Here is a 57414-nt window from a genome sequence, read left to right on the forward strand (position 1 = left end):
GAATTTGCTTGGCGACCATAGCATTATGGACCCACCTGATCCCATGCCGAACTCAGTAGTGAAACGTAATAGCGCCGATGGTAGTGTGGGGTCTCCCCATGTGAGAGTAGGACATCGCCAGGCTTCCAATTTAGATTATCGCAGTGAACGTGCGGTGATTTGAGTGGAGCGGTAGTTCAGTTGGTTAGAATACCGGCCTGTCACGCCGGGGGTCGCGGGTTCGAGTCCCGTCCGCTCCGCCACTTATACTAAGCCCAAGCAGAAATGCTTGGGCTTTTTTACAATATATGTCGCCCTGCTTGTGCGCAAGCCCCGACTAGGCACCCCCGCACCCCCGCCGTTCCGTCACTTCTTCGAAATGTGTGTCCCGGCAGAAATGCTGAGGTTTAACTGTATTGTTCATTTTTGTCCGTTATATAGCCGGATAGCCCAAGACTCTGCTAGGTGGCAAGGTTAACCTGAGAGCCTTCATTTTTTTCAACTACAAAGTGTTTTGCGAGCAGTTCAAGCAGGCTCTCTTTGTAGGGTTCATGTCTCTTATTCCCTAATAGACTGGCAATTTCTTGGCCGACGGGAGAAAGACGGTAATATGTCAGGGAGACTCTTTTTTTAATCGGACGCAGTAAATAACGTGAACCTTGGTAGCCAAATGCAAGCGGAGACTCGATATCGATCTCGCCTGATTCCAGCTCGCTGCGAAGTAACAACCCCAGCTCCATGAGCACGAGTAAGTTCGAATAAGGTAACTGGTAGTTGCCGAGCGCTAGTTTATCGGATGAAGGAGAGCGTAAAATTTGAAGTCCGCTATGCCGAACTTTAATGCTGGTCAGCAGCTTTTTACTTTCATCACTGCCAAAATGACAACTTAACATGCAGGCGCGGTGAAAGGTTTGCGCCTCCTTTTGGGTCATGTTTCTGAGAGTATCGAGTGTTTTTAGGGACGTTGATCCCGGAGTAATGATCTCTTGCTTGAGCACTCGGCTCCATAGCTTTTGCATTGAGGCACCGCGTATGTGCTTAGCAATGGAGATGAAATGATATAGCCAGTCTGGATCAGGCTCTCCGGCTGTTTCATCGCTGCAATTGTCGTAAGCAAGCTTGAATATCCGCTCCAGGTTTTCTTGTTCGTGCTGTGACTCCTTTAATAGTCGGTATTCGGTTCTTTCTACGATATCTTTTTCTGAATCGTTTGTGATGAGATGGCTGACAGCGTGAAGGCAGGCAAGCTCTTTAGCTCTTGCCTGACTGCTTCGAATATAGTTATTGGTTTCTTCTTTTTTTACTGTTGGTACTGCGGCTGTTGTTGGCGCAGTGTTGGTGTCCTTGTCTGCATTATCCATAGCGGGCTCAAGGTTGATTAGTCTGGCTATAGTTTTACCAGTTGATCGCATTATTTGGCAATATACGTGACTTTTGTGTTAATGAGTGGTTAAATTTGTTGCGTTAATGAGTTTTACGAAATAGAGGATGAGGGAGGTGCTGATGAATAAGTCCGGTAAACGACTTACTGATGTGCTGCTGGTTTTAGGCTATATAACAGTACTGGCTTATCTTGCTATGTACCTTTAGCGATGCAAGCAAGATAAGCCTTGGGTATAAAGGAGAGACAGATGTTATGTACTACATATCATCGTACTCTTCCAGGGCCGTACCTTCTAACAGGTAGCCGACCTCTGCCATATCATGACTGATATGCTGGGTTTGCAAAGTACCGACAACATATACCACATCCCATAGCTGCTGGATGGGAGCCCCTTTTTCAAATTTCACATAAATGATTTGGTTCGGCGGCGGTGGTGGCACATGAATACAGGCTCCAAAGTAGGGCACTAGCAAGAATTCAGTTACAGCTTTGTCATCCCCTTCCAATGGAATAACAAAGCCCGGGATCTTTACCTTGCTTCCATTTAGCTCGGTACGGACCTTACCGATCATTGACTGTTTTACAGCCGCACTATTATGGTCGAGTACAGGCATACTATTACTGTTGAATTGCTGCCTTTCCTGCTCCGGGACTAGATCTATCCAATCCAGAGTCAGCACATCACTGGCATAGCTCGTTAATGGTAACCAGCAACATAATACAATAAGCCATTTCTTCATTTTCTATCCTATTAAACCTTTATTGTCATACCGTCTGCCAGAGAGTGTTGGTAGGCGCGTAGCGCTGGAAGCACCCCAACAATGATTCCCGCTAGCTGAACAACCCCAAGCAATAGCATCTCGTAAGACGTTAGTCCGCTGATCTTGATAAATAACCCGAATTGCTGCTGGATAAACGGCTGCGTGATAAACATTAAGCTATAAAGCAAAGCGGTGCCAAGTGCAATCCCAATTGCTGTCAGTACCGTAGCTTCACTGACCAAGAGGAAGAAGATATGGTTGGGTCTGGCCCCCATGGCTCTTAGTATTGCCATTTCTCGCCGTCTTTCATTTAGGCTGGTCAGCAGGCTGGTCAACATCCCCAACAAGCCAGCGATAACGACAAAGCCGGACACAACGAGAAGTGCCTGCTCGGCGATTGACATCATACCCCACAGTTCATGCAGAGCGATCCCGGGCATAATGGCACTCAGTGGCTCTTTCGAATATGTGTTGATATAGCGCTGCAGTGCAAAGGTCTGTATTTTTGAATTGAGCCCTAGCATGAAGGCGGTAATTTGTTTCGGCTCGAACTGATAGTTTGCTAATGTTTGTGCATCAGGTGTATGGCCTAATTTGGCTCCTGACTCCCAGCCAATATGAATGGCTTCAATCGCGCCTAAAGAGACATGGACACTGCGATCAACCGGCGTTCCTGTTGGTTCCAGTATGCCGACTACCTTGAAAGGCAAATTATCATGTCGGTTGAAGGACTTATCACTGATACCATGGGCGATGACGATTTCGTCATCAAGCTGATAGTTGAGCGTCTTAGCGACTTCAGCCCCTAAGACGGTCTCGAACAAGCCTGTAAACTCCCGGCCTTCGGCGAAATTAAGGTGTTGCTTTTGACCATATTGGTAATGCGTGAAGTAGGCATGATTGGTACCGATCACGCGGTAACCCTGGTGGGAGTCACCAAGTGAGATTGGTATTGACCACTTCACCGAGCGGTGTTGGCTAATTTCCTGGTAGCTTTGCCAGTCAATGTTGTTGGTTGCGTTACCAATCCGAAAGACGGAATAAAGCAGCAGATTCACCTGTCCTGAACGGGAGCCAACTATTAAATCCGTTCCTGAAATCGTATTGGCGAAGCTGGATTTAGCCTGAGTACGAACTCTTTCAACGCCAAGCAGTAGGGTGACGGAAATGGCGACGGTCAGCAGAGTAAGGAATGCTGTTGTTTTGCGGTTAGTCAGGCTTTGCCATGCCAGTCGGAATATCGCGCCCATTAATTGCTCCCTTGTGCTGCTCGGTTTAACTCGTTGAGTGCAATGCTACGGTCAAACAAGGATTCTAATGTTTCATCGTGGCTGACAAACAGTAAGGTTGTCTCCGCCTTGTCGCATTCCGCCATGAGTAGTTGGATAAAGGCTTCACGGTTGTCATGATCGAGTGCAGACGTTGGCTCGTCTGCGATTAATAGCTCCGGTTGGCCTATCAGTGCCCTTGCTGCCGCGACCCGTTGTTGCTGGCCGATGCTCAGCTCGGTTATTGGCTTCTCAAGATATTCTTGAGGTAAGTGTAACTGGGTTAATAACCGCTTAGCCTCTAAGTCCATAGCTCCCGATAGCCGGCCTTTTCGCAGACGGGAGAAGCGGCACGGCAGCAGGACATTATCAATCACAGAGAGGTAGGGAAGCAGATTGAACATCTGAAAAATATAACCAATATGGTTTGCCCTGAATTGATCTCTATGTGTTGGCTTTTGTTGGCTGAAGGGCTGTTGCAATAGCTGAATGTCACCTGACGTTGGTTGCGAAATCCCTGCCAGTAAACTTAACAAGCTGGACTTGCCACTCCCGCTGGGGCCTTTCAGAAAGACTTTTTCACCTTTCTTTATCGTCAAGGATGGAATATCGAGGAGATCCTCCGTCTGTTTTGGCCAACGGAATGTTATGTCGGTGAGTTCAATAACGTTCATAGTTTTCCCTGAAATGGGGGGAAGCCCCCCATCGTGAATGGATTGTTGCTATAAGCCAAAGCTTAGAATTTAAATACTGTAGTGGTAGGCGTTAGCTGTGCAGCGCTTTGGTTGGTATCTGTAATCGCCTGGACAGTGATTTTTTCCGTGGTCGGGAAGTGGCTGAACCAGTTAACCTGCAGAGAGGTTAGCTGTTCAATATTATCGCATCGGAACACATACTGAGCAGAGAACTCACCATGCCCCGCATGGCTATCATGGTTGTGCTCGTCGTGATCGTGCCCCGCATGGCTATCATGGTCATGCTCGTCGTGCTCGTGTCCCGTATGGCTGTCATGGTCATGCTCGTCGTGATCGTGTTCTGCATGGCTGTCATGGTCATGCTCGTCGTGATCGTGTCCTGCATGGTCGTCATGGTCATGCTCGTCGTGATCGTGTTCTGCATGGCTGTCATGGTCATGCTCGTCGTGATCGTCTCCTGCATGGTCGTCATGGCCATCATCAGCTGTCAACGTTTCTGTCACATGCACATCGACCAGGTGGCAGTTTGACGCCGAGGAGAAAGCAAAGAGTTCCCCTGCGTTGTTAAGCTGTGCAATCGCGCTTGCTAGTTGCTGGTGTTGTTGCTTGTTGGTTGGTGCATGTTCAAAGCCAACAACATCCGCACCCGGGGCCGTGATCTCCATCAGTAAATCTTTGCCGTCTTGAGCAATATTGAATTCAACGACACCGTGTACATGGGCGTCGTGCTGGCGAAAAGTGTCTTCTGCTGATGCAGGGGTAGCCATTGTCAGTGTGCTTAACATTAGTGCACACGTTGAAAGACGGTAAGGAAAAGCCATGATAACTCCTGTCTAAAAAAATAGTGAAAATCGATACATTAGTTTCAGACGGTTACCGGTGGTGATCTTGCCAAAGGCTGTGTGGGAAGACGGTGGCCTGTTAGAACAGTTGTTTGGCGGGTATGCTGGGTTGGCGACTGTGCCGGCAAGGCATCGAGTTCCATGATTGGCGTTGTAACATGTACCAGATGGCAGATGCTACATTCCTGTACATGATGATGGCTGCTCTCGACTTCTAATTCATGCAATACCTTTAGCGGCCCAATCAAACAGATCAAGCTAATGCAGAGTATTGTACATAGGTGTAAGCACCGAGAGTTGAAACGGAACACGATAGAAATAGAAAAGCCATCACCAGAACATAATTGTAATAATATAACATTACTTTTTGTCGTTGGTCATGGCTTTGTTGCTAACTATAAGAATTAATTGAATTGGTTACAAATTAGTCTTAACTAAGCCAAGCGCTTGTTCGATTTCTGAAGGACTGAGTTTGCCTTCTTTGACAAATAGAACCTTACTCTCTTTGTTCAAAACTATGATTGCAGAGCTTTCTTCCTGCAGTTTCCAGGTGGCATGCACGTTGCCTTCAGCGTCTAGTATCATAGAAGACCATGAAAATTCTCGCTTGCTGTCTTCTGCTGACGAGGCAACAAAGCTGCCAGTCCCCCAGATTGCATCATCCTGGTTAATGATTGTTGTTGTCTGGTATTTCTCCGCAGGCAAATTGGCTGCTGTGATGGCCTGCATGAGTTCTGCATTCATTTCTTTTGCCGCGCTGCGGCCAGCGATTGCCTGAATGACTCGGACCTTACCTGTCAGCTGTGAACTATTCCAGTTTTGGTAGACGATATCGTCGCCTTGCAAGGTGATCTCACCTTTGTCAGAAACGACCGCCGAAGGGATTGTTTCACCCACTTGGATAGTATGGGCCGCTGCCAGACTTGGTAATAATGCAGCAAGTAAAGCAATCATTGGCTTCTTATTCATTGTATTTATTCCATTTATTGTTAGACGCTTCATTATCTTAGAACAGTTAGCGGCAGCTGGTAAAACCAGTTGAGAATAGTCGATCTGAATCACTAATTATTAGACTCCTTGTCGGTCTAGGGATGTTTTTGGGGAATGTTTGTCGCTGATCTTATAGGCAATTACAATTTTTCTGTTCTACATTGATTACTTGGCTGACGTGACTTTGAGGGATAGGCTAACAAGCCTGGCAAGTAAATTGCTTTATTTTTCGACGGAAGGTTGAAACATTCTTGGTATGGCGGGGTCTACTGCTGTATCGGTGTTGCGAGGGATATATGCTTAGAGTTTTCAAACACTATCGTCCTAATCAGGTTGCCCGCTACGTAAAGAGCTACTTTCGTGGTCGGGTGTTTATTATGGGAGTCGGCGGATTCGAATTCGACTGCGGGCGTTTGCTGCCGCCCAAAAGACAGGATTTAAAAGCGCTAAATGTATTGTCGGAGGTCAACAGAGAAATTGACCTCCTGGCCGCTGAGGCAGTATAGCCAGGTCTGGACCCTGGCTATGGATGACCAGGACACGGGATCACTGGGGAGGCAGACAAATACCTGTGCCCCCTAGTCCACAGTATCCTCCGGGGTTCTTGGCAAGGTATTGCTGATGGTATTCTTCTGCAAAATAATAGTTGCCAGCCGGTTCTATCTCAGTGGTGATTTCGTGCAGGTGTTGCTGTTGCTTTAAGGCTACCTGGTAGTGCTCTTTACTCTGCAATGCCTGATCGAGCTGTGAGGGAGAAGTGGTATAGATGACGGAACGGTACTGGGTTCCGACATCATTGCCTTGCTGCATTCCCTGTGTCGGATCATGATTTTCCCAAAACTGTGCAAACATTTGTTTTAGCGGTATTTGAGCAGGGTCAAAAAGAATCCGTACCACTTCGGTATGTCCGGTTTTACCAGTGCAGACTTCTTCATAGCTCGGATTCGGGGTAAACCCTCCACTATAGCCCACAGAGGTACTGTAGACTCCGTCAAGTTGCCAAAAGAGTCTCTCTGCTCCCCAGAAACAACCCATACCAACAATAAGCTCTTCTAGCCCTTCGGGCTTATGATCATTGATAGGGGTACCATTGACAGCATGTGGCAGGGAAGGAAGGATTGGCGTCGCCCTACCAATGAGTGCAGCCTCCGGTGAGATCATGACTTGTTTCTTTGCTGACATTGTTATTTCCTTTTACATTGTCTTTACAGAGAAAGTAGAGGAATCTTGACAGACAATCAATATCGTTTGATTTGTCCTTATATAATGTTGGCAGTTATGGCTGCCCTTTGTCAGAATTATTACTGCGCGCGACAAACAAAAATAAAGCTTTTAGTAGTGAAGCCAAATAAGAATGAAAAAAAACGTTAAGCGGTTTAGCCTTGCCGCAATTGCTCTTGTAGCTTCTGCCCCTGTTTGGGCAGAGACCACATTGGCCATTAAGGGGTTGAAAGGAAGCCTGAAAGATAATGTCGAGGCGTATGTCTCGGCCATTCCTGAAGATGACTACAGTATTTCAATTCGCTTTCGGGAACAGCTGGAAGGCGAGATTAAAGATGCCCTTAAAGCGTTGGGGCGCTATCAACCGACATTTTCCTACCAGGTCGAGAAGGACGGAAACGGCAGCGAGCTGATCGTTACGGTGAATGCCGGTCCGAAGACAACTATCGCGAAAAGCGATATCCATTTTACCGGTATGGCAGTGAGCGATCCGGACTTTCTGGCGCTTAGAAGACAAAGTGGGCTTGGGTTTGGCAAAACGCTGAACCATGGCAAGTATGAGTCGTTTAAATCCTCCCTGAGTAGTCTGGCGCTACGTAAAGGCTACTTTGATGCTGAGCTAAAGAAAAGTGTGTTGGAGGTGGCCCCGACACGAAATGAAGCATTTATTACAATCGAGTTTGCTGCCGGGCAACGCTATAACTTTAGCGAGACGGTATTCACCGGCAGCCAGATTGAAGAAGACCGGCTGCAATCACTGATCCCCTACAAAGAGGGCGACCCATACCTTGCCTCCACCTTGGGGGAGTTTAATCAGCGATTATCCAATGTCGGCTGGTTTTCCTCGATCTTTGTCGGCGGAGATGTTGCCAACCTAAAAGACAATAGCGTACCAGTCAGAGTTGCTCTGGAGCCTCAGGTCAGAAACCAGATTGAGACAGGTATCGGTTACTCGACCGATGTCGGTACACGTCTTAAATTCAACTGGCGTAAACCCTGGATGAACAGCGCCGGCCACAGCCTCAATGTGAAGACCGAGATCTCGAAGGTGCAGCCGAAAATCGAGGCAACCTATAAAATTCCTCTTGATGATGTTCTTAATGATTATTATCAGATCATTGGTGGTATTCGGTATGTCGATAATCATGACACGGTCAGTACGGAATATAACTTTGGCGTGGAACGGCATTGGCGGCTTGAGTCAGGCTGGAAGCGTGTGGCCTCGGTTCGTTGGTTATATGAGGACTATAAGCAGGGGGCCGAAGAAAGTGGTGCACTGTCGATGATACTGCCGGGGATCAGTTATGACAAAACCCGCATCCGTGGAGGTGCAATGCCGACATGGGGTGATAAACAGCTGATGTCGGTTGAATACTCTGATCCGGCTTTTGGTTCTGATACCAGGCTGGCAAGGTTTCGTGGGCGTAGTGCCTGGATCCGCAGCTCCGGCAAGGATCACCGCGGCCTGTTGCGGGTGGATGGCGGCGCGGTGATTGCGGATCGGATAGAAGATGTGCCGCCATCGCTGCGCTTCTTTGTCGGTGGTGACAATAGCCTGCGAGGCTACAGCTATGAGTCGATAGCGCCGAAAGACAGCAAGGGCGAGCTGCGCGGTGGTACCTACATGCTGACCTCGACCCTTGAGTATCAGTATCGGGTCTACGGCAATTGGTGGGGAGCGTTGTTTTATGATTATGGCTCCTCTTGGATCGATACCCCGGATTGGTATCGAGGAGTGGGGGCCGGTGTTCGTTGGGCATCGCCGGTCGGCCCGATTCGTCTTGATTTTGCATGGGGACTGGAAAAGGAAAGCGATAAGTTCCAGCTGCATTTTGTTCTGGGGCCTGAAATATGATCTGGGTAAAACGTATAGCGCTAGGGGTGCTGGCACTGTTATTGGTACTGGTGATTGCCATCGCATCGCTGCTGTATACCCCCGCGGGTGTCAAAGTGGCCGTTTGGGGGGCGCAAAAGGCTCTGCCAGCCCTTTCGGTGGCCAGCAGCTCGGGGAGCTTGTTGAAAGGCTTTGCGCTGGAGCAGGTACGTTACCAAGACTCTCATATTGATCTGGCGGCTGACAGCCTGGTGTTGACGCTGGAAGATAGCTGCTTGCTGACACCGGCCGTGTGTGTGACAGAGCTGGCTGTATCGGGCGTGCGTTTTGCCATGCCCGAATTGCCACCGTCGCAGCCGGATGCCGAAGAGGCTGACACTGACTCTCAGCCTGTGACAGAAATCGTGATGCCATTGCCAATTAGTGTTGAACGAGTGGCGCTGGATGATTTCGAGCTGGATATTTTAGGCAACAAGATAGCCTGGCAGCATTTTTCAACAGCGGCGGATATTAAGGGAAGCCAGTTAATACTCAAGCCGACCGATTGGCAGGATATCGAACTTACGCTGGCTCCGGCTTCCGAGGGAGATAGTGCTGCGGCTACGAAGGCTGAAGCTGAATCGGCTAGTGAGCCTGTCATCTTGCCGGAGGTCATACTGCCTTTATCCGTCGATATCCAGCGCTTTACCGTTAAGAACTTTAAACTTAACGGTGAGACTCCCCAACGGGTGAATGTACTGGACATAGCAGCAACGGCAACTGGCAGTGAAGTGTCACTGAGCAAGTTGATACTGGATGTCCCGCAGGCCAAGCTAGATGCCACTGCCGGTGTTTCATTGAGCGGCGATTACCCGCTTCAGCTGGAAGCGGGACTTGATATCGCAATGGCTCCTCTTGAGGGGCATAACCTCAAGCTCAAGGCTGGCGGTTCATTGGCTGAACTGGCACTGGATGCCAGCCTGAAAGGTACGGTCGATGCATTGCTGAGTGGTAAGTTGTCTCCGCTGGATCCGACGCTGCCGTTCGACCTCAGCTTGTCCAGCCGGCATATTCAGTGGCCGATTGATACCGAGGCTGAATTTGAAGTCACAAATACGGTATTAGCTGCAGCGGGAAGTTTGGACGGGTTCAAGTTCAAACTGAAAACCGATGTTGACGGAGCACCGATGCCAGCTGTTGCTGCGAATTTATCGGGGCAGGGTGACTTGTCCCAGGTAACCTTGGATAAACTGGTTGTCGATACCCTCGGCGGCACGATTTCCGGTAATGCCAAGGCCAATTGGAAGGCGTTGGTTAACTGGCAGGGACAGCTAGATTTTAGCCATATACAGCCCGGGCTCGAATGGCCGGATGCCAAAGGGGATCTCAGTGGTAAGCTGCGAACGTCTGGAGGGCTGACCAAGCAAGGCGGTTGGTTTGTCAAACTGCCTGAGCTATCTGTAGACGGAATGGTGCTCGAACAGCCATTTACGCTTGATGGTCAGCTTAATGCCAAAGATACCGCCGGTAAGGGGGATATTGAGCTGGTCACCGATCGCCTGAGGTTAAAACATGGTCCGAACGGACTGACGGCAAAAGGATCTTTGAGCAAAGAATGGGCGATGTCCGCGCAGGTTGATGCCCCGGATTTGGCTCAGTCGTTACCGGATTTGCGTGGACGCATTCAGGGGGGCCTCGAGCTGTCGGGAAAACTTGCCGAACCGGATATTGATCTTCAGTTGGACGGGGAGGCGCTGGGTTGGCAGGAGCAGGCTAGCCTACAGCAGTTTGCACTTAAGGGACGGGTAACACCAATGCCGGCACTAAAGGCTGATGTGAGGCTGACGGCATCTGAAGGCAAATACGATACGTTCAAGCTTGATGAGCTAGCCTTGGTCTTCAAGGGGACCGAAGATCAGCATCGCCTGACACTGAATGCCGATGCCCAGCCTGTGAGCGCAAATATCAGTCTTGAAGGTAAGCTGGATCGCAAGACTGGGTGGCAAGGGGTATTGCAGCAAGGTGAAATTGATACGGAAATTGGTTTATGGCAGCTAAACCGTCCAACGAAGCTTGGTTATAACTTCAAAACACAGTTGGCGAATGTCGCCGCGCACTGTTGGCAACAGGACCAAGCCTCGCTGTGCCTGACCGAAGCTCTCGAGGCGGGGAGTTCGGGTCATGCCAAGGTGGCCGTGAATAATTTCGGTTTTGATCGTATTGCCCCGTTCATCCCTGAAACCATTACGCTAAAGGGGGAGGTAGGTGCCAATGTGGAGGCGACCTGGGCACCAAAGGCGTCTCCGTATGTGAAAGCGCAGGTTCGTCTGCCGTCGGGCTCTGTGGTCCAACAGGCCGATCCTGAAGCACCGGCTCTGACAGTTGGCTGGGACAAGGTGACGGTTAACGCCGAAATGAAGCAGGATATCTTAAATGCCGACTGGCTGGTGGCGGTGAAAGACAATGGCGATATCTCAGGGCGAGCAAAAGTTAGCCAGCTAACAGGCGAACAGCAACTTGAGGCGAGGCTTAAGATCGATCGCTTCATGCTCGGTTTTCTGGCCCCGCTGATCAAGGGCTATGAACAGTTTGACGGCCAGGTCGATGCCAACCTGACCGTTGCTGGTCCAATCATGCATCCGGCAGTCACCGGGTTGCTGGAACTGACCAATGTGGAAGCGATCGGCCGTAAGGTGCCGTTAGATGTGTCCAAGGGTGATATCACCGCGACGTTTAATGGCTATAATGCGACCTTGCATGGCGATATCATCACGCCGGATGGCGAACTGCTCTTGCGAGGCAGCGGTGATTGGCAAGACTTAGCCAAATGGAAATCGGAGTTGCAAGTCAATGCCCGCGACCTGGAAGTCAGTGTCCCTCCTATGCTTGACTTGAAGGTGTCACCGGATCTGATGATTAAAGCTGCGCCGCAATACGCGGAGATCACTGGCAATATTGCTATTCCATGGGGGCGCATCACCATTGATCAGCTGCCGGAATCGGCAGTGTCAGTATCTGATGATGAAGTGCTGCTAACCGATGATCTACAGCCTGTCGAGACAGAGCCGGCAATCCCGTTTGAAATCAAAACCAATATTTCGGTCAATATCGGTAAAGACGTGAAACTGTCGGCGTTTGGCCTGAAATCCAGGCTGGTGGGTGATCTGAACGTGCGCCAGAAGGATAAGGGGCCGCTAGTGTATGGTGAAGTGAACCTGCGAGATGGTACCTATCGTTCGTTTGCCCAGGAGTTGGTGATCCGCAAAGGCCAGATTCTATTTAACGGCCCGGCGGACCAGCCTTATCTGGCGATAGAGGCAATCCGGGATCCGGACAATGTTGAAGATGATGTGATTGCCGGGATCCGGGTCAGTGGTCCGGCGGATGAACCGACTGTGGAGATCTTCTCCGATCCGGCGATGCCTCAGCAAAATGCGCTGTCTTACCTGCTGCGAGGTAAAAACCTCGATACCGAGTCTGGCGAAGGTGGCAGTGGCGATGCGATGACGACCGCATTGATCAGCATGGGGCTGGCCAAGAGCGGCCAGCTTGTCGGTAATGTCGGCGAAGCATTTGGAGTCCAGGATCTGACATTGGATACCGCGGGCTCGGGGGACGACTCTCAGGTGACGATCAGTGGTTATATTGCCCCCGGTCTGCAGGTAAAATATGGGGTTGGGATTTTCAACTCAATTCCTGAGTTTACGGTTCGTTATCGGCTAATGACAGATCTGTACGTTGAAGCCGTATCCGGCCTCGATAGTGCCGTCGATTTACTGTATCAGTTTGAATTCAATTAAGGGCTGCTGTTGTGGCAAGAGTATTTGTGTATGGGACATTAAGGAGAGGCCAGTCTAACCATAGCCTGCTAGAACAGGCATCCAGGCTGGGGGCCTGCCAGCTGATGTCGGGCTATTTACTTTTTAATCTCGGTAGTTATCCGGGGGCAAAAAGGAGCAACTTGAGTCATGCTCCGCTGTATGGTGAGGTCTATGAAGTGGACCGTCATACTATGGTCTTGCTCGATCAGCTCGAGGAGTATCCGGAGTTATATACCCGCGAGTTGGTCGAGACGAAATACGGGGCTGCCTGGATTTACCTCTACAACCCTTCTGCTGCAGGCTTGCCTTTGCTTCGCCATGGTGATTGGTGCCGAAGGTAGGGCTGTCTGTTACGGACGAGGCATTGCCTCAAGCAGTGCCTCGTAGCTTTCACCATTATAGATATACTGATAACCCAGTTGCTCGAGGGCTTCTTCTGCGAGCCCGGAACGCCGTCCGGAACGGCAATAAAGAAAAATGGGCTGGGTTTTATCTTTGGCTATTGTTGCCAGCCGGTCGATTTTATTAAAGGGGATGTTGAGAGACTTAGGCAGGTGCCCGGCAATAAACTCTTCATTGGTTCGCACATCAACAATAAGCGGGTTTCCCTCCTGGTGCAGCTGCCAGAATTGTTCGGGTGTTACCACTTCGGCCTGAACAGGGGAGGCAAGCAGAGCGGTGAAGAGAATAAGTTGACGTATTTTGCTTCGCATTTTACAAGGCTAACCTCTGGTTAATCTTATCGGGGCGGTAAACGCTCCTTGTCAGCCCGTGAGAGAAGGAGCGTTATTTCTTAACTGTTAGCCAGTTACTTTTCCTGAGCTCGCTTGAAGGATTCTATAATTTCCTCTTTCGCTGCGGCAGCATCTTCCCAGCCGTCCACTTTTACCCATTTGCCGGCTTCCAGCTCTTTGTATCGCTCGAAGAAGTGGGTAATTTGCGCTTTTAGAAGATCCGGTAAGTCATTGACGTCCTGAATATGGTCGTACTCCTTGCTGAGTTTGCTGTGCGGGACGGCAACCACTTTTGCATCTTCGCCGGACTCATCCGTCATTTTTAGCACACCAACCGGGCGGCAACGGATCACCGAGCCTGGGACTAGCGGGTATGGGGTCGGTACCAAAACATCGACAGGATCACCATCAAGGGACAGAGTATGGTTTACATAGCCATAGTTACAAGGATAGAACATCGGAGTGGACATGAAACGGTCGACAAATACAGCGCCGGTATCTTTGTCTACCTCGTATTTAATTGGATCGGCATTGGCGGGGATTTCGATAACAACGTAGATATCTTCAGGGATGTCCTTTCCTGCTGGCACCTGATTAAGGCTCATGATGTATTCCTTTTATTGGGTTAACTAATTGTTGACGATGTAAGAAATTATAATACCAACTTCGTTAACGAGTTGTCTATTTGGTAACCGTTTTGCCCTATTATGGATGGCGAGCGGAAAGCAGTGGAGAGCGGTAAGAAAGTAGAGACAGAAAAAGAAACAGGCTGCCGAGGCAGCCTGTTGTATCGGGAATCGCTTTTATTCCGGGAACTCTTCCAGGAAGGTTTCTACATTGCGGACCATCTTGGTCGAGCCGACAAAGAACGGTACTCGCTGGTGCAGCTCGGTCGGTTTGAGATCCATGATCCGGTTTTTACCGTCAGATGCCAGGCCACCGGCCTGCTCAATCAAAAATGCCATCGGGTTGCATTCATACAGCAGGCGCAGTTTGCCGTTCGGGTGAGTCGCAGTGCTCGGGTACATATAAATTCCGCCCTTAAGCAGGTTGCGGTGAAAGTCAGCAACCAAAGAGCCGATATAACGAGATGTATACGGGCGGTTATCTTCTGGCACGTCTTCCTGGCAGTGCTTGATGTACTTTTTCACGCCCATCGGGAAGCGGATATAGTTACCTTCGTTAATGGAATAAATACGGCCGTCTTCCGGGATACGCATACTTTCGTGTGACAGGCAGAACACACCCAGTGATGGATCATAGGTAAAACCATGAACACCGTTACCTGTGGTATATACCAACATGGTCGAAGAGCCGTAGATGATGTATCCGGCTGCAACCTGGCGGTGTCCTGGCTGGAGGAAGTCCTCTTCAGTCGGAGGGGTGCCGACTGGGGAAACACGCTGGTAAATAGAGAAAATAGTCCCGACGGAAACGTTTACGTCGATATTCGAAGAACCATCCAGTGGATCCATCAAAACAACGTATTTCGCGTTTAGGTTTAACTCTTTGTTGAAGGCAACGGCTTCGTCTTCTTCCTCACTGGCGACGCCACATACCTGATCGCGGGCTTCAAGCGCGGCTTTGAATTTATCATTCGCGTAGAGGTCGAGCTTTTGCTGATCTTCACCTTGAATATTTTCGCCACCGGCCGATCCTGTGATATCAACCAAGCCTGCCTTGTTGATTTCACGGTTCACGATTTTTGCCGCTAGCTTTATAGAGCCCAGTAGTGAGGAGAGCTCACCGCTGGCATGGGGGAAGTCGGTCTGTTTCTCGACAATGAACTCACCAAGGGTTCTAATATCGGACATATACAATCCTTGCATCATGTTGTCATTGGGGCAGTTAAGTCAGGTACAATGTCTCTTACGGACAGTTTTGGTACCTCTATATAGGATTTATAGCCTGTTAGTGCTGTAAATACGCATAAAGAATTGTATATAAAGATCTTTTTTATGGTACTGAAGTAACACCTAAGCGTGAAATCAACAGAATTTATCCAGTGAGCCGACAGTTATGCATATCCATATTCTAGGAATTTGCGGCACATTTATGGGCGGAGCCGCGATTCTCGCCCGCCAGTTGGGCCATACAGTTACCGGTTGTGATGCCAATGTTTATCCGCCGATGAGTACCTTGCTTGAATCTCAAGGTATTGAAATTATTCAGGGTTATGACCCGTCACAGCTTAACCCTGCTCCCGACCTGGTCGTTGTCGGCAATGCCATGAGCCGGGGTAATCCTTGTGTGGAATATGTACTGAACAATAATCTGCGCTATACCTCGGGGCCGCAGTGGCTGCAGGAAATTTTGCTGCATGACCGCTGGGTATTGGCTGTGGCCGGTACCCATGGCAAGACGACGACAGCCAGTATGCTGGCGTGGATCCTGGAAGATTGTGGCTATCAGCCGGGTTTTCTGGTTGGTGGCGTGCTCGGAAACTTCGGTGTTTCCGCGCGGTTAGGTGAAAGTATGTTCTTCGTTGTCGAGGCGGACGAATACGATAGTGCTTTTTTCGATAAGCGTTCTAAGTTTGTTCATTATCGACCACGCACGCTCGTTATGAACAATTTAGAGTTCGATCACGCAGATATTTTTGATGATTTGAAAGCCATCCAACGCCAGTTTCATCATTTAGTGAGAACTGTGCCGGGTAATGGCCGGATCCTTGCTCCTAAAAATGTCGACAATATCCAGCAGACGCTGGATATGGGATGCTGGAGCGAACTGGAATATACCGGCGAAGACGGTCACTGGCAGGCACGCAAGCTCGTTGCCGACGGCAGCCAGTTTGAGGTGTACCTGGAAGGTGAACGTGCTGGTGTCGTGAGTTGGGAGCTGGTGGGCGATCATAATGTCAGCAATGCCCTGATGGCGATTGCGGCGGCCCGCCATGTGGGTGTGACAGCGGATTTGGCCTGTGAGTCATTGGCTAAATTTATCAATACCAAGCGCCGTCTGGAGCTGAAAGGCGAGGTGAACGGCATCAAGGTGTACGATGACTTTGCCCACCACCCGACTGCGGTTGAGCTGACGCTGGGCGGCTTGCGGGCCAAGGTGGGGAACGAGCGTATCCTGGCGGTCTTGGAGCCGCGATCTAATACCATGAAGCTGGGGGTTCATAAACAGGATTTGGCGCCGGCACTCCAAGCGGCGGATGAAGTGTATATTTTCCAACCGGATACCATTCCCTGGTCGGTAGAAGAAATTGCCTCGGCCTGTTCTCAGCCAGCAACGACAGACTGCGACTTGACAGCGCTAGTGGCGAAAATTGCAGCGTCTGCAAAGCCTGGCGATAATATTCTGGTGATGAGCAACGGTGGTTTTGGCGGTATTCATGACAAGCTGCTGGCCGCATTGGCAGAGAAGAGCGAATGAGTAACAAGATACGAGATAAGCGAATTACCCTGGCCTGGACCGGTGCCTCTGGTGCACCCTACGGCCTGCGCTTGCTGGAATGCTTACTGGCTGCGGACTACCAGGTATATCTACTGATTTCATCGGCGGCCCGTGTTGTACTGGCAACGGAACATGGTCTTAAGTTACCTTCTGGTCCGGATGCGGCGAAAAAGGCATTGGTTGAGTATCTTGACTGTGATGCCAGCAAGCTGGAAGTGTGTGGCAAAGAAGACTGGTTCTCGCCGGTGGCATCGGGTTCTGCAGCTCCGAAGCAGATGGTGGTTTGCCCTTGCTCGGCAGGTACACTGGCGTCTGTTGCACACGGCATGTCTGATAACCTGCTCGAGCGAGCTGCTGATGTGGTCCTGAAAGAGCGCGGGCAGTTATTGCTGGTGGTACGGGAAACGCCGTTCTCGACACTGCATCTGGAGAACATGCTGAAGCTGTCAAAGATGGGAGTGACCATCATGCCGGCGGCACCTGGTTTTTACCATCAGCCTGAAAGCATCAATGATCTGGTTGACTTTATGGTGGCCAGGATCCTCGATCATCTTGGTGTCGAGCAGGGGTTGGTTCCGCGCTGGGGCTACGATCAGCGACAGTGAGTGTCGGAATATGTAGATAAGAAGAAGCCCGCTTGAGCGGGCTTTTTTGAGCGTACTAGATCACACCAATGATTCAGATTGGGTTAGACATCTTGCAGGTGGGCCTGGGGTTTGATCACCACGACATTGATTGGTGAGTTCTCGACCACTTTGGAAGCGACAGAGCCCAGCATGACCTTATCGAGGCGAGAGCGTTTATGGCTCGGCAAAATGATCAGATCGGCACCAATGCGTCCGGCATACTCTAGAATGGTGGTCCAGGTTTTCCCTTCGGAAACATACTGGTGGTGAACAATTTCATCTGGGATATGCTGGCTGGCAAAATCTTTTAGCTGGTGCTGGGCATCTTGCATCATTTTTCGGGCGGCATCTTTCGGGAAATAGCTCGATACCATCGACATGTGAATACCTGGAAGCACATTGAGTAAGTGAATGGTCGCATTGGACTGTTTGGCCAGCCAGACGGCCTGCTCGACGGCTTTGTCGGCGAAGCCTTGGTCGTTTAGATCTACGGGCACTAAAATCTGCTTATACATATTATTCTCTTTGTTTTCATATAGGGAGAGTGAACTCTCCCTATAGTTTAGACCTGTATTGACCAGGTCAGTGGCAAGATTATGCGTGTGACAGCTGCTTGGCACGACGGCGCTGGTTCCAGCCAAGGGCTGCCAGCAAGATGAGGGTAGGAACAAATACCCACTCCTTCATCGGCCTTACTGCCGGCAAGCTGACCTGGGTGATCTCCCAGTCAAAATCAATACCGGCGGCTTCGGCCGGGCTGCCGAACTCAACCAGATCGACCAGCATTTTCTCGCCTTCCTGACGCAGCATCAGGCCCGTCGAGGCAATACGTTCGTCGGCGCTAACCGCATCCTCATCAAACGGTAGCAGCACATGCTTGCTTACCAGCTTGCCTTCGAGATTTTCGCCGCTGACCTGTAGCTCAATAGGTTGGCCTATTGCCAGCTTGTCGGCAGCATCGACGATAAGCACTCCTGGCATTTCATGTTTTGCCGGGTAGACCATATCCCACCAGAAGCCCGGTCTGAACAGCGAGAAGGTAATGAGAAGCAGGGCAATGACTTCCCACCATTTGGTTTTGGTAAACCACCATCCCTGAGTGGCAGCCGAGAACGTAAGCATGGCGATGACGGCTGAGCTGACTGTCAGGAATAGGTGCCACCAAGTGTCAATATTCATCATCAATAGCTGGGTATTGAAGATAAACATAAACGGGAGGATGGCGGTACGGATATCATAGGTAAAGCCCTGGATACCGGTACGGATTGGATCGCTTTTGGCAATGGCTGCGGCAGCGAAGGCGGCCAGACCGACTGGCGGGGTGTCATCAGCCAGGATGCCGAAATAGAACACGAACAGGTGGACAGCGATCAGCGGAATGATCAGGCCGTTTTGGGCACCGAGTGTAACAATTACGGGAGCCATCAAGGTTGAGACAACAATGTAGTTAGCAGTGGTTGGCAGGCCCATACCGAGTACCAGACTGATCACTGCGGTAAACAGTAGCATCAGCATGATGTTGCCGCCGGAGATAAACTCGACAAAGTCGGTCATAACCAGCCCGATCCCGGTAAGGGTAACCACGCCGACAACAATACCGGCGGCCGCAGTAGCCACACCGATACCGATCATGTTGCGGGCTCCGGACACCAAGCTTTCAAGCAGATCACGAACGCCTTCCATCGAGGCTTCACTGATGGTCTTTTCTTTATTGAACATTGCCAGCAGCGGACGCTGCGTGAGCAGAATAAAGATCATAAAGACTGTCGCCCAGAAGGCGGAAAGACCAGGAGAAAAACGTTCGACGGTCAGGCACCAGACCAAGACGACGATAGGTAACAGGAAGTAAAGGCCGGACTTGATGGTCGGACCCGGATCGGGCACTTCGGTGATATCGTCTTCAGGGTTCTCCATCAGGTGATCCTGATAGTTGGCCGATACTTTAACCAGAGCAACGTAAGCAATAAGGATCACGACCCCGATGATTGGCGTTGCTGCAGCACCAAAGATATCCTTGGTCCAGCCAACTCCATAATAGACCATTGCGCTCAATACGATCAGGCCAAGGATCGTGCCGCTAAATGACAGCAGACTCTGGGCCAGGGTCGGTTTGTAGTGGCGCTTAAGCCCGGTCATGCCAGCCTTGCAGGCCTCGAGATGAACGATATACAGCAGGGCAATATAGGAGATAAGTGCTGGCAGCAATGCCGCTTTAATGACTTCTACATAGGAGATACCGACATACTCAACCATCAGGAAGGCGGCGGCGCCCATGATCGGTGGTGTCAGCTGACCATTGGTGGAGGCGGCAACCTCGACGGCACCGGCCTTGGTACCGGGAAAGCCGACTTTTTTCATCAATGGGATGGTGAAAGTACCGGTTGTGACGACATTGGCAATTGACGAGCCGGAGACGAGTCCGGACAGCCCGGATGCCACAACGGCAGCTTTTGCCGGCCCGCCACGCATGTGGCCAAGCAGTGAAAAGGCGACCTTGATGAAGTAGGCGCCGGCTCCTGCGCGCTCAAGCATGGCACCAAACAGGACGAACAGGAAGACGAAGGAGGTTGATACGCCAAGGGCAATACCAAACACCCCTTCGGTTGTCAGCCACAGGTGTGACATGGCCTTGTTCAGACTGGCACCTTTATGGGCGATAACATCTGGCATGTGTGGGCCGCCGAAGGTGTACAGTAAAAATACCGCAGCCACGACCATCAACGGTGGGCCGAGCGCCCGGCGAGTGGCCTCTAGCAATAGCACCATGCCGGTAACGGCAATGACAATGTCAAACTGTGTCGGTGCACCAGAGCGGCCGGCAAGTTCGGTATAAAAAATATAGATATAGGCGGCAGAGAAGCTGCCTGCCAGGGCCAGACCCCAATCTGTGAGTGGAATGCGATCTCGAGGAGAGTGCTTTAATGCCGGGTAGGCTGTGAAAGCCAGGAATATAGCAAACGCCAGATGGATCGATCGGGCTTCGGTATCGTTTAATACGCCAAAGTCAAAAATAAACGGAAGTGGTGAGGCATACCACAGCTGGAACAGTGACCAACATAGCGGTACGAACCATAGGATGCGTCCAGCCATTCCAACAGGACTCCTTGCCCCTGTGTCTGCCTGAGCCACCATATCCTGCACATCTGTCGACGCTTCGGTTGTCTTAGTCATGCATAATCCTTCTTCGATGGACTAGGTAAAAAGTGTTTTTTTATTATTTTTATAGGTAGGTGAAATAGCATGCGCCGCTTGCGCGGCGCATGAGTGGCAACCAGTGCCTGATAAAGGTAAGTCAATACAGGTTACTTCAGGTAACCCATTTCCTTGTAGTAGCGCTCTGCACCTGGGTGTAGAGGAATGGACAGACCGTCCTTCACCATGTTCTCAGGTTTCAGGTTAGCAAATGCCGGGTGAAGACGTTTGAAGGTATTGAAGTTTTCAAATACCGATTTCACCAGCGCGTAGACAACATCGTCAGATACGTCGGTAGAGGAAACCAGGGTTGCCGCAACACCAAAGCTGTTTACGTCGTCATTGGTGCCTTTGTACATACCACCCGGCACTGTGCTTTTGGCGTAGTACGGGTTGTCGGCAACGATCTTGTCGATAGCTGCGCCAGTTGCCGGAACTAGCTTGGCCTCACAAGAGGTTGTGGCTTCTTTGATTGAACCGTTTGGATGACCAACTACATAGACGAAGGCATCAATTTTGTTATCGCAAAGTGCCTGGGAGCGCTCGGAGCCTTTGAGTTCGGAAGCCAGTTTGAAATCGGCGTTGGTCCAGCCCATTGCATCCATCACCACACCCATGGTGGCGCGGTCGCCAGAGCCTGGGTTACCAATGTTTACACGCTTGCCTTTCAGATCAGCAACACTATTGATGCCAGAGTCGGTACGGGCAATGATGTTGAACGGTTCGGTGTGGATCGAGAATACTGCACGTAGTTTCTTGTAGGCACCCTGATCTTTGAACTTGCTGGTACCGTTATAGCCGTGATATTGCCAGTCAGACTGAACAATACCGAAGTCCAGTTCACCGGCACGCATGGTATTGACGTTGTAGATAGAACCGCCAGTGGACTCTACCGAGCAGCGGACATTGTGCTGCTTGCGATCTTTGTTGACGAGCTTACAGATAGCGCCACCAGTTGGGTAGTAAACCCCAGTGACGGAGCCGGTGCCAATTGTGATGAAATCCTGGGCACTGGCCATGCCGCTAGTCATAACTGCTGCGGCTAAAGCACTGATTTTAACAATTTGTTTTAATGCCATGTTTGTCCCTTCCTAATTGTTGTTATCTCCAGTATGGAAATGTTTTCCATCGGTGGAAAAGGCATATTTGCTTAAGCAAATCAGAACGATGATAGCAAAAGAGACAAGGAAAATTAAAATTATGTTAATGATTGTTTGCCGGATTACTGAAAAAAAAGCACAGAAATGATATTGGGAAAGGAATAATTATTTATATCAATCATGCACTTGCATGAAAAGTATGCAATTTATGAAAGTTTTTCTGAATGTGAGCTCTCTCTCATTTGCTGAGAGAGAGGATCGGGAAGATTTTTAGTTGCTGTAGTCAAAAAGCTTGCACACCGAACTGAACAATTCTTCGGTAGAAATGGTGTTTGTCGGGGTAATGAAAATCGTATCGTCGCCTGCGACTACGCCCAGAATACCTTCTGCCTTGCCTAACGAATCTAATAGGCGGGCAATCACCTGAGCGGCACCAGGTCCGGTGTGAATAACAACCAGCGCACTGTTGTAATCGATCTCCATTACCAGCTCTTTGAGCGGGCTGCTGGTGGTCGGTACACCCAGTTCCACGGGCAGGCAATAGACCATCTCCATCTTAGCGTTGCGGGTGCGGACCGCACCAAACTTCGTCAGCATGCGAGAGACTTTTGACTGGTTTATATTGTCGAACCCCTGAGCTTTCAAGGCGTCTACAATTTCACCTTGAGAACTGAATTTTTCTTCTTTTAGAATGGCTTTGAATGCTTTGACTAAGCGTTCTTGTTTATCTGAATTTCGCATAAGTAAATTTCATATACAGGGACGAGGTGCCGTATTCTTGCATAACCCTCTGGTTGGTAGCAAACCATGTTCATGGAAACTGGAGTGTTAGTCACCATTCTGGTGGAATAGGATGAATAATTATTTAACTCTGATCGGTTTCTCCACCATTTGTCGACTGCAATCCCGGGAAAGAAATGTTATATATATGTAGCACATTTTATTCTTGCTTATGCGTGACTTCGCAAAGCTGGTTGGGTTTGATTGTATTTCACTATTTGTTGCTATAACGTCATCATGACCAATCAAATGAAATCATGGTCTTAGCTGAGTTATGTCTTCATTTGATTGGTTTTAGGTCTGAAAAAAATATACTTCTATCGTAAAGGAGAACGAACATGAAAGTTGCTGTAATTGGCGCTGCTGGCGGTATCGGCCAGGCTCTGGCTCTGCTTCTGAAAAACCGCCTGCCAGCGGGCTCTGATCTGGCGCTCTACGATATTGCGCCTGTAACACCGGGTGTTGCTGCTGATCTGAGTCATATCCCTACACCGGTTTCAATCAAAGGTTATGGTGGTGAAGATCCGACTCCTGCACTGGAAGGTGCTGACGTTGTGTTGATTTCTGCAGGTGTTGCGCGTAAACCAGGTATGGATCGCGCGGATCTGTTTAATGTTAATGCGGGCATCGTTAAGTCTTTGGCTGAAAGAATTGCCGTTGTATGTCCGAATGCCTGTGTCGGTATCATTACGAACCCGGTTAACACTACGGTGGCGATTGCTGCTGAAGTACTGAAGAAAGCCGGTGTTTATGACAAGCGTAAGCTGTTCGGCGTAACAACCTTGGATGTTATCCGTTCTGAAACCTTTGTGGCCGAGCTAAAAGATATCGACCCGGGCCAGGTACGCGTACCTGTTATCGGCGGTCACTCTGGCGTAACGATCCTGCCTCTGCTTTCACAGGTTGAAGGTGTTGAGTTCAGCGAAGAAGAAATTAAGGCGCTGACACCGCGCATTCAGAATGCCGGTACCGAGGTTGTCGAAGCGAAAGCGGGTGGCGGCTCTGCGACATTGTCAATGGGTCAGGCTGCATGCCGCTTCGGTCTTGCCCTGGTTCGTGCGCTTCAGGGTGAAGAAGGCGTTGTCGAATGTGCCTACGTTGAAGGCGAAGGCCAGCATGCTCGCTTCTTTGCTCAGCCTGTGCGTCTGGGTAAGGACGGCGTAGAAGAGGTGATGGATTACGGCAAGCTAAGTGCATTTGAGCAGGATGCGCTGGAAAGCATGCTAGATACTCTTCAGGGCGATATCACCAAAGGCGAAGAGTTTGCTGCGCAGTAAACTGAGTCAGCGATAGTAAAAAAAGCGGCCATAGGCCGCTTTTTTTATATCTGGTAACCCGTATCGGTTCGGTAAATGTGAGAGTTAGTAATAGCTGTCACATCCGGTGTGCAGCTGGGGCTGCTCTTTGATGTCGTCACAGTTTATGTTGATGCGTTTGTGATCACTCATACTCTCGATAATGGCAGTATTATGTTCCTGGTCAACGTCAATCACTTCTGCGACGCCTTGCTGGCATTCTACCCACATTCCCGGTTTAAGATCTTTGGCTTGCATAATCAACCTCCACTAGATCACAAGGATCACAGTTAACTATAGAACAAGAAAAGGATCCTCTTTCAGAGCCGGAAGATCAAAAAAGCCTGCGCTCGGCAGGCTTTGGGATCCGGGGAGGGAGTGTGGCTTACTTGTTGCGCTTGACGGCCAGGTGGGCCAGTGCGATAAGTGCTTCTTTGTGCTCTGAATCAGGAATAGCACCAAGGCAGGCAATCGCTTTTTCTGCTTCTTGCTCGGCACGTTGCTGGGTATATTCCAGTGAACCGACTTCACGCATACAGGCTAGGATCGGCTCAAGCTTGTCAAGGCCATCACCTTTTTCAATGGCTTCCCGGATCATTGCGGCCTGCTCGGCATTCCCATGATGCATGGCATGCAATAGCGGAAGGGTTGGTTTGCCCTCGGCCAGGTCATCACCGACATTTTTTCCCATCTCCTCACCGTCGGCATTGTAATCCAATACATCGTCGATAAGCTGGAAGGCCGTACCTAAGAAGCGACCGTAGTCCTGCAAGGCAATTTCGGTATGTTCCGGCGCATCGGCAAGAATGGCTGCGACCTGGGTCGCGGCTTCGAACAAGCGAGCGGTTTTTGAGTAGATAACCTGCATATAGTTATCTTCCGTGGTATCCGGATCATTGCAGTTCATCAGCTGTTGCACTTCGCCTTCGGCGATCACATTTACGGCTTCGCTCATAATGTCGAGGATCCGCAGGGATCGCAGGCTGGTCATCATCTGGAAGGAGCGAGTATAGATATAGTCACCTACCAACACGCTGGCAGCATTGCCGAACATGGCATTGGCGGTTGCCTTGCCACGGCGCATATCTGACTCATCGACAACATCGTCATGAAGTAGTGTTGCTGTATGCGTAAACTCGATAAAAGCTGCGGCAGTCGTGTGCTTGTTGCCTTCATAGCCAAGGGCGCGGGCAGCCAAGACGGCCAGCATTGGACGCAGGCGTTTTCCGCCGCCACTGACAATGTAAAAACCGAGTTGATTGATTAAGGCCACATCTGAATTCAGCTGTGCCAGTATCTTCGCGTCAACTTCCGCCATATCTTTGGCGGTAAGCGCTTGGATAGCTTTAAAATCCATTGTATATCCAGCAAAATTGTTTGCCGCACCAGGCGGAAAAGTTAAGTATACCAATTGACAGTAAACAGACGTCAAGCAGTGGTGGCAGGGTATTTGTAAAGGCTGTCGGCATTATTATACGTGATGCTTATCCGAAAACTGCTACGATGAGCTGTAGCACACTTTACCTCTAAAACTTCCCGCCAAGGCATGAAATCGCTGGCTATTGTTGTCAACTGGCATCAAAAATATTTACCGAATACTACACTAAAACCTCGCTATCTTCATAACCTCGTTTACGTTTAAATCAGGGACTTTTATTACTGGCTAGCTTTTCGCCATTTTTCTTCGCTTAATGGGTTGCCAGAAGTCCCGTTTTCGCGTAACATTCGCGCCCTATTGATGACAAGATTAAGCGCATACCCATAGCCCGAGTTATAAGTGGCTAATGGCCTATGCGGACAAGCGGAGTAAGACATGTACGCTGTTTTCCAAAGTGGTGGTAAACAACACCGTGTAAGCGAAGGCCAGACCCTACGCTTAGAAAAACTAGACGCTGAAACTGGTGCTAGCGTTGAATTTGATTCAGTTCTTCTTGTAGCTAACGGCGAAGAAGTAACTGTAGGTGCACCTTTCGTAGCTGGCGGTAAAGTAACTGCTGAAGTTGTTACTCACGGTCGTGGCGATAAAGTTAAAATCGTTAAGTTCCGTCGTCGTAAGCACTCTCGTAAGCAAGCGGGCCACCGTCAGTGGTTCACTGAAGTCAAAATCACTGGCATCAGCGCTTAATAACAGGAGAATTTAAAGATGGCACACAAAAAAGCTGGCGGTTCTACTCGTAACGGTCGCGATTCAGAAAGCAAACGTCTAGGTGTTAAGCGTTTCGGTGGCGAATCTGTACTAGCAGGTAACATCATCGTTCGTCAGCGTGGTACTAAATTCCACGCTGGTAACAACGTAGGCCTAGGTAAAGACCACACTCTATTCGCTCTATCTGATGGTAAAGTGAAGTTCGAAGTTAAAGGTCCTAAGAACCGTAAATTCGTATCTATCGAAGCTGAATAATTCAGTCTCATAACGAATTATAAAGCCCTGCCTACTGGCGGGGCTTTTTGTTATGGAAGGGTTTATGCCAAATCAGAACCCGACGGCAGGCATATTACTGGCGTTAACGACGGCCTTTTTCTGGGGAGCATTGCCCATAGCAATGAAACAAGCCGTAGAAGTGATGGAGCCATTTACGATTGTCTGGTATCGCTTTGTAACGGCTTCGCTCGGGCTGGGCCTGTGGTTATATTGGCGTAGGCAGCTGCCCCAGGTTCGTGCATTGGGGATAGCCGGATATGGCACCCTGCTGCTGGCGAGTATTGGTCTGGCGGGGAATTTTGTGCTGTTTAACAGTGCACTGGAATACCTTAACCCGCCTGTTGTGCAGGTTATTATCCAGCTGGCACCGGTCATTTTGTTGTTGTCCAGTGTGTGGCTGTTTAAAGAGAAGCTGGGTGTACATCAGGTGATTGGTGTGAGCTGCCTGATGTTTGGCTTGTTGCTGTTTTTCAATGAACGGCTTGTCGAGCTGTTTACCAGCTTTACAGGTTATACTTTGGGTGTTGTGCTTGCCGTGCTGGCAGCGTTGGTATGGGTCGTTTACGGCCTGGCCCAAAAAGTCATGCTCAGGCAGTTTAGCTCGCCTCAGATCTTATTGATGATCTATTTGATCTGTGCCCTGATGCTGACACCATTGGCAGTACCTGAACAGATCTTGCTGATGGATCAGAGACAGCTGGGCATGTTGATGTTTTGCTGTATAAATACCCTGGTCGGCTATGGCGCGTTTGCGGAAGCAATGGCCCGCTGGCAGGCCTCGCAAGTGAGCGCAGTAATCACCCTGGCTCCCTTGTTTACAATTATGTTTGTCGACCTAGCCAGTATGTTCTGGCCACAGTACTTTGCTGCCGCCGCCCTGAATGTGATGGGGTATGTTGGCGCTATCGTTGTGGTAAGTGGTGCAATGTTTTGTGCTATTGGCCATAAATTTATCAGGCAGCATAACTAGTCAAGGTCAATTACAATAGGTTAATAGTGCCGGGAAATTGCTGACGGTCCTGGTCGAGAAGTTTTAACGCCACAGCGCGGAGAAAGAGATGAAGTTTGTAGATGAAGCGGCAATTCGAGTCGATGCCGGTGACGGTGGCAACGGTACAGTAAGTTTCCGTCGTGAGAAATACGTACCGAAGGGCGGCCCTGACGGTGGTGACGGCGGTGATGGCGGTGATGTTTATCTGCTGGCCGATGAGAACCTCAATACCCTGATTGACTACCGTTTTGAACGATTCCATGCCGCGCAGCGTGGCGAGAATGGTCGGGGCGGTAACTGTACCGGTAAGCGTGGCGAAGACAATGTGCTGTCGGTGCCTGTAGGTACCCGCGCTGTTGATGAAGAAACGGGTGAAGTGATTGCTGATCTGACCCAGCATGGCATGAAGATCATGGTTGCCAAGGGGGGCTTCCATGGCCTGGGCAATACCCGCTTCAAGTCATCGGTAAACCGTGCACCTCGTCAGAAGACGATGGGTACCAAGGGTGAAGTGCGTCATCTTCGCCTGGAGCTATTATTGCTGGCTGATGTAGGCATGCTGGGCTTGCCAAATGCCGGTAAATCAACCTTTATTCGCTCTGTATCGGCTGCAAAGCCGAAGGTCGCCGACTATCCGTTTACGACTTTGGTTCCGAGCCTGGGTGTGGTACGTGTCGATAGCGAGCGCAGCTTCGTGGTTGCCGATATTCCTGGTCTGATCGAAGGCGCTGCTGACGGTGCTGGCCTGGGGATTCGTTTCCTTAAGCACCTTGAGCGCTGCCGCGTGCTCCTGCACATGATTGATCTACTGCCTGCTGATGGTTCAGACCCGATTGAGAACGCATTTACGATTCTTAATGAGCTGGATCAGTACAGCGAGAAGTTGGCTAACAAGCCGCGCTGGATCGTATTCAATAAGGTTGATCTTCTGCCGGAAGATGAAGCGCAGGCTAAGATCGAGGCGATCTTGGAAGCGCTGGCCTGGGAAGATGATTATTACTGTATTTCAGCACTGAACCGTATGGGTACCAAAGAGCTGACCTATGACTTGATGAAGCAGATTGAGTCAATGCCAGTGGAAGCTTTCGAAGAAGACGAAACTGATACTGAAGAGAAGAAGGTCGAGTTTAAGTGGGACGATTATCACGAGCAGCAGGTGAAGAAAGCCGAAAGCAGTGATGACGACGATGATGACTGGGACGACTGGAACGAAGATGATTATGATGTAGAGATTATCTACAAACCGTAATTAACACCGTTGTTAAAAGCCGCTCTTGGGAGCGGCTTTTTTGTGTCTGGTCAACGCAGTAGACTAAGAATTGTCTGATAATTGAACTTTTTGGTATTAGCAGACACACTCAGAGGGCAGGAAATGGTAAGTGGGGCGGAGCCGTTGACACCAACGTTAACAGAGCCACAGCAACGGGAAATATCGAGGTTGGCCGTATTGGCAGGCCAGCGGCTGCTTCAGCATGGGGCTGAAAGCACGCTGGTGGCGGATGTTACCTGTCGGTTAGGGCGGGCATTGGGCGCTGAAAGCGTCGAGGTGTCATTGTCTGCCAGTTCAATGGTGATCACGACATTGAGCCATGGACGGTGCATTACAACTACTCGCCGTTGTCAGGATCGCGGGATCAATATGCAGGTGGTCACCGAGGTACAGCGGGTCGTGATCATGGCCGAGCGCGGTTTGCTGGATATTCAGGGGGTGCATGATCGCCTGCTAAAGATCCAGGCGCTGCGTTATAACCGTGTATTGGTTATTTTTATGATTGGCCTGTCCTGTGCTTCGTTCAGTCGCCTGGCCGGCGCAGACTGGCCGGTCTTCTTTCTGACCTTCTTTGCCTCTTCCGTCGGGATGTTTGTCCGCCAGGAGATCGCTCATTGCCACTTTAATCCTCTGGTTAACTTTGGCGTAACCGCCTTTGTGACCACGCTGATCTCTGGCTTCGGCCAGGTGTACCAGATCGGTGAAGCCCCTTTTCTGGCGATGGCCTCTTCGGTGTTGATGCTGGTGCCTGGTTTTCCGCTGATTAATGCCATCTCCGATATGGTGAAGGGCTATGCCAACATGGGGATAGCGCGCTGGACCATGGCAACCTTGCTGACGTTGTCGACGAGCATGGGCATTGTCGCTGCGATGAATGTGCTCGGCGTCTGGGGGTGGCTATCATGATTGATGTCGATTTTTTGCTGGCGCTGCTCAATGACATGTTTTTTGCAATGATCCCGGCGGTCGGCTTTGCACTGGTGTTCAATGTGCCGCAAAAGGCACTGAAATATTGTGCCATCGGGGGCGCTTTGGGACATGGAAGCCGGTTTGTTCTGATGCATTGGGGGGTCCCTATCGAGTGGGCGACTCTGGGAGCTGCGACGTTGGTCGGGATGATCGGAGTTCATTGGTCACATCGTTTTCTTGCCCACCCGAAGGTGTTCACGGTGGCTGCGATGATCCCTATGGTGCCCGGTGTGTTTGCGTTCAAGGCGATGATTGCACTGGTTGAAATCAATCACAGAGGCTTTAGTCCCGAGCTGTGGGCGCTGATGCTGGAAAACGTTATCAAGGCTGTATTTATTGTTGCCGCGCTGGCAATTGGGCTGGCAATGCCGGGGCTATTGTTTTATCGTCGCCGTCCTGTGGTTTAGTTTTTGCTGGGGAATGAAATGAAGATCAGTATGATCGCGGCAATGGCCAATGATCGGGTAATTGGCAAGGACAACGCGATGCCTTGGCATTTACCGGCCGACTTTGCCTGGTTTAAGCGCTCGACGTTGGGTAAGCCTATCGTGATGGGACGTAAGACGTTTGAGTCGATCGGCCGACCGCTACCCGGGCGCCAAAATATAGTGATCAGCCGCAATCCGGATTTTCAAGCCGAAGGCGTAACCGTCGTTGGTGATATTGATGCTGCCAAGCTGGCTGCCGGTGAGGTCGATGAGTTAATGATCATCGGTGGAGGTAGTATTTACGGTGCCTGTCTACCTGATGCCGAGCGCCTGTACCTGACATTCATCGATTTTGATGTCGAGGGGGATACCTGTTTTCCCGAGTGGGGTGAGGGCTGGCAGGAAGTGCACAGTGAGACGTACCACGCCGATGAGAAAAACGCCCACGATATGCGCTTTGTTATCCTCGAACGCCGATAATTATATTGTTGTGTGTCTAGTCCTAAAAAGGCCTGGTGGTAACCAGGCCTTTTCATATGTCGTTTATTCAGCGTGAACCGGGCAGGGTTTGACGAACCTGGCTCCGTCTTCCCAGCGCAGCAGTGTCATGCTGTTACCCCAGACACAGCCTGTATCCAGCCCTATGACATGCTGGTCCTCATGACCCATAAGCGCCGCCCAGTGGCCGAAGATCACCTTTTTGCCGAGTGGTTGCTGTCTTGGTAGCTCAAACCAGGGCTGAAGCGGTCCGGTTTCAGGGTGCTCCGGCGAGAGCTTGCAGTCCATATCGAGTCTGCCGTCCGGATAGCAAAAACGCATCCGGGTAAAGGCATTGATCGTGTAGCGGTACTGTTCGATCCCGCTAAGAACCGGTGTCCAGTAATCAGGTCCATTGCCGTACATATTCTCAAGCAGCCATAGGTAGTCATCGCTTTGCAGGCAGGCCTCGACCTCTTTGGCTTGCTGGCGGGCTGTCGTCAGATCCCATTGGGGAGAAATACCGGCATGGGCCATGGCAAAAGGGTGCTGCGGGTGCTCGGCAAGCAAGGGTTGTCGGCGTAACCACTCGAGGAGCTCGTCGCGGTCCGGTGCATCTAGGATCGGTTGGACTTTATCCCGGCTCTTTGCCTTGGCAAGACCATTGGCGGCGGCAAGCAGGTGAAGATCATGGTTGCCGAGAACGGTGGTTGCCCTGTCGCCCAGTTCTTTGACAAAGCGTAGTGTTTCCAGTGATTTTGGGCCTCGGGCGACGAGATCGCCTGACAGCCATAATTCATCCTGTTGTGGGTTAAACTCGGCCTGTTCAAGCAGATCACAGAGATCGTCAAAGCAGCCTTGAATATCACCGACAAGGTAGGTCGACATAGGGAGCCTCAGTGAAGAAGGTTGGGAATAGAGAGTCTAAATGGCGCTATCTCGGCCTTGAACTCGTCTCCCTGTTCGTTGACCATGACGTAGTGACCTTGCATGACCCCGAGCGGGGTTTCGATAATGGTACCGCTGGTATAGGAATATTCTTCATTGGCCGCAATTTTCGGCTGCTCGCCAACGACACCTTCACCGTCAATAACCAACTTTTTCCCATTGGCGTCAGTGATCAGCCAGTGGCGGTTTAACAGTTGCGCCTCGCCATTGCCCAGATTACGGATAGTAATGGTATATGAGAATACATAGCGCTGGTTTTCTGGTTCTGATTGATCCTCGATGTAGTGGGTCACTACCCTGCACTTGATCGTAGGAATTGCCTTGGTCGTCAATGTCTTGCTTCCTTTCGTCGGCAGTTCACCAGGGCTTGGTATCGCAGCCAAGCCCTGAGAAACTAATCAATTACTTTGATGCGTTATGATTGGCATCCAGCCAGTTAGCCATCGCAACAAATTGCTCCAGAGTCAGGTTTTCTGGACGCTGACCAGGATTAATACCCAGAGCTTCCAGCTGCTCAACACTCATTAGTGCTTTGTAGCAGTTGCGAATTGTCTTACGACGCTGGTTGAAGCCTTCACGACAAACACGGTCTAGCCACTTAAGGTTAGTACATGGATGCGGCAAAGTTTCATATGGTGTTAGACGAACTACCGCTGAATCTACTTTTGGTGCAGGCTTGAATGACTCAGGCGGCACTTCCAGTACAGGCATAACACGGCAGTAGTATTGGGTCATCACAGTTAGACGACCGTACGCCTTGCTGCCCGGACCGGCTGCCAGACGGTTAACCACTTCTTTTTGTAGCATGAAGTGCATGTCTTCAACGTGCTGGTGGAATGACAGCAGGTGGAAGATCAGTGGTGTCGAGATGTTGTACGGCAGGTTACCGAAAATACGTAGCTTATTGTTTTCCTTGATCAGCTGCGTGAAATCGAAACGCATCGCATCGCCTTCGTGGATAGTTAGCTTGTCTGCTAGATCCGGGTGATTACGAAGACGTTCTGCCAAGTCGCGGTCAAGCTCGATCACAGAGAACTTATCAACCAGTTTACCTACTGGCTCTGTGATGGCCCCCAGACCTGGACCGATCTCAATCAGGTTCTGGCCGGGCCTTGGGTTGATAGCCGATACAATGCCATCAATGATGTATGGGTCGTTCAAAAAGTTCTGGCCAAAGCGCTTACGCGCGCGGTGCCCTAGATGGACCTGATCGCTGCTCATGTTTGTTTTTCTACCAATTCAAGGGCGTGCGATAGCGCTGTCCAAAGGCTACCGGTGTCCGCCTGTCCGGTACCTGCAAGTTCCAGTGCGGTACCATGATCTACTGAGGTTCTGATAAAGGGCAGGCCTAACGTAATGTTGACTGACTTGCCAAAGCCTTTGAATTTAAGCACTGGCAGCCCCTGATCGTGATACATGGCCAATACTGTATCAGCATCGGCCAGATATTTTTCCTGGAAGATAGTATCTGCCGGCAAGGGGCCGACAAGATCCATACCTTCCTGTTGGCGAAGTTGCTCGAGAGCTGGCGAGATCACGTCTATCTCTTCCGTTCCCAAACAGCCATCTTCGCCTGCATGCGGATTGAGTCCGCAGACATAAATTTTAGGTTGTTCTATGCCGAATTTGCTGACCAAGTCGGCGTGCAGAATACGAATGACCTGCTGCAGCCGAGCCTCTGTGACAGCCCTGGACACATAAGCCAGCGGGATGTGAGTCGTCACAAGCGCTACTCGGAGCCCTTCGGTTGCCAGCATCATGACGACCTGAGCGGTATCTGAGCGCTGAGCAAAAAATTCGGTATGACCGCTGAAGGCAACCCCGGCACGGTTGATGACCCCTTTATGCACAGGGCCAGTCACGACCGCAGAAAATTCGCCGTTCATACAGCCATCGGCTGCCTGGCCTAATGTCTCAAGGACATAGTGGCCATTGAGCTCATTCAGCTCACCGGCCATGACCGGTGCCTTTAGCTCGTGATTGGCGATAACCAGGGTCCCGGCCTTGTGAGGCTGGGCCGGTAGTGCCGGATCATAGTCAACAACAGTCAGCGGCAATCCCAACTGGGCTGCACGTTCTACCATAAGCTGGGCGTTAGCACAAATAACCAGTTCGTGGGGCCAGTCATGCTGGGCGAGGGCAAGCACCAGATCGGGACCAATTCCCGCAGGCTCACCCGGAGTTATTGCTATACGTTTAACCTTGGTCATTGGCGTCTTCCGGTTGTTCGATATAGGCACCGGCGCGAAGTTCTTGCAACCAGGCCTGAGCTTCTTCGTTGAATTTACGGCTGAAGAGAATTCGGTACGCACGGTTCTTGACAGCAGCATCAGTACGATCGACATCACGGCGTTCAACGACTTCTACAATGTGCCAGCCGTGGACGGTTTTGAACGGTTCGCTGATCATGCCGGCTGGTAGCGTTTCTACCTTATCTTTAAATTCAGGTACATAAATATCAGGTGTTTGCCAGCCCAACTCACCGCCATTTGCTGCTGAGCCCGGATCGGCGCTGAGTGCCTGTGCCGCATCAGCAAAGCTCTGCTCCCCGGCAAGGATGGCGCGGCGCGCTTTTTCCAACTGGCGCTGGGCCCCTTCGTCGCTCATGATCACAGAGGTTTTCACCAGAATATGGCGTGCATTCACCTCGGTAACGGAAATGGTTTCCAGCCCCTGAACGTCATTGATTTTCAGGATATGGTAGCCTACACCGCTGCGGAATGGACCGATAATGGCCCCTTTTCCGCCGGATTTGATTTGATCGGCAAAGATGGTTGGCATCTCTTCCTTGCGCATCCAGCCCCATTCACCGCCCTGCAGAGCCTTAGGCCCCTTGGAGTAGCTATAGGCAAGGTTGGCAAAGTCAGCGCCGTTGTTGAGCTCTTTGACTAGCTGGTTCGCCTGAGACAAGGCTTCGTTTTTCTCGGCCGCACTGGCATCTTCGCTTATGCGTAGCTGAATATGGCTGATGTTAAAGCTGACGCCTTGTTGGGTCTGCTTTTCGAGCTGCTCTGCCAGGGTGTCGACTTCTTGCGGCAAGATATTAATTCGTCGGCGAACCTGAATGGTTCTCGCCTCGCTGGCGGTAATATCACGTCGCATCTGCTCGCGGAATACGGCAAAGCTAATCCCGTTGTCGGCAAGCATTTGCTGTAGTTGGGCTACGGTCATATTGCGTTCGGCAGCGATCTGGTTGATAGCCTGATCAAGACGGGTATCATCAATTCGGATCCCGAACTGCTGTGCCTGCTGGAGCTGAAGCGTTTCGATGATCAGCTTTTCCATGACCTGCTCAGACAGAATATCGCTCGACGGCAGTGGCTGATTTTGACGGGCTGCATTCATCTGGACGGTTTTGAGCATTGCATCAACGTCACTTTGCAGGATCACACTGTCATTGACGATAGTCACAACCTTGTCAAGTTCTTGCGGGGCAGCAATGCTGCCGGCAGCCAGGCTCCATAAGGTCAGGCCTAGCAGTGAAGACTTCCACTTTTTCATACATCTTTCCATTATGCGCTGAGGCGCGTTAAATCGGGTCACATCGCGGCCGGATGCCGCGACGCCTGGTTAGTTGTTGAGATAGAACGGTCTACCGTATGCAATCGCGTTACCGCCAGTCGCTGTGCCGGAAGCTCCAACTGCTGGTACTCCAGCTAGCCCTAAGAGGCTGAACGAAATGCTGAAGTTTTGTTCATATTCGGCTGGCTGAGTATTTACGTTGCTGCGGGACATCAGGTATTCGTTATAGCCGAGACTGATCATCCAGCAGGCTGAGCGGTAGTTCAGGGTGATCTGGCCTTCCAGCATCTGGTTTTCTGTCAAATCATGGTAGTAGTCACCACGCAGGCTCAGGCCGCCGTATACCGGGAAGCCTGCCGAGAAGCCAAGCTGCGAAATCCCGTCTTCGGTGTAGTTATCGATCTGGTCATTATCTGGCAGGCTCTGCTTGATATAGTCCTTTGAGACATAGCGGTAGTTTAGCTGGCTAAAGAGATCGTTCTCACGGTACTCCATCGCCGCATTGGCGAGCTGCATTTCTTGCTTGCTGGCATCATACTGAAGTCCGCCATGGAAGAAGAGCCAGTCGTCATAGTTAAAATCAGACTCGAATGCTGTTGCCGAGTAGTTTGGCGTTGATTCGCTGTCTTCGGTCAGGTTGCGACCGGCATCATTGAGGTAGAAAATCTGACCGAACGACAGGTTGAAGCGCTCGACAAAATCCTCGTCAAAGAAGCGGGTGCTTGCCCCGACGGTAAACTGGTTGGCAGCGGCAATACGATCAACGCTGGAGTAGCGTTTGTCACGAAACAGGCCGTAGTAGTCTGTCTGTAGCAGCGTTGTATCATAGCTACCGAAGATATCCTGTTGTTCGACATCTTTGACAAACAGATATTGCACCTGAGGTTCCAGACTCTGAGTGTAGTTTTCGCCCCATAGCAGGGCATCGCGTTCCAGATAGAGGCCACTGTGGATCCGTATGCTCGGTACCGAACGTGTTGCCGTTTCTTCAAGTGTTTCCAAGCCGTCGATGCTGCTGTCAAAATCCTGATTATAGTAGGTATACATCAGCTTGGCCTCGGAGGTGATAGACCACCAAGGGGTTGAGTATGGCAATGTCAGTGTTGGTTCAAGGTGTACACGATCGGCTGACGGTTTATCTGCAGCATCGTTTTCAAACCGGCTGACATGGCTATGCAGGTTGAAATCCAGCCCATAGCCCATATCCGGGCGATAGTAGTTAAATTCCAATTGAGGCATCAGGCGGTAATTGGAAGAGACCCCCAGTGTCAGAGGTTGGAAGTCACGTACCCGCAGTGTCGAGTCCCAGTATAGGTCACGGTAGGAGACTTCGCCTTTTTGTAGCAGGTTGTTGTCTTCACGCTCGCCGATGCTGGAGTCGATATCAGAGAAGTAGGTGACATCGCTAACCTTGCTATAGTCGACATCAAACAGCCAGTGGCGATTATAAGTGCCGCTGTGTGACCAGTTAAAAGCCCAGCGAGCATCTTTGTCAGGCGCGTTTTTATCATCGCCGAGATATTCGCCACTTAAGCTGCCGCTGCCTGCTTCGGTCAGGTAGCGAAAAATGGAATTAAGTTGCAGCCCTCTGTTACTCATGTACTTAGGAGTAATGGTCATGTCGTAGTTGGGGGCGATGTTCCAGTAAAACGGCGTTTCCAGCTCAAAACCATCGCGAGAGCCGTAGCTCAGTGACGGATAGAGGAAACCGGTCAGACGTTCGTCACCAACGGGTACCCGCAAGTACGGCATATAAAATACCGGCACATCTGCCACTTCAAAGCGGGCATTATATAGATCGGCAAACGGGGAGTCGCTTTCACGTTCGATGCTGGTCGCCGAGAACTGCCAGCTCTTGTCGCCCGGCGGGCAGGTGGTGTAGGTACCATTTTTCAGCCGGTAGTAGGAGATACCGTTTTTGGTGATTCGCTCGGCCTCGCCACGTCCTGCTTCACAGGTCATGTTGTACACCGCGTTATCCATTTCGGAGTCTTCGGTGTCCAGGTTACTTTGAATACGGTCGGAATAGACTTCTACTGTGCCGTCATGGAAGTAGACGTTGCCTTCAGCCGTGACGATATTTTCTGGCTGGTGCAAGGTTGCGGTATCGGCCGCGACGGTACGGTTGCCTTGCTGCAGGACGACATCACCCGAGTAGGTGAGCTTCTGGTTCGGTTTGGCTTCTGCTTTGTCGGCTGAGACAGTGATGGGCTCGTTGTTGACATCCTCTGGCATATCCTGAGGCGCAATACAGACCCCTCTAACCACTTCCAGTTCGCTCTTTGTGCCATTGACAGCCGCAGACTCATCATTGACATCTTCGCTTGGTGCGGGGTTTTCGTAAGCCATTGCGGGACCATAAAGCGCAAGGCTGATCATGGTGGCCAATAAGCTGCGGGAGGTTAATGACATCTAATTAAACTTTCCTGTATTCAAGTTTCAGCGCATATCAGAAACGAATCGGTGGCGCTTTTTACAAGCTTTCCCGATAAATGACAGCTATCATAATGCAAATTCTGTCCGACGGCATCTTTTCGCGTTATTGTGTCGGGGATATATCAGAAAAAATTTTTCTAAATTTAGCAAATTACCAGAGAGTAGAGAATGCAGGTTTGGGGTAAGATTTTAGGCGCATTTTTTGGTTTCCTTCTTGGTGGGCCGTTCGGTTTGTTGTTAGGCCTCTTTTTGGGCCATAAGTTCGATAAAGCCAGATCAAAAATTTACACTCGCGGCGGATTTGGCGGTTTCGGTAGCAGCCAGGCCGGCAGTGCCGAACGCCAGGCGGAATTTTTCCATGCCGGTTTTGCCGTTATGGGCCATATGGCCAAGGCCAAGGGCCGGGTGACCGAAGACGAAATTCGGGTTGCCAGTGCAATTATGGACCGCATGAGCCTGCATGGCGAATCTCGTCGACAGGCCCAAAATGCTTTCCGGGAAGGCAAGGAGGAAGACTTCCCGTTGGAAGAGACCCTGGCAAAAGTGCGGATGAGCTGTGCTGGCAGGGCTGATCTTCTGCAGTTCTTTCTTGAGCTGCAAATCCAGGCAGCATTTGCCGATGGCAGCCTGCATTCGAGCGAGCGTCAACTGCTGTATGTGATTGCCCGTAGTCTGGGTTTCTCTGAGCGTCAGCTTGAGCAGCGTTTGCATATGCAGGAAGCGGCTTTCCGTTTTCAGCAAGGGGGCTTCAACCAGCAATATCAGCAACAGGGCGCGTTCCGACAGGCACCTACCAAGGATCAGCTTGCCGATGCCTATGAATTGCTGGGAGTCTCTGAGTCAGCCTCGGCGCAGGAGCTAAAGCGGGCATACCGTAAGCAAATGAACGAACACCATCCTGACAAGCTGGCCGCCAAGGGGCTGCCGCCGGAAATGATGGAGCTGGCCAAGGAGAAAACCCAGCAACTGCAGGCCGCCTATGATCTGATCCGCAAAGAGAAAGGGTTAAAGTAAGAATATAGGAACCCCCTTCCAGCCTTCCCCTTGAAAAGGGGGAGGGGGGATTTTGAGCCCATACCGGAAGCTGTGTGTTTCTTAAACCACATTCTGTGGTTTCCCTTCAACGAACCGGTTTAGGTTGTCGATCAGCTGATTGGCAAGGGTTTGAATCGCAGAATCTGCTCCCCAGGCAACATGGGGAGTGAGTAGCAGATTTGGCAAATGGGCGTGGGCAACCAGCGGGTTACTGTCATCGGCTGGCTCTTCGGTAAAGACATCGACACCGGCACCGCCAATTTCTCCCTGTTGAAGCGCATCGACCAGCGCCTGCTCGTCAACGAGGCCGCCTCGCCCGGTGTTGATTAACAGGCTAGATGGTTTCATTTGCCCCAGTTCTTGCCGGCCTATCAGGTTGGCTGTCTCTGCCGTCAAAGGACAGTGCAGCGTCAGGATATCAGCCTGTTCCACAACATCTGAAAACGGGGTGTAGCCCTCTCGGCACTTCGGTTGACCTTTGCGTTCGGCAAACAGTACTTCCATTCCAAGCGCTTGCGCCAGTTTCGCAACGGCGCGTCCCAAGCTGCCGCTGCCGATGATCCCCAGTGTCGAGCCATTGATATCCCCAATGGGGTGGGTGAAAAAGCAAAACTGTTTTTTCTGTTGCCAAACCCCTGCCTGGATATCCTGATGGTAGCCCATCAGGTTCCGCCGCAGGGCAAACATCATGGCAATGACATGCTCCGGTACCGAGTCGCTGGCGTAGCCGCGGATATTGCTGACGGTAATGCCGTGCTGGTGGCAGTAGTCCAGATCGACATTATTGGTGCCGGTGGCCGCAATGGCGACCATCTTCAGGCGAGGAAGCTGGCTCAGTGTGTCGGCATCAAGCACGACTTTATTGCTGACGGCAATGGTGGCCTGCTGCAGGCGGCTGAGGACCTGCTGCGGTGCCGTTGCCGGGTACTGGTGCCATTCGTGGCTAAAATTCGGCTGAGGCAGTTGGATGTGGGCGGGGATGGTGTCCCGATCGAGAAAGACTATGTTTTCCATAGGCTGGCAGCAGGCTCCAAAGTTGTCTGATTTGGGTATCAAACAGTTAACACCAACTTTGGGGCCAATCTCAACCCGGAGGTTAATTTTCTTGAACCGGGAGAGTCCTGCTCGGAGCATCCCGGTAAAAGTCACACGGTGCGAACAGGTGCATCGGTTGCTCTGTGCTGGGCTGAACAAAGGTCAGTTCGGCGGCATGGAGCTGTAGTCTCGGGGCGGCCTGCCGGGCTTCCTCATGGGCGTAGAAGCGATCGCCTAGGATAGGGTGGCCCAGCGCCAGCATATGGACTCTGAGCTGGTGAGAGCGGCCGGTAACAGGGCGCATGCGCACCAGGGTTGCGTTGTCTTCGCGGGCGATGACCTGATAGTGGGTGACCGAAGGCTTACCGTCGTCGAAACAGACTTTTTGCTTCGGGCGATTTGGCCAGTCGCAGATCAACGGCAGGTCAACGGTGCCGCTGTCCTGCTCAACATGACCCCAGACTCTGGCATAGTAAACTTTTTCTGTCATGCGCTCGCGAAACTGCTTTTGCAGGTGGCGTTCGGCATCTTTGTTGATGGCAAGCACGATCAAGCCAGATGTGGCCATATCCAGGCGATGGACAAGGTGCGCTTCGGAATATTCCTGAAGTACCCGGCTATACACGCTGTCGTGGTGGATAGGATCACGGCCAGGGTTTGAAAGCAAACCGGACGGTTTGTTGATGGCAACAATATCGTTGTCGAGATGCAGAACATCCAGCCACGGCTCAACGGGCGGATTATAGTCCAGTAAAGGCAATGGTTTCATGGTTCGCTCGGGCTGACTGATTTCGAAGCGGGGGATAATAGCATGGTGGCAAGCTTCGAGTATGGAAAAAGGCGGAAAAAGAAAACCGCCTGGCAGCGATGGGCTGCCAGGCGGCTAGTTCGTTAGAGTTGCTTCACTATGATTGTTGGTCTTGGCGGGTATTAGCCGTGGCTGACAACAATCAGACGTAGCGAGTCCAGCTGAACCTGGGCTTTGGCAATATAGCCTGTCAGCTCCTGGATCTGGGACTCAATGAGCTCCAGCTCGTCATCACGGATGTTCGGGTTGACGGCTTTCAGCGCCTGGAGGCGATCGAGCTCGGCACGCAGGTTAGCTTCCATATCGGCTTGGGCTGTATCGCGCACTGTGACCAGCTCTTTGGCAACAGCCTGTTCGGCATGTTCGATCAGGACATGAATATCTTTCTGTACCGAGTTAACCAATTTGCTGGCCAGGTGACGGTTCACCGGGCTCAGCTGGCGGTTAAAGCCTTCGAACTCCACGTTCGCCGATAGGTTGTTGCCTTTGGCATCAAGCAGAATACGGATTGGCGTCTGCGGCAGGAAGCGGCCGATGCCGGATTGTTTCGGTGCCTGCGCATCCACCACATAGACCAGCTCAAGCAGCAGGGTACCGGCAGGAAGTGCCTTGTTCTTCAGTAGCGAAACGGCTGTTGTGCCCACACCTTCTGAAAGCAACAGGTCGATACCGCCCTGAATCATCGGGTGCTCCCAACTGATAAAGTGCAGGTCTTCGCGAGATAACGCTGTTTCGCGCTCAAAGGTGATGGTACAGCCGTCATAAGGCAGGCCCGGGTAGCTGGCAACCATCATGTGCTCTGACGGCGTGACAACAATGGCATTTTCACCTTTGTCATCCTGGTTCAGGCCAATGGTATCGAACAGACCGAGGGCGAAGGTGACCAGATTGGTATCCCCGTCCTTGGCTGCGATTTGGCTAACCAGCTTGTTGGCCTTCTCGCCGCCGTTGGAGTGAATTTCCAGCAGGCGGTCACGGCCTTGCTCAAGCTTGCCTTTCAGTTCGCGGTGCATGGCAGCACTTTGTTCAATCAGCTGCTCCAACGCTTCGCCGTCCTGGGTATCACTGGCCAGCAGGGCAATAAGCTCGCTACAGAATGCATCGTAGATGGCGCGGCCTGTCGGGCAGGTTTCCTCGAAGGCATTGAGGCCTTCGTTATACCAGCGCGCCAACAGGGCCTGAGAGGTGCCCTGCAGGTGAGGTACATGAATTTCGATATCGCGCTTCTGGCCAATGCGGTCGAGACGGCCGATACGCTGTTCTAGCAGATCCGGGTTGTTCGGAAGATCGAACATCACCAGCTGGTTGGCAAACTGGAAGTTACGGCCTTCCGAGCCAATTTCCGAGCAAAGCAGTACCTGGGCGCCGGCCTCGTCCTGGGCAAAGTAAGCGGCTGCCTTATCTCGTTCGATGATCGACATGCCTTCATGGAAGACGGTTGCCCGGATCCCTTCACGCTCACGCAGTGCCTGCTCGAGAGTCAATGCCGTCTGGGCGCGGGAGCAAATGACCAGTACCTTCTCATTGCGGTTTGCCATCAGCATATCCAGCAGCCAGTTCACGCGTGGATCAAAGTTCCACCAGGTTGCCGAGTCACCCTCGAATTCCTGGTAGATATCCTCCGGGTACAGCAGCTTGACTGCCTTTTGTTCTTCAGACATCTTGCCACCCATCATGCTGGCAACACGCATCGCTGTTTGGTACTGGCTCGGCAGAGCAAGCGGGTACATGTTCAGGTGACGCTGCGGGAAGCCTTTGACGGCTGCACGGGTATTACGGAAAAGGACCCGGCCGGTACCGTGGCGATCCATCAGGTTGTCAATCAGTTCCTGACGGGCCGTGCTCTGCTGCTCTTCATCAATATCCTGAGATTCGATGATCCGCAGCATCGGTTCGATATCCTGCTCAGGCAGCAGCTCGGTCAGGCTGTTCAGAGCGGCATCATCGAGCTTCTCGCCCGAGAGCAGGCGGGAGACTGCATCCGCCACAGGGGCGTACTGGCGCTCCTCCTCGACGAAGGCTGCGTAATCGTAGAAGCGATCGGGGTCGAGCAGGCGCAGGCGGGCAAAGTGGCTCTCGTGGCCCAGTTGCTCTGGTGTTGCTGTTAGCAGCAGGACGCCCGGACTTTTTTCTGCCAGTGCTTCAACAACCTGGTATTGGCGGCTAGGAGCATCCTCGCTCCATTCCAGATGGTGGGCTTCATCGACAACCAGCAGATCCCAGTCGGCTTCGAGGGCCTGCTCGAAGCGACGACGGCTCTTGCGCAGGAAATCCAGTGAGCACAGGACATACTGTGCGGTATCAAACGGGTTAGCCGAGTCAGCATAGGCCTCGACACAGCGTTCTTCGTCAAAGATTGAAAAGTGCAGGTTGAAGCGGCGCATCATTTCGACCAGCCACTGGTGCTGCAGGGTCTCCGGCACCAGGATCAGAATTCGTTCTGCACGGCCAGACAGCACCTGCTGGTGGATGATCATACCGGCTTCGATGGTCTTACCCAGGCCTACTTCATCGGCAAGCAAGACACGCGGCGCATAGCGGCGACCGACCTCGTGGGCAATGTACAGCTGGTGCGGGATCAGGCCGGCACGCATGCCACACAGGCCACGCAACGGACTTTTATGTTGTTCGTACTGGTTCTTTAGTGCGCGGTAGCGAAGGGCAAAGCGATCCATACGGTCGATTTGGCCGGCAAACAGCTTGTCCTGCGGCTTGTTGAAACGGATTTGGTTGCTGAGGAAGATCTCGCGAAGCTGAACATTTTCCTCATCGGTATCTGTGCGGGTACCGATGTAGGTGAAGACGCCGCCGGCTTCTTCGACTTTTTCGACCTTCAGAGACCAGCCTTCATGGCTTTCAACCACATCGCCGACATTAAACATTACGCGGGTAACGGGGGCATCATTTCGTGCATACAGGCGGTTCTCTTCACTGGCTGAGAACATCAAGGTGACAGTACGGGCATCAGCTGCAACGACTGTTCCCAAACCCAGATCACTTTCAGTATCGCTGATCCAACGTTGACCCAAAGCAAATGGCATAGTGGTTAAAACCTTCTAATTATTTGATATTAAGGAGAATGCTAAACCGATGCTCTAACATTTTTGAACTACACTGAGATTAAGTGTAAGCCAGAATCCGCACCGGTAAAAAAGGGGACCAATGTTACTGCATGCTGTGAGTAAGGTCACGGTGAAAGTGACCAGAATTCGCCAAAGTATCTTTAGGCATGATTGTCACAATTCTTTAATTATCTCCGGTCATTAATAGTAACCACATTAATTTGGCATACGCTTACTGAATGACAGCAGTTCCTAATTGCTGTCTGATTGTTACCAAGGAGGTACCTATGGACGATGCTGAACGGAAAGTATTTGTATTAGATACGAATATTCTGCTTCACGAACCCCTCGCCATTTATTCCTTTAAAGAGCACGATGTCGTGATTCCGATGACAGTGCTAGAAGAGCTTGATCGCATCAAGGACAGCAAGCGGGATGTCTCGCGTGATGCCCGAATCGCGATTCGCGCGCTGGAAGATATCTTTCATGATGCCACTCCCGAACAGATTTCTGCCGGGATCCCTTTTTCTGACCAGGGAGAGAATCAAGGAACCATTGCCATCTTTGCCGACTATGAAGTGACCGAGACCGTGCATGCCTTTGCTGACAAGGCCGGGGATAACCGGATCCTCAACGGGGTGCTTTTCTTGCAGGCAGAATACGCACCGCGGGAAGTGGTGCTGGTCACCAAAGACATCAACATGCGGTTACGGGCCAAAGGGGCCGGTGTTTATTTTGTTGATGATTACCGCTCCGATCAATTAATTGATGATGTCAAACTCCTGACCAAAGGGTTTCATAAGTTCTCGGGTGATTTCTGGGAACGGGTTGGTGAGTGCCAGTCAGAAAGCCAAGGTCGCTCGACATTGCATACCTTGCCGTCCGAGCTGTTTGAAATGCCGTTTATCAACCAATACCTACTGGACGAGGGATCGGATTTTGCCGCCCGGGTCCATGCGATTGACGGTGAGACAGTGACGCTGAAGGATATTGGCCAGGAACGATTGATGCACCGTCAGGCTTGGGGGATCCACCCTAAGAATGTCTATCAGGGCATGGCGCTGGATGCGATGATGGATCCGGCTATTGATCTGGTGATCCTGACTGGCCCGGCCGGGTGCGGTAAAACCATTCTGGCCATGGCGGCAGCCCTGGAGCAGGTGATTGAAAAAGGTATGTATGACAAGATCCTTGTCACCCGAAACACACCGGAAATTGCCGAGTCTATCGGTTATCTTCCGGGTACTGAAGAAGAAAAAATGATGCCATGGCTAGCGGCAGTTACCGATACCATGGAAGCGCTGCACAAAAATGATGTCTGTACTGATGGCTCAATGAAGTACATCTACGACAAGGCCAATATTCAATTCAAATCCATTAATTTCATGCGCGGCCGTTCCATTCAGAATGCCTTTGTTCTGTTGGATGAGTGCCAGAACCTAACCGCCTCCCAGATCAAAACCATTATTACCCGTTGCGGGGAGGGCACCAAGATAGTCTGTTCCGGTAACCTGGCACAGATTGATTCCAGCTATTTGTCTCCAGTCACCTCGGGCTTGACGTATATCGTTGAGCGTTTTAAAAATTTCGAGGGCAGTGCCAATATTTATCTCAACGGCGTGGTCCGCAGCCGGTTGGCTGAATTTGCGGAAGAAAACCTATAAACAAGATTTGTGTAGCGAGGTTTGAGGGGGCGCCTCGAACCTCGCTGCTCGTTACTAGCAACCCAGATATTTCTTCAACTCTTTATCTTCCGGATCTTCCAGCACCTGCTGGGTAGGGCCGAATACCCGGATCTTTCCTTGTGAAATAAAGGCGCATTTACCGGCGATTTTCAGGGCATCCTCAGGGCTATGGGTGACCATCAGCACAGTCGTCTGCTGTTCTTTGGCCAGACTCCTTACTAACTCAAGCATCTCTTTGCGAAGCGCCGGATCCAGAGCCGAAAAAGGTTCGTCGAGCAATAGTAGCGGCCTTTTGCGGATCAGACAGCGGGCGAGAGCCACTCGCTGCTTCTGGCCGCCGGAGAGCTGCTCCGGCAGGCGATCGAGGTACTTCTGGATCCCGACTCGTGAGGCTGCCACTACAATGCTTTCTTTGTCTTCCTGGCTAAGTTTGAGTCCCGGATGAAGTCCTAAACCGATGTTCTCGAACACGGTCAGGTGAGGAAACAGGTTGTGATCCTGAAACAGCAACGAGAGCGGTCTTTCGGAAGGAAGCTGGCGGTCAATATGCTGCCCGGCAATGGTGAGGGTGCCGCTGTCGGGGGAGAGAAAGCCGGCTACCATGGCCAGCAGGGTACTTTTTCCGGCACCGCTCGGGCCGATCAGGGCGACGATATCACCGGTCTCGACCTCGAGGTCAAACGTGAGCCGGGTTTGCTCTGCCTGCCGGGCGTTATTCGGTTGGGTATAGCTGTGGGTCAGTTGGTTCAGGGTCAGCATCATGGCGTCCGGATCAGTAATTTTTCAACCAGGGTAAAGATCCCCAGGCTGAGCAGTAGCAGGAATAGCGCGGCAACGGCCGCGGCATCCATCTGGTAGCTGCCAAGCAGCTGGAACAGATACAGCGGCAGGGTCTGAAACCCTTGGCTGCCAAACAGGGCAATGGCACCGAGATCCCCCAGTGACAGCACAAATCCTGTTGCCATTGCCTGGGCGATAGGCTTGCGCAGTGCGCGCCATTCCACCAGGTGGAAACGGGACAGCCCGTGCATGCCTAGGCTCTGGCACAGCGGATTATATTGTTGGGCAACATGCAGCATTGGCTGGCTCAGGGTTTTGATCACATAGGGCAGGGCCATTAGTGCATTGACCCCGACAATGACCCAAAAGGCGGCAGCGAATGCATCGGTGTACTGGCGCAGAAGCAGGAAGATACCGGTACTGAGCACCAGCCCCGGGGTGATCAGGATGATTGTGCCGAGCAGCTCAATACCGTCTGCCGGTAAGTTTTTTTGTTGCAGGCGCCATTGGCGGCTGGTGAGTAAAATAGCGATACCGCTGACAAGGGCTATCAGGCAGGACAGCGAAGCAATTTTGAGTGAGTTCAGGATTGCCTGCCATAGCGCAGGCTCGGCCAGTAAACTCGGGAGCTGGCGATTGAGCCCGGCTCCGATCACTGCCATCAGCGGCGGGAGCACCAGCAATAATGCTAACCCGATCCATAGTCCGTCCCAGGCCTTTGATTGCCAGTTGTCAAACTGGTTGAGAGGGCGTTGGGTGGTTGAGCCGCTAAGGGTTGGCAGGGGCTTAGCAAAGCGCTGGGTAAACAGTACCAGGCTGCTGCAGATCAGCATTTGCCACAGGGCCAGAATGGCTCCGCCAGCCAAGTCAAAGTCATAGCGAAGCGCCTGATAGATTGCCAGTTCGATGGTTGTGGCTTTCGGGCCGCCGCCCAGTGACATGATCACCGCAAAGCTGGTAAAGCACAGCATAAAAATCAGGCCGATAACATGCGGCAGTTGCTGGCGGATCCGTGGCCAGGCGATAAAGCGGAACTTGCTCCAGCCTTTTATTCCCAGATGCGTTGCCAGCTGGTGCTGCTCAAACGGGATCCCCTCCAGGCTTTGCAGGATCAGGCGGGTCGCAAGCGGGTAGTTGAGAAAAACATGGGCCAGCAAGATACCGTTCAGGCCGTAGATTGAAAAGGGTAACGAATGCCCGTAGGCACTGAGCCACCCGGCCAGCAGGCCGCTTTTACCATAAATGGTCAGCAGGCCGAAAACTGCCACCAGTACCGGCAACACCAGCGTCATTGCAAACAGGCGCAATAACAGTCCCCGGCCGGGAAACTGGCGCCGTGACAGGGCGTAGGCAGTCGGAATGGCCGGTATGATGCTCAGCAAAGTCGACAGCAGAGCCTGATTGAAGCTGAAAGCGGAGACATGGCGCAGATAGGGATCGCGCCAGATCTGCAGTGGATTCAGCTCATTGGCCTGTCCGATCAGGGCCAGGATAGCGCTCATCACCAGCGCGACAATCAGCCCGGCAGAGATCATGCCGGGCAGGGTTTGGGTAACGCGTGTATTCAAAGGAGAGCGGCCATTATTGGGTCAGGGCGTGTTGCCATTCGCGGATCCATCCTCGACGTTTGGCAGCCACTTCCTCGGCACCAAATTCCAAGGATTTGGCTGGCAGAGTCAGCTGCTCAAACCCTTCAGGCAGCGTCTGCTTGGTAACCGGGTACATCCAGTTCCCTGTCGGGATCACTGACTGGAACTCTGATGTCAGGATAAAGGCCATAAACTGATCGGCCAGCTTCTGGTTCGGGCTGTTTTTCAGCTTGGCGGCGACTTCAACCTGCATGTAGTGGCCTTCGCTGAAGTCAGCGGCTTTGTACTGGTTCTTGCTTTCGGCAATGATGTGGTAGGCCGGTGAGGTCGTATAGGACAAGACGAGATCGGACTCACCTTTGAGGAACATGTTATAGGCTTCCGACCAGCCTTTGGTAACTGTGACCGTTTTCTTCGCCAGTTGCTGCCATGCCTCAGAGGCGTTATCGCCGTAGACGGACTTCATCCACAGCATCAGGCCCTGGCCTGGTGTCGACGTGCGCGGGTCTTGGTAGATCACGCTCAGATCGTCGCGTTCTATGAGTTCTTTCAGGCTTTTCGGCGGCGTTGCCAGTTTTTCGGAATCATAAACAAATGCGAAGTAACCGTAGTCATACGGCACAAAGGTATCGTCGTCCCAGCCGTTAGGCAGGGTGACAGAACGGGTATCGACGCTGTGCGTTGCCAGTAGGCCGGTTTTCTTGGCCTCGCTGATCAGGTTATTGTCCAGACCCAGCAGGATGTCTGCCTTGGCACTGCTGCCTTCAAGGCGCAGGCGGTTGAGGATAGAAACGCCGTCGTCCAGCGCCACAAACTCAAGATTACAGTTGCACTCGGCCTCGAAAGCTTTTTCAATCGCCGGGCCCGGTCCCCAGTCAGAAGCAAAAGAGCTGTAGGTATAGACGGTTAAAGTGTCTTTGGCTTCTGTAGCGGCCCATGCTGAGCCTGCTGCCATCGACAGAGTTAGAATTGGAAGTAGTTTTTTCACTATGCGCTCCTGATGCCCTTGCATCCTGCAAGAGGGAAATAAATCGAATGAGCGGCACAGGGTTGAGAAAGGCATGCAGCATCGTGCTGCAACGTTGACAGTAATGGTGGTCAGATTATCTCAATTCCTACGCCAGCATGACCTGGTTCAGGTTCAGTGGGTCCCGCAAAAAGCAATCTCAGTCTGGTATCAGACTCCCCAATGAGAACGATAGCTATTGTAATGCGCTCTGCAGTCTGTTGCCAGCGCAATACTCCGTTGTGTCGTTTGGCCCTGTATTTTGAGTGAGCGGGCTTTGTTGAGTTAGCGGGCTTCGTTGAGTGCCCAGTCATAGTCATAGCTGACTTTGTTGAGCTGGACCGGCTGGCCCTGACGGTACCGATTAAGGTGTTTCTGCAGGCTGCTCGTGCTGCCAAAGTCCACGCTATACCAGTCATAGATTGAGGACAGGCGAACGTTGTCGTCGCTTACCCGGACTCCTTTGGCACTGTTGATAAACCGGTTGGCACTCTGCTCAAGCAGCTTTTCGCTGTTGCTGGCGGTAAACGCCGTTGGCTGAAGATCGGGGCAGCCCAGACTGGCACAGTTAACGACATAGTGAATGCGGGGATCCTTCCAAATCGGGCGCAGGATCCGGTGTTCGATATCATTGAGCGATAGGTTATTGCCATTAATGGTGACGAGCTTTTCATCCCAGGGCCCGAAGCTGAACAGGCCGCCTAGTTTGGTTATGGATTTCAATGGGTAGTTGTCGAGGATCAACTGAACGGTCAGGGCATTGTAGAGGTTCACCCAGTAGGCGAATTGTTCGTCTTTGCTATAGCGGCGCGGATCGGTTGCGGTTAGCTTGCGGATATAGCGGTCCAAATTATACTTGTCGCTGCTGGACACGGCGCGGTAGCGGAACAGCGTCTGTTTGGGCTGCGCGACCAGATAACTATCCAGTGTTTGTTGCCAGAGGGAGTGGTCGATCGTCGCGGTATTGGTTTCATTGCTTTGTTGCCAGTAAGACCAGAGATCGGCTCTGGGGGCGGCACAGCCAGTTGCGGAAACCAACAACAAGAAAAGGGTGAATATAGTACGCATGCTAAGTCCTTGCGATCACTGAGTTGGAAGTTGCTAGATGATATGACCTGTATCGTCCTGTTTTCTTGCAGCAATTATCCGCAATTCCTTTAGCTGGAATAAAAATGCCCCGGCAGCTGAGGGCCGGGGCATCGGTGAATAGCAAGGCTAGTTAAGCCAAGAACGCCGGGATCTTGCTTTCATACTCGGCGATCTTGTCCTCGTGCTGGAGGGTCAGGCCGATGTTGTCCAGGCCGTTCAACAGGCAGTGGCGACGAAACTCATCGATTTCAAAGCTGTACTGCTTGCCGTTGGCGGTGACTTGCATCGTTTCCAGATCGACCGTGATTTGTGCCCCTTCGGTATTTTCGACAAACTGGAACAGCTCGTCGACTTGCTGCTCGCTCAGGCGCACAGGCACCATCTGGTTATTGATGGAGTTGCCATAGAAGATATCGGCAAAGCTCGGGGCGATCATCACCCTGATGCCGTAGTCGGCCAGTGCCCACGGTGCGTGCTCCCGCGAAGAGCCGCAGCCGAAGTTTTCGCGGGCCAGCAGGATGCTGGCACCCTGATAGCAAGGGGCGTTCATTATGAAATCTGGGTTTGGCTTCTCGCCGGCATCGTCGAGAAAACGCCAGTCGTGGAACAGGTGTTTGCCAAAGCCTGTCCGGGTGACTTTCTGGAGAAACTGCTTGGGAATGATAGCGTCAGTGTCGACGTTCGCCGCATCCAGAGGAACCACCAAACCTGTATGTTGTTTAAAACCTGCCATTTTTTGTTCCTTCTGTTAAGCGGTTGCGGTTTCTGAGTTCAGTTCACGGATATCAACGAAGTGGCCGGCACAGGCTGCTGCTGCAGCCATCGCCGGGCTAACCAGATGGGTACGACCATCGCGTCCCTGGCGGCCCTCGAAGTTACGGTTACTGGTTGATGCACAGCGCTCTTTCGGACCCAGGCGGTCGTTGTTCATCGCCAGGCACATTGAGCAGCCCGGCAGGCGCCATTCAAAGCCGGCTTCAATGAAGATCTTGTCCAGCCCTTCGAGTTCGGCCTGTGCCTTGACCTGCTCTGAGCCCGGCACAACCAGAGCCTGGATATTCGGGGCTACCTGGCGTCCCTTGGCTACGGCCGCTGCGGCGCGCATATCTTCAATACGAGAGTTGGTGCACGAGCCGATGAAGACTTTGTCGATACTGAAATCGGCCAGCGTTTTGCCCGCTTCCAGTCCCATATAGGCCAGGGCTTTCTCTGCCGAGGCTTTCTCTACCGGATCGCTGAAATCATCCGGTGAAGGGATTGGCTCGTCAACGGCAATCACCTGTCCCGGGTTAGTGCCCCAGGTGACCTGTGGCCTGATGTCTTTGGCATCTAAGGTAACAACAGCATCAAAGACGGCGTTGTCGTCGCTTTTCAGTGTCTTCCAGTACTCGACGGCAGCCTCGTAGTTTTCGCCGGCAGGGGAGAACTTACGATCCTTGATGTAGTCGAACGTGGTTTGATCCGGAGCGATTAGGCCGGCCTTGGCACCCAGTTCAATTGCCATGTTACAGACGGTCATTCGTCCTTCCATCGACAGATCCGTAATCGCCTCGCCGCAGAACTCGACCACATAGCCGGTACCGCCGGCTGCGGTGGTTTTACCGATGATCGCCAGAACGATATCTTTGGCGGTAATGCCTTCTGCGACCTTGCCCTTGACTTCGATTTTCATTGTCTTGGCACGGGCCTGCTTCAGTGTCTGGGTGGCCAGAACATGTTCGACCTCGGAGGTACCGATGCCGAAAGCCAGCGAGCCGAAGGCGCCATGGGTGGCGGTGTGTGAGTCACCACAAACGATAGTCATGCCCGGCAGCGTAATGCCCAGCTCCGGTCCCATTACATGCACGATACCCTGGTATTTGTGGTTCAAATCATACAGGGTGACGCCGAATTCTTCGCAGTTCTTGGCCAGGGTCTCCATCTGGATCCGGGCCATTTCGCCAGAGGCATTGATGTCCTTGGTCTGGGTCGAGACATTGTGATCCATGGTGGCAAAGGTTTTGCCAATCTGGCGAACCTTGCGGCCTTTTTCGCGCAGGCCGTCGAAAGCCTGCGGTGAGGTCACCTCGTGTACCAGGTGACGGTCGATGTATAAAATCGGGTTTTCGCCTTCCGCCTCGACGGCAACGTGGGCATCGTATACTTTTTCATAAAGCGTCTTAGGCGCTTTTGCTTCGGTGTTTGACATTGCTCGATTGCTCCTCGTTCGTCTTATGCTTGGCGGATGTAGGCGGCAATCTTGTCGCCCATTTCGCTGGTGCTCAGTGCCGGGGCATCACCGGCCAGATCGGCGGTTAGCTCACCAGCTTCAAGAGCCTGGGATACAGCCTGCTCAATAGCGCGTGCAGCCTGTTCTTCACCCAGGCTGTAACGTAGCATCAGGGCGGCAGAGAGGATTTGTGCCACCGGATTGGCAATGTTCTTTCCTGCAATATCAGGGGCTGAGCCACCGGCAGGTTCGTACATGCCGAACTTGTCCTGGTTCAGGCTTGCCGATGGCAGCATACCCATTGAACCTGTGATCATTGCGCATTCGTCGGAGATGATGTCGCCGAAGATGTTCGAGCACAGCATGACGTCGAACTGTGACGGATCCTTGATCAGCTGCATGGTCGCGTTGTCGATGTACATATGGTTCAGGGTGACATCCGGGTAGTCCTTGGCGACTTCCTCGACCACTTCGCGCCACAGGATCGAGCTCTGCAGCACATTGGCCTTGTCAATCGAGTAGACGTTCTTGTCACGTAGCTGCGCCGACTCGAAGGCAATACGGGCGATACGTTCGATTTCGTAGCGGTGGTATACCTCGGTATCAAAGGCTTTTTCTTGCGGACCTTCACCCTCGCGGCCTTTCGGCTGGCCAAAGTAGATCCCGCCGGTCAGTTCTCGCACTACTACGATGTCAAAGCCACGTTCTGAAATATCGGCACGCAGCGGCGAGAAGTTTTCCAGACCACTGTGGATTTGCGCCGGACGCAGGTTGCAGAACAGCTGGAAATGCTTGCGCAGTGGCAGCAGGGCACCGCGCTCTGGCTGGTCGTTCGGCGGCAGATGTTCCCATTTCGGGCCGCCGACAGAACCAAACAGGATCGCATCGGCGTCTTCACAGCCTTTTAGCGTCGAATCGGGTAGCGGGCAACCATGGTTGTCGATGGCGATACCACCGACATCAAACTCGTTGCTCTCCAGGGTAAAGCCAAATTTTTCCTGTGCAGCGTCTAGCACCTTGTGTGCCTGCTGCATGACTTCTGGGCCAATACCGTCACCCGGTAGAACGGCAATCTTATATGTACCTGCCATGGTTATACTGTCTCCATATGGGATTTTTGTTTAAGTTCTGCAATTTGATCGGCGCGGTGAATACTGTTGATGACATGAAGCAGTGCCTGCCCCGATGCCTCGACAATATCGGTGGCCAGGCCCGTACCGTGGTACTTGCGGCCTTTGTAGTTGGCGATAATATCGGCCTGTCCCAGTCCGTCCTCACCTTCACCCTTGGCGGTCAGGTCGAACTTGTCCAGTACGATCTCGTAGCCGGTCAGGCGGTAGATACACTGGTATAGGGCGTCAACCGGGCCGTTACCGACAGCGGCTTCGCACTTCTCTTCTTCACCGCACTGCAATTTGATACTGGTGGTCGCCATGACGCTGCCGGACTGAACACTCAGGTAGTTCAGCTTGAAGAAGTCATCTTCCTCGCGCAGGTTGGCAAAGTGCATCAGGGCTTCCAGGTCGTAGTCGAAGACCTGCCCCTTGCGGTCGGCCAGCTTCAGGAAGTCGGCATACAGCTCGTCTAGGTTATACTCGTTTTCGGTATAGCCCAGGGTGTCCATATGGCTCTTCACCGCGGCACGACCGGAGCGGCTGGTCAGGTTCAGCGCCTGATTCTTAAGACCAATCGACTCGGGCGTCATGATCTCGTAGGTATTTTTGTTCTTCAGCATACCGTCCTGGTGGATCCCCGAGGAGTGGCTGAAGGCATTGGCACCGACAATGGCCTTGTTGGCCTGGATCGGCATATTACAAAGCTGGCTCACCATCTTGCTGGTACGGTGGATTTCGTCGTGCTTGATGTTGGTGTGGACACCCAGGAAGTCGGCGCGGGTTTTGATGATCATCGCGATTTCTTCCAGCGAGCAGTTACCGGCGCGCTCACCGATACCGTTGATGGTGCCTTCTACCTGGCGGGCACCGGCCTGGACGGCAGCCATTGAGTTGGCCACGGACATGCCCAGATCGTCATGGCAATGGACCGAAATCACGGCCTTGTCGATGTTCGGTACGCGTTCGAACAGCTGGGAGACAATACCGCCGAACTCGTTCGGCAGGGTGTAGCCTACGGTATCCGGAATGTTAATCGTACTGGCACCGGCGTTGATGGCGGCCTCGACCATCCGGCACAGGTTGTCAATCGGGGTACGGCCGGCATCTTCGCACGAGAATTCGACATCGTCGGTATAGTTGCGGGCACGTTTGACGGCGGCAACCCCCATCTCGATCACATCGTCATAGCTGCGGCGTAGTTTGTCCTGAACATGGATGGTGGAGGTCGAGATGAAAGTGTGGATTCGGAAGGCTTCGGCAACTTTTAGGGATTCGGCGGCGACATCAATGTCTTTGGCAACGGCACGGGACAAGGCGCAGACCCGGCTGTTTTTGATGTGCTTGGCAATGGTCTGCACCGATTCAAAATCGCCCGGGGAGGAAATCGGAAACCCCGCCTCAATCACATCGACGCCCATTCGCTCTAAGGCATAAGCAATCTGCAGCTTTTCTTTTACCGTCAAGCTGGCGGAAAGTGCCTGCTCACCGTCACGCAAAGTGGTATCGAAAATAATGACCTGATCTTTCATTGCTTCTTCCTTATGTTGGCCTGCCTGTCTAGGCATTGTCTGCATCCGCTTGCGCCGGCTCTGTTATATAAAAAAACCCGCGCTTTCTGCGCGGGTTTTTTAGAATTCTTGGTGGTGTTTCTCACCCATCAGCTACCCGCGCGAATTATTCACGATAATGAGGAGGCTAAGGAGTAGAGAGAAACGATTTTTCATTTTTTAAATGATATCCACAAAGTTGATTAACAAATGAATACCAAATAGACAGGTTAAACGTCAACCACTAATTGAATATTTATTTTTCTGATATAGCTATTTATATGATTAATAATGGATTTATTCTTTGGTGTTGTTTTGTGGATGGCGGCTGCAGAAATGGTTACGGTGAATGGCTGGCTAAAAGTGATAGCCCTGGCTGATTCGGGGAGCTACCCGATTTGTTAACAGTGTGCCGGTGTGAAGGGGATAACGGCAGAAATTTCTCGCTGATATAAAATTAATCAAATGATTAATTTGGTGTGAATAAATTCGTTACAGCCAAGGCAGAAGTATGAAGTAGATTATTAATCAGGTGATTAATTAACATGAGCGATAGAAGGCATTATGTCGGGAAAAGCAGGTCGCCCCAGCGGGGATTCTGATGCGCGGGAGAGGTTGATAACAGAGGCGAGAAAGCTTTTTGTCGCTCTTCCCTACAGCAAAGTATCGACCCGGATGATTGCGTCCCGGGCTGATGTCAATGTGGCGTTGATCCGTTATTACTTCGGGAACAAGGCTGGCCTGTTCGAGACCATGTTACGTGAAACACTGGAGCCGATCCGTGCCCAGTTAAAGCGGGTGATCAGTGTCGGCGATGTGGATAGTGTGGGCGATCTGATGCGGACCTATTACCGGATCATGGCACCAAGTCCTGATCTACCGAAATTGATTGTACGTACGATGATGATGGAGCCCGGAGACTTGCAGCGGCGTTCCATGGAAAAGATTTTCAGTGAAATTGCGTTTCCGGCAGAAGATTTAATGTTGGAGCAGATGAGCCGTGCCGGAATATTACGCGATGATGTGTCGCCGAAAAAGGCAAGGATGACCTTTATCAGCATGATGGTCTTTCCGTTTCTGGCCCCGCCGGCTCTGCTTGGGCTGCAAGGGATTGAATTAAATGAAGAGTGGCTGATGGAACTTGCTGATCACAATGTCGATGTGTTGCTTCACGGTATTTTAGCGCAGGGGGGCCGTACCAATGATGAAGCTTAATAGAAAACTATTGATTCTGCCGGCGATACTGGTTGGTGTGGCCGTGTTGGCGCTGGCGATTAATCTGCGCTCGACCCCGGCAGTGAAGCCGGTGTTGAACAAGGCGCGGCCTGTCGATGTGATTAGCCTGCAGCAACTGCCCCTGGCCCCTGTGGTCACCGGGTTTGGCCGGGTGAAACCCAAAGTGGAGTGGCAGGCCATTGCCGAGGTGTCCGGCAAAGTGGTATATCGTCATCCCGGGCTGGAAAAAGGCCGGGTGTTGGATGCCGGTACGACCTTGCTGAAAATTGATCCCCTGGATTACGAACTCCGTCTGGCCCAGGCCGAAGCGGATGTCAGTTCAAGTCAGGCTCAGCTAGCCAAGTTGGCCCAGGAAGAACAGAACCTGAAATTGACGCTGAAGATTGAGAAAAACCGGTTGGCTATCAGCCAAAAAGAACTGACCCGCAAGAAAGAGCTGCGTGGCAAGGGATTAACCTCGCAGTCTGCTGTCGATTTAGAGTTGCAAAATACTCTCGCCAGCCAGAAGGTGGTTCAGGATATCGAGAATCAGCTGATTGTGCTGCCGAATGAACGCAAAGTCACCGTTGCACAGCTGGAAGTTAACCAGTCTCGGGTTGCCGAGGCCAGGCGCTCGCTGGAGAAAACCGTGATCACTCTGCCGGTGGATGCCCGGATCTCCAGTGTCGATATCGAGCAGGATCAGGTCGTCAATGCCCAGCAAAGTATGGTAATTGCCCACGGGATCGACACCGTGGAAATCGATGCCCAGGTTGCGCTCCATGATATGCAGGTACTGGCATCGAGCCTGACCCAGTATACGGCACATGCCGATGGTCGTCCGCGGGCTGATCAGCTGGATCTGACGGCGAGTATCCAGCTCTCCAGCGGTAGCTTCTTGCAACAATGGCCAGCAAAGGTTACCCGGATCAGTGATACCGTCAGTGCCAATCAGGCCACGGTCGGGGTGATCCTCGAGGTGGATCAGGATTACAGTCAGCTTTCCCCGGAAGATGCGCCGCCATTGGTCAACGGCATGTTTGTCGAGGCGCGTTTGTCTGGTCAGGATAATGCCCACTGGGTGATCCCGGAGCGGGCACTGCATGGTGATAATATTTACCTGGTTGCAGAGAACAATACGTTGCAGATCCAGCCGGTTACCGTGCTGTTCCGCCGGGCTGGCAAGGTTGCTATCGCGGGTGAGCTTTCATCCCGGCAGCTGCTTGTGGTCAATGATCTGCTGCCGGCGGTCTCCGGCATGGCACTTCAGGTGGTTACTCGCAATGGCCTGGCAGTGACAGAGACGAGTCAGCAAGACAGTGACGGGGCAAGCCAGAAGGATGAGGAGCCTGCGTTATGATCCGTTATTTTTCTCGTCATCCGACAGCAGCCAACCTGTTGATGCTGGCCCTGCTGATTTTCGGCCTGGTCTCCCTGCCGCAGATCAAGCGGGAAACGTTTCCTGAATTCTCGCCGCCTTACATTATTGCTTCAGTCGTGTATCCGGGGGCTTCGCCGCAGGAAGTCGAAGAGAGCATCTGTATGCGGATGGAAGATGCGGTCGATGGGTTGGCGAATATCGAGGAGACCCGCTGTGAGGCAGTAGAGGGTTCGGCTTCGTTGGTCCTCAAGCTAACCAGTAGTGATGTGGTGTCGCGGATGCTGGTGGATGTCCAGACCCAAATTAACGCCATCAATGACTTCCCGACGCAAATCGAATCACCGATAGTCCGCGAGCTGGACTGGAACGAGCCCGTCGTTGATGTGGCTATCAGTGCCGATACCAGCTGGCCGCACCTGAAGGCCTACGCCGAGCAGCTGAAACGTAAGCTGAAGCTGGATTACGGGGTGTCACTGGTTGAAGTGGCCGGTT

52 protein-coding genes, 1 tRNA gene, 1 rRNA gene and 1 riboswitch (1 of these 55 only partly in view) are annotated in these 57414 nt (G+C 51.8%); of the genes, 21 read left to right on the plus strand and 33 right to left on the minus strand.

The annotated features are described in order from the left end of the window. The first annotated feature begins 7 nt into the window (after positions 1-7). Positions 8-123 (plus strand): 5S ribosomal RNA (gene rrf / locus EIZ48_RS12450). Positions 124-165: 42 nt separating this feature from the next. Further along, positions 166-242: transfer RNA gene (locus tag EIZ48_RS12455), tRNA-Asp, on the plus strand. A gap of 198 nt (positions 243-440) precedes the next feature. On the opposite strand, the gene EIZ48_RS12460 is transcribed toward EIZ48_RS12455, so the two are convergent. The 6 genes from EIZ48_RS12460 to EIZ48_RS12485 form a co-directional block, all read right to left on the minus strand. After that, positions 441-1340 carry a TIGR03899 family protein gene (locus tag EIZ48_RS12460; RefSeq protein ID WP_160651762.1) on the minus strand — a complete coding sequence of 300 codons (900 nt, stop codon included), beginning with the start codon at positions 1338-1340 and terminating at the stop codon, positions 441-443. Positions 1341-1620: 280 nt separating this feature from the next. Beyond that, positions 1621-2103 carry a DUF3299 domain-containing protein gene (locus tag EIZ48_RS12465; RefSeq protein ID WP_160651765.1) on the minus strand — a complete coding sequence of 161 codons (483 nt, stop codon included), beginning with the start codon at positions 2101-2103 and terminating at the stop codon, positions 1621-1623. 11 nt (positions 2104-2114) lie between these two features. Next, positions 2115-3374 carry an ABC transporter permease gene (locus EIZ48_RS12470; protein ID WP_160651768.1) on the minus strand — a complete coding sequence of 420 codons (1260 nt, stop codon included), beginning with the start codon at positions 3372-3374 and terminating at the stop codon, positions 2115-2117. Next, positions 3374-4066: an ATP-binding cassette domain-containing protein gene (locus EIZ48_RS12475; protein WP_160651771.1), complete on the minus strand. Its 693-nt coding sequence runs from the start codon at positions 4064-4066 to the stop codon at positions 3374-3376. The genes EIZ48_RS12470 and EIZ48_RS12475 overlap by 1 nt, the downstream gene beginning before the upstream one ends. 62 nt (positions 4067-4128) lie before the next feature. Then, a complete protein-coding gene (zrgA, locus tag EIZ48_RS12480) occupies positions 4129-4908 on the minus strand; it encodes a zinc uptake protein ZrgA (protein WP_160651774.1) in 780 nt (259 codons plus the stop codon). Positions 4909-5346: 438 nt separating this feature from the next. Next, a complete protein-coding gene (locus tag EIZ48_RS12485) occupies positions 5347-5898 on the minus strand; it encodes a YtfJ family protein (protein ID WP_160652071.1) in 552 nt (183 codons plus the stop codon). 317 nt (positions 5899-6215) lie between these two features. Between EIZ48_RS12485 and EIZ48_RS12490 the strand changes: the two genes are divergently transcribed. Continuing rightward, positions 6216-6425, plus strand: coding sequence for a DUF1107 domain-containing protein (locus EIZ48_RS12490; protein ID WP_160651777.1), 210 nt, complete (start codon positions 6216-6218; stop codon positions 6423-6425). A 40-nt stretch (positions 6426-6465) separates the two neighbouring features. Here EIZ48_RS12490 and msrA read toward each other — a convergent pair whose 3' ends face one another. After that, on the minus strand, positions 6466-7101 hold the full coding sequence (gene msrA / locus EIZ48_RS12495) for a peptide-methionine (S)-S-oxide reductase MsrA (RefSeq protein WP_160651780.1): 636 nt from the start codon (positions 7099-7101) through the stop codon (positions 6466-6468). A gap of 172 nt (positions 7102-7273) precedes the next feature. Between msrA and tamA the strand changes: the two genes are divergently transcribed. Genes tamA through EIZ48_RS12510 form a run of 3 tightly spaced genes read left to right on the plus strand, consistent with a single transcriptional unit; the run spans position 7274 to position 13115 of the window. Continuing rightward, positions 7274-8995: an autotransporter assembly complex protein TamA gene (gene tamA, locus EIZ48_RS12500; protein WP_160651783.1), complete on the plus strand. Its 1722-nt coding sequence runs from the start codon at positions 7274-7276 to the stop codon at positions 8993-8995. Then, positions 8992-12753, plus strand: coding sequence for an autotransporter assembly complex protein TamB (gene tamB, locus EIZ48_RS12505; RefSeq protein WP_160651786.1), 3762 nt, complete (start codon positions 8992-8994; stop codon positions 12751-12753). The genes tamA and tamB overlap by 4 nt, the downstream gene beginning before the upstream one ends. 11 nt (positions 12754-12764) lie before the next feature. Further along, the gene (locus tag EIZ48_RS12510) at positions 12765-13115 is read left to right on the plus strand and encodes a gamma-glutamylcyclotransferase (RefSeq protein WP_160651789.1); all 351 of its coding nucleotides are present in this window, start codon (positions 12765-12767) and stop codon (positions 13113-13115) included. A gap of 9 nt (positions 13116-13124) precedes the next feature. On the opposite strand, the gene EIZ48_RS12515 is transcribed toward EIZ48_RS12510, so the two are convergent. The 3 genes from EIZ48_RS12515 to fbp form a co-directional block, all read right to left on the minus strand. After that, complete coding sequence (locus tag EIZ48_RS12515; RefSeq protein WP_160651792.1) at positions 13125-13487, minus strand: rhodanese-like domain-containing protein; 363 nt, start codon at positions 13485-13487, stop codon at positions 13125-13127. 95 nt (positions 13488-13582) lie between these two features. After that, entirely contained in the window at positions 13583-14113 is a 531-nt protein-coding gene (gene ppa, locus EIZ48_RS12520) for an inorganic diphosphatase (RefSeq protein ID WP_160651794.1), read from the minus strand. A gap of 198 nt (positions 14114-14311) precedes the next feature. Next, the gene (fbp, locus tag EIZ48_RS12525; RefSeq protein WP_160651797.1) at positions 14312-15322 is read right to left on the minus strand and encodes a class 1 fructose-bisphosphatase; all 1011 of its coding nucleotides are present in this window, start codon (positions 15320-15322) and stop codon (positions 14312-14314) included. A gap of 205 nt (positions 15323-15527) precedes the next feature. On the opposite strand from fbp, the gene mpl reads away from it, so the two are divergent. Both mpl and EIZ48_RS12535 read left to right on the plus strand, forming a co-directional pair. Further along, positions 15528-16889, plus strand: coding sequence for a UDP-N-acetylmuramate:L-alanyl-gamma-D-glutamyl-meso-diaminopimelate ligase (gene mpl / locus EIZ48_RS12530; RefSeq protein WP_160651799.1), 1362 nt, complete (start codon positions 15528-15530; stop codon positions 16887-16889). After that, the gene (locus EIZ48_RS12535) at positions 16886-17515 is read left to right on the plus strand and encodes a flavin prenyltransferase UbiX (protein ID WP_160651802.1); all 630 of its coding nucleotides are present in this window, start codon (positions 16886-16888) and stop codon (positions 17513-17515) included. Before mpl ends, EIZ48_RS12535 begins: the two co-directional genes overlap by 4 nt. An 83-nt stretch (positions 17516-17598) precedes the next feature. Here EIZ48_RS12535 and EIZ48_RS12540 read toward each other — a convergent pair whose 3' ends face one another. From EIZ48_RS12540 to argR, 4 genes are all read right to left on the minus strand, one after another. Continuing rightward, positions 17599-18051, minus strand: coding sequence for a universal stress protein (locus tag EIZ48_RS12540; protein WP_160651805.1), 453 nt, complete (start codon positions 18049-18051; stop codon positions 17599-17601). Positions 18052-18130: 79 nt separating this feature from the next. Further along, entirely contained in the window at positions 18131-20707 is a 2577-nt protein-coding gene (locus EIZ48_RS12545; RefSeq protein ID WP_160651808.1) for a TRAP transporter permease, read from the minus strand. Positions 20708-20838: 131 nt separating this feature from the next. Then, complete coding sequence (locus EIZ48_RS12550; RefSeq protein WP_160651810.1) at positions 20839-21807, minus strand: TAXI family TRAP transporter solute-binding subunit; 969 nt, start codon at positions 21805-21807, stop codon at positions 20839-20841. A gap of 291 nt (positions 21808-22098) precedes the next feature. Then, positions 22099-22569 (minus strand): transcriptional regulator ArgR, encoded by a 471-nt coding sequence (gene argR, locus EIZ48_RS12555; protein WP_160651812.1) that lies wholly within the window; start codon positions 22567-22569, stop codon positions 22099-22101. Between the two features lie 377 nt (positions 22570-22946). Here argR and mdh point away from each other — a divergent pair, with 377 nt between their 5' ends. Then, positions 22947-23885, plus strand: coding sequence for a malate dehydrogenase (mdh, locus tag EIZ48_RS12560; protein WP_160651815.1), 939 nt, complete (start codon positions 22947-22949; stop codon positions 23883-23885). Between the two features lie 84 nt (positions 23886-23969). Here the strand turns inward: mdh and EIZ48_RS12565 are convergent, their stop codons facing one another. Next, positions 23970-24161 carry a hypothetical protein gene (locus tag EIZ48_RS12565; RefSeq protein ID WP_160651818.1) on the minus strand — a complete coding sequence of 64 codons (192 nt, stop codon included), beginning with the start codon at positions 24159-24161 and terminating at the stop codon, positions 23970-23972. Between the two features lie 127 nt (positions 24162-24288). Continuing rightward, positions 24289-25260 carry an octaprenyl diphosphate synthase gene (gene ispB / locus EIZ48_RS12570; RefSeq protein WP_160651820.1) on the minus strand — a complete coding sequence of 324 codons (972 nt, stop codon included), beginning with the start codon at positions 25258-25260 and terminating at the stop codon, positions 24289-24291. A 456-nt stretch (positions 25261-25716) separates the two neighbouring features. Here ispB and rplU point away from each other — a divergent pair, with 456 nt between their 5' ends. The 7 genes from rplU to folA all read left to right on the plus strand — a co-directional run bounded on the left by rplU (position 25717) and on the right by folA (position 30463). Beyond that, entirely contained in the window at positions 25717-26028 is a 312-nt protein-coding gene (gene rplU, locus EIZ48_RS12575; RefSeq protein WP_036825723.1) for a 50S ribosomal protein L21, read from the plus strand. A gap of 18 nt (positions 26029-26046) precedes the next feature. Continuing rightward, on the plus strand, positions 26047-26304 hold the full coding sequence (gene rpmA / locus EIZ48_RS12580; RefSeq protein WP_007467532.1) for a 50S ribosomal protein L27: 258 nt from the start codon (positions 26047-26049) through the stop codon (positions 26302-26304). Positions 26305-26368: 64 nt separating this feature from the next. Then, complete coding sequence (locus EIZ48_RS12585) at positions 26369-27295, plus strand: DMT family transporter (RefSeq protein WP_160651823.1); 927 nt, start codon at positions 26369-26371, stop codon at positions 27293-27295. A gap of 88 nt (positions 27296-27383) precedes the next feature. Further along, complete coding sequence (gene cgtA, locus EIZ48_RS12590) at positions 27384-28565, plus strand: Obg family GTPase CgtA (RefSeq protein ID WP_160651826.1); 1182 nt, start codon at positions 27384-27386, stop codon at positions 28563-28565. Between the two features lie 123 nt (positions 28566-28688). Next, positions 28689-29492, plus strand: a complete 804-nt coding sequence (locus EIZ48_RS12595; protein WP_160651829.1) for a threonine/serine exporter family protein — start codon at positions 28689-28691, stop codon at positions 29490-29492. Further along, a complete protein-coding gene (locus EIZ48_RS12600; RefSeq protein WP_160651832.1) occupies positions 29489-29962 on the plus strand; it encodes a threonine/serine exporter family protein in 474 nt (157 codons plus the stop codon). The genes EIZ48_RS12595 and EIZ48_RS12600 overlap by 4 nt, the downstream gene beginning before the upstream one ends. A gap of 18 nt (positions 29963-29980) precedes the next feature. Further along, positions 29981-30463: a type 3 dihydrofolate reductase gene (gene folA / locus EIZ48_RS12605; protein WP_160651834.1), complete on the plus strand. Its 483-nt coding sequence runs from the start codon at positions 29981-29983 to the stop codon at positions 30461-30463. 63 nt (positions 30464-30526) lie between these two features. Here folA and apaH read toward each other — a convergent pair whose 3' ends face one another. The 6 genes from apaH to lptD form a co-directional block, all read right to left on the minus strand. After that, entirely contained in the window at positions 30527-31348 is an 822-nt protein-coding gene (apaH, locus tag EIZ48_RS12610; RefSeq protein ID WP_160651837.1) for a bis(5'-nucleosyl)-tetraphosphatase (symmetrical) ApaH, read from the minus strand. An 8-nt stretch (positions 31349-31356) separates the two neighbouring features. Beyond that, entirely contained in the window at positions 31357-31740 is a 384-nt protein-coding gene (gene apaG / locus EIZ48_RS12615) for a Co2+/Mg2+ efflux facilitator ApaG/CorD (protein WP_160651840.1), read from the minus strand. Between the two features lie 70 nt (positions 31741-31810). Beyond that, positions 31811-32629 (minus strand): 16S rRNA (adenine(1518)-N(6)/adenine(1519)-N(6))-dimethyltransferase RsmA, encoded by an 819-nt coding sequence (rsmA, locus tag EIZ48_RS12620; RefSeq protein WP_160651843.1) that lies wholly within the window; start codon positions 32627-32629, stop codon positions 31811-31813. Next, complete coding sequence (gene pdxA, locus EIZ48_RS12625; RefSeq protein ID WP_160651846.1) at positions 32626-33618, minus strand: 4-hydroxythreonine-4-phosphate dehydrogenase PdxA; 993 nt, start codon at positions 33616-33618, stop codon at positions 32626-32628. Before pdxA ends, rsmA begins: the two co-directional genes overlap by 4 nt. After that, positions 33605-34909 carry a peptidylprolyl isomerase SurA gene (gene surA, locus EIZ48_RS12630; RefSeq protein WP_160651849.1) on the minus strand — a complete coding sequence of 435 codons (1305 nt, stop codon included), beginning with the start codon at positions 34907-34909 and terminating at the stop codon, positions 33605-33607. The genes pdxA and surA overlap by 14 nt, the downstream gene beginning before the upstream one ends. 69 nt (positions 34910-34978) lie before the next feature. Further along, entirely contained in the window at positions 34979-37342 is a 2364-nt protein-coding gene (gene lptD / locus EIZ48_RS12635; protein ID WP_160651852.1) for an LPS assembly protein LptD, read from the minus strand. 192 nt (positions 37343-37534) lie between these two features. On the opposite strand from lptD, the gene djlA reads away from it, so the two are divergent. Beyond that, positions 37535-38380 carry a co-chaperone DjlA gene (djlA, locus tag EIZ48_RS12640; protein ID WP_075763526.1) on the plus strand — a complete coding sequence of 282 codons (846 nt, stop codon included), beginning with the start codon at positions 37535-37537 and terminating at the stop codon, positions 38378-38380. A gap of 81 nt (positions 38381-38461) precedes the next feature. Here the strand turns inward: djlA and EIZ48_RS12645 are convergent, their stop codons facing one another. The 3 genes from EIZ48_RS12645 to rapA all read right to left on the minus strand — a co-directional run bounded on the left by EIZ48_RS12645 (position 38462) and on the right by rapA (position 43285). Next, entirely contained in the window at positions 38462-39415 is a 954-nt protein-coding gene (locus tag EIZ48_RS12645) for a D-2-hydroxyacid dehydrogenase (protein ID WP_160651855.1), read from the minus strand. Positions 39416-39497: 82 nt separating this feature from the next. Beyond that, positions 39498-40205, minus strand: a complete 708-nt coding sequence (gene rluA, locus EIZ48_RS12650; protein WP_160651858.1) for a bifunctional tRNA pseudouridine(32) synthase/23S rRNA pseudouridine(746) synthase RluA — start codon at positions 40203-40205, stop codon at positions 39498-39500. Positions 40206-40366: 161 nt separating this feature from the next. Next, the gene (rapA, locus tag EIZ48_RS12655) at positions 40367-43285 is read right to left on the minus strand and encodes an RNA polymerase-associated protein RapA (protein WP_160651862.1); all 2919 of its coding nucleotides are present in this window, start codon (positions 43283-43285) and stop codon (positions 40367-40369) included. A 308-nt stretch (positions 43286-43593) separates the two neighbouring features. On the opposite strand from rapA, the gene EIZ48_RS12660 reads away from it, so the two are divergent. Further along, positions 43594-44970, plus strand: a complete 1377-nt coding sequence (locus tag EIZ48_RS12660; RefSeq protein ID WP_160651865.1) for a PhoH family protein — start codon at positions 43594-43596, stop codon at positions 44968-44970. Positions 44971-45024: 54 nt separating this feature from the next. Here the strand turns inward: EIZ48_RS12660 and thiQ are convergent, their stop codons facing one another. The 8 genes from thiQ to leuA form a co-directional block, all read right to left on the minus strand. After that, entirely contained in the window at positions 45025-45750 is a 726-nt protein-coding gene (gene thiQ, locus EIZ48_RS12665; RefSeq protein ID WP_160652073.1) for a thiamine ABC transporter ATP-binding protein, read from the minus strand. Further along, positions 45750-47306 carry a thiamine/thiamine pyrophosphate ABC transporter permease ThiP gene (thiP, locus tag EIZ48_RS12670; protein WP_192928567.1) on the minus strand — a complete coding sequence of 519 codons (1557 nt, stop codon included), beginning with the start codon at positions 47304-47306 and terminating at the stop codon, positions 45750-45752. Before thiP ends, thiQ begins: the two co-directional genes overlap by 1 nt. 46 nt (positions 47307-47352) lie before the next feature. After that, the gene (gene thiB / locus EIZ48_RS12675; protein WP_240152960.1) at positions 47353-48315 is read right to left on the minus strand and encodes a thiamine ABC transporter substrate binding subunit; all 963 of its coding nucleotides are present in this window, start codon (positions 48313-48315) and stop codon (positions 47353-47355) included. Positions 48316-48455: 140 nt separating this feature from the next. Further along, positions 48456-48559: riboswitch (TPP riboswitch) on the minus strand. Between the two features lie 92 nt (positions 48560-48651). Beyond that, a complete protein-coding gene (locus EIZ48_RS12680; protein WP_160651871.1) occupies positions 48652-49434 on the minus strand; it encodes a DUF547 domain-containing protein in 783 nt (260 codons plus the stop codon). 151 nt (positions 49435-49585) lie between these two features. Further along, positions 49586-50188 (minus strand): 3-isopropylmalate dehydratase small subunit, encoded by a 603-nt coding sequence (gene leuD, locus EIZ48_RS12685; protein WP_160651874.1) that lies wholly within the window; start codon positions 50186-50188, stop codon positions 49586-49588. A 15-nt stretch (positions 50189-50203) separates the two neighbouring features. Beyond that, a complete protein-coding gene (leuC, locus tag EIZ48_RS12690; protein ID WP_160651876.1) occupies positions 50204-51643 on the minus strand; it encodes a 3-isopropylmalate dehydratase large subunit in 1440 nt (479 codons plus the stop codon). Positions 51644-51666: 23 nt separating this feature from the next. After that, positions 51667-52755, minus strand: a complete 1089-nt coding sequence (leuB, locus tag EIZ48_RS12695; protein ID WP_160651878.1) for a 3-isopropylmalate dehydrogenase — start codon at positions 52753-52755, stop codon at positions 51667-51669. Positions 52756-52757: 2 nt separating this feature from the next. Further along, entirely contained in the window at positions 52758-54308 is a 1551-nt protein-coding gene (gene leuA, locus EIZ48_RS12700; protein ID WP_160651880.1) for a 2-isopropylmalate synthase, read from the minus strand. A 582-nt stretch (positions 54309-54890) separates the two neighbouring features. Between leuA and EIZ48_RS12705 the strand changes: the two genes are divergently transcribed. The 3 genes in view from EIZ48_RS12705 to EIZ48_RS12715 are tightly spaced (each overlapping or abutting the next) and all read left to right on the plus strand, a layout consistent with a single transcriptional unit that may run on beyond the window. Next, a complete protein-coding gene (locus tag EIZ48_RS12705) occupies positions 54891-55541 on the plus strand; it encodes a TetR/AcrR family transcriptional regulator (RefSeq protein WP_160651882.1) in 651 nt (216 codons plus the stop codon). After that, positions 55531-56901: an efflux RND transporter periplasmic adaptor subunit gene (locus EIZ48_RS12710; RefSeq protein WP_160652076.1), complete on the plus strand. Its 1371-nt coding sequence runs from the start codon at positions 55531-55533 to the stop codon at positions 56899-56901. Before EIZ48_RS12705 ends, EIZ48_RS12710 begins: the two co-directional genes overlap by 11 nt. Next, positions 56898-57414, plus strand: partial view of an efflux RND transporter permease subunit gene (locus EIZ48_RS12715; RefSeq protein WP_160651884.1) — the 5' end (the start) only. It continues 2606 nt past the right edge of the window; only the first 517 of its 3123 coding nucleotides appear in the window; the start codon lies at positions 56898-56900; the stop codon falls past the right edge of the window. Before EIZ48_RS12710 ends, EIZ48_RS12715 begins: the two co-directional genes overlap by 4 nt.

Source organism: Photobacterium alginatilyticum, assembly GCF_009910675.1.
In the GTDB taxonomy this organism is placed as follows: domain Bacteria; phylum Pseudomonadota; class Gammaproteobacteria; order Enterobacterales; family Vibrionaceae; genus Photobacterium; species Photobacterium alginatilyticum.

Coding starts and splice junctions, on each gene's coding strand:
- EIZ48_RS12460 (WP_160651762.1), bottom strand. CDS start 1,340: ATGGATAATGCAGACAAGGACACCAACACTGCGCCAACAACAGCCGCA.
- EIZ48_RS12465 (WP_160651765.1), bottom strand. CDS start 2,103: ATGAAGAAATGGCTTATTGTATTATGTTGCTGGTTACCATTAACGAGC.
- EIZ48_RS12470 (WP_160651768.1), bottom strand. CDS start 3,374: ATGGGCGCGATATTCCGACTGGCATGGCAAAGCCTGACTAACCGCAAA.
- EIZ48_RS12475 (WP_160651771.1), bottom strand. CDS start 4,066: ATGAACGTTATTGAACTCACCGACATAACATTCCGTTGGCCAAAACAG.
- zrgA (WP_160651774.1), bottom strand. CDS start 4,908: ATGGCTTTTCCTTACCGTCTTTCAACGTGTGCACTAATGTTAAGCACA.
- EIZ48_RS12485 (WP_160652071.1), bottom strand. CDS start 5,898: ATGAATAAGAAGCCAATGATTGCTTTACTTGCTGCATTATTACCAAGT.
- EIZ48_RS12490 (WP_160651777.1), top strand. CDS start 6,216: ATGCTTAGAGTTTTCAAACACTATCGTCCTAATCAGGTTGCCCGCTAC.
- msrA (WP_160651780.1), bottom strand. CDS start 7,101: ATGTCAGCAAAGAAACAAGTCATGATCTCACCGGAGGCTGCACTCATT.
- tamA (WP_160651783.1), top strand. CDS start 7,274: ATGAAAAAAAACGTTAAGCGGTTTAGCCTTGCCGCAATTGCTCTTGTA.
- tamB (WP_160651786.1), top strand. CDS start 8,992: ATGATCTGGGTAAAACGTATAGCGCTAGGGGTGCTGGCACTGTTATTG.
- EIZ48_RS12515 (WP_160651792.1), bottom strand. CDS start 13,487: ATGCGAAGCAAAATACGTCAACTTATTCTCTTCACCGCTCTGCTTGCC.
- ppa (WP_160651794.1), bottom strand. CDS start 14,113: ATGAGCCTTAATCAGGTGCCAGCAGGAAAGGACATCCCTGAAGATATC.
- fbp (WP_160651797.1), bottom strand. CDS start 15,322: ATGTCCGATATTAGAACCCTTGGTGAGTTCATTGTCGAGAAACAGACC.
- mpl (WP_160651799.1), top strand. CDS start 15,528: ATGCATATCCATATTCTAGGAATTTGCGGCACATTTATGGGCGGAGCC.
- EIZ48_RS12535 (WP_160651802.1), top strand. CDS start 16,886: ATGAGTAACAAGATACGAGATAAGCGAATTACCCTGGCCTGGACCGGT.
- EIZ48_RS12540 (WP_160651805.1), bottom strand. CDS start 18,051: ATGTATAAGCAGATTTTAGTGCCCGTAGATCTAAACGACCAAGGCTTC.
- EIZ48_RS12545 (WP_160651808.1), bottom strand. CDS start 20,707: ATGACTAAGACAACCGAAGCGTCGACAGATGTGCAGGATATGGTGGCT.
- EIZ48_RS12550 (WP_160651810.1), bottom strand. CDS start 21,807: ATGGCATTAAAACAAATTGTTAAAATCAGTGCTTTAGCCGCAGCAGTT.
- argR (WP_160651812.1), bottom strand. CDS start 22,569: ATGCGAAATTCAGATAAACAAGAACGCTTAGTCAAAGCATTCAAAGCC.
- mdh (WP_160651815.1), top strand. CDS start 22,947: ATGAAAGTTGCTGTAATTGGCGCTGCTGGCGGTATCGGCCAGGCTCTG.
- EIZ48_RS12565 (WP_160651818.1), bottom strand. CDS start 24,161: ATGCAAGCCAAAGATCTTAAACCGGGAATGTGGGTAGAATGCCAGCAA.
- ispB (WP_160651820.1), bottom strand. CDS start 25,260: ATGGATTTTAAAGCTATCCAAGCGCTTACCGCCAAAGATATGGCGGAA.
- rplU (WP_036825723.1), top strand. CDS start 25,717: ATGTACGCTGTTTTCCAAAGTGGTGGTAAACAACACCGTGTAAGCGAA.
- rpmA (WP_007467532.1), top strand. CDS start 26,047: ATGGCACACAAAAAAGCTGGCGGTTCTACTCGTAACGGTCGCGATTCA.
- EIZ48_RS12585 (WP_160651823.1), top strand. CDS start 26,369: ATGCCAAATCAGAACCCGACGGCAGGCATATTACTGGCGTTAACGACG.
- cgtA (WP_160651826.1), top strand. CDS start 27,384: ATGAAGTTTGTAGATGAAGCGGCAATTCGAGTCGATGCCGGTGACGGT.
- EIZ48_RS12595 (WP_160651829.1), top strand. CDS start 28,689: ATGGTAAGTGGGGCGGAGCCGTTGACACCAACGTTAACAGAGCCACAG.
- EIZ48_RS12600 (WP_160651832.1), top strand. CDS start 29,489: ATGATTGATGTCGATTTTTTGCTGGCGCTGCTCAATGACATGTTTTTT.
- folA (WP_160651834.1), top strand. CDS start 29,981: ATGAAGATCAGTATGATCGCGGCAATGGCCAATGATCGGGTAATTGGC.
- apaH (WP_160651837.1), bottom strand. CDS start 31,348: ATGTCGACCTACCTTGTCGGTGATATTCAAGGCTGCTTTGACGATCTC.
- rsmA (WP_160651843.1), bottom strand. CDS start 32,629: ATGAGCAGCGATCAGGTCCATCTAGGGCACCGCGCGCGTAAGCGCTTT.
- pdxA (WP_160651846.1), bottom strand. CDS start 33,618: ATGACCAAGGTTAAACGTATAGCAATAACTCCGGGTGAGCCTGCGGGA.
- surA (WP_160651849.1), bottom strand. CDS start 34,909: ATGAAAAAGTGGAAGTCTTCACTGCTAGGCCTGACCTTATGGAGCCTG.
- lptD (WP_160651852.1), bottom strand. CDS start 37,342: ATGTCATTAACCTCCCGCAGCTTATTGGCCACCATGATCAGCCTTGCG.
- djlA (WP_075763526.1), top strand. CDS start 37,535: ATGCAGGTTTGGGGTAAGATTTTAGGCGCATTTTTTGGTTTCCTTCTT.
- EIZ48_RS12645 (WP_160651855.1), bottom strand. CDS start 39,415: ATGGAAAACATAGTCTTTCTCGATCGGGACACCATCCCCGCCCACATC.
- rluA (WP_160651858.1), bottom strand. CDS start 40,205: ATGAAACCATTGCCTTTACTGGACTATAATCCGCCCGTTGAGCCGTGG.
- rapA (WP_160651862.1), bottom strand. CDS start 43,285: ATGCCATTTGCTTTGGGTCAACGTTGGATCAGCGATACTGAAAGTGAT.
- EIZ48_RS12660 (WP_160651865.1), top strand. CDS start 43,594: ATGGACGATGCTGAACGGAAAGTATTTGTATTAGATACGAATATTCTG.
- thiQ (WP_160652073.1), bottom strand. CDS start 45,750: ATGCTGACCCTGAACCAACTGACCCACAGCTATACCCAACCGAATAAC.
- thiP (WP_192928567.1), bottom strand. CDS start 47,306: ATGATCTCTGCCGGGCTGATTGTCGCGCTGGTGATGAGCGCTATCCTG.
- thiB (WP_240152960.1), bottom strand. CDS start 48,315: ATGGCAGCAGGCTCAGCATGGGCCGCTACAGAAGCCAAAGACACTTTA.
- EIZ48_RS12680 (WP_160651871.1), bottom strand. CDS start 49,434: ATGCGTACTATATTCACCCTTTTCTTGTTGTTGGTTTCCGCAACTGGC.
- leuD (WP_160651874.1), bottom strand. CDS start 50,188: ATGGCAGGTTTTAAACAACATACAGGTTTGGTGGTTCCTCTGGATGCG.
- leuC (WP_160651876.1), bottom strand. CDS start 51,643: ATGTCAAACACCGAAGCAAAAGCGCCTAAGACGCTTTATGAAAAAGTA.
- leuB (WP_160651878.1), bottom strand. CDS start 52,755: ATGGCAGGTACATATAAGATTGCCGTTCTACCGGGTGACGGTATTGGC.
- leuA (WP_160651880.1), bottom strand. CDS start 54,308: ATGAAAGATCAGGTCATTATTTTCGATACCACTTTGCGTGACGGTGAG.
- EIZ48_RS12705 (WP_160651882.1), top strand. CDS start 54,891: ATGTCGGGAAAAGCAGGTCGCCCCAGCGGGGATTCTGATGCGCGGGAG.
- EIZ48_RS12710 (WP_160652076.1), top strand. CDS start 55,531: ATGAAGCTTAATAGAAAACTATTGATTCTGCCGGCGATACTGGTTGGT.